At 57.7% G+C, this 57,671-nt stretch carries 50 protein-coding genes and 2 pseudogenes; 29 read left to right on the forward strand and 23 right to left on the reverse strand.

Annotated features, from left to right (window positions below):
- Positions 1-692, reverse strand: a pseudogene (locus AC1RT6_RS00005) (hypothetical protein); the annotation flags it as partial.
- A gap of 345 nt (positions 693-1,037) precedes the next feature.
- Between AC1RT6_RS00005 and AC1RT6_RS00010 the strand changes: the two are divergent.
- Entirely contained in the window at positions 1,038-1,223 is a 186-nt protein-coding gene (locus AC1RT6_RS00010; protein WP_158081569.1) for a hypothetical protein, read from the forward strand.
- Between the two features lie 109 nt (positions 1,224-1,332).
- On the opposite strand, the gene AC1RT6_RS00015 is transcribed toward AC1RT6_RS00010, so the two are convergent.
- Positions 1,333-1,512: a DUF6894 family protein gene (locus AC1RT6_RS00015; RefSeq protein WP_472790312.1), complete on the reverse strand. Its 180-nt coding sequence runs from the start codon at positions 1,510-1,512 to the stop codon at positions 1,333-1,335.
- A gap of 143 nt (positions 1,513-1,655) precedes the next feature.
- On the opposite strand from AC1RT6_RS00015, the gene AC1RT6_RS00020 reads away from it, so the two are divergent.
- Entirely contained in the window at positions 1,656-2,555 is a 900-nt protein-coding gene (locus AC1RT6_RS00020; RefSeq protein WP_079448482.1) for an alpha/beta hydrolase, read from the forward strand.
- A 39-nt stretch (positions 2,556-2,594) separates the two neighbouring features.
- Here the strand turns inward: AC1RT6_RS00020 and AC1RT6_RS00025 are convergent, their stop codons facing one another.
- On the reverse strand, positions 2,595-5,192 hold the full coding sequence (locus AC1RT6_RS00025; protein WP_472790310.1) for a mechanosensitive ion channel family protein: 2,598 nt from the start codon (positions 5,190-5,192) through the stop codon (positions 2,595-2,597).
- 493 nt (positions 5,193-5,685) lie between these two features.
- Between AC1RT6_RS00025 and AC1RT6_RS00030 the strand changes: the two genes are divergently transcribed.
- Positions 5,686-6,819, forward strand: a complete 1,134-nt coding sequence (locus tag AC1RT6_RS00030; RefSeq protein ID WP_079448484.1) for a sensor histidine kinase — start codon at positions 5,686-5,688, stop codon at positions 6,817-6,819.
- Between the two features lie 186 nt (positions 6,820-7,005).
- Positions 7,006-7,659, forward strand: coding sequence for a response regulator (locus AC1RT6_RS00035; protein ID WP_472790306.1), 654 nt, complete (start codon positions 7,006-7,008; stop codon positions 7,657-7,659).
- 119 nt (positions 7,660-7,778) lie between these two features.
- Here AC1RT6_RS00035 and AC1RT6_RS00040 read toward each other — a convergent pair whose 3' ends face one another.
- Positions 7,779-8,807, reverse strand: a complete 1,029-nt coding sequence (locus AC1RT6_RS00040; protein ID WP_309775359.1) for an Lnb N-terminal periplasmic domain-containing protein — start codon at positions 8,805-8,807, stop codon at positions 7,779-7,781.
- A 155-nt stretch (positions 8,808-8,962) separates the two neighbouring features.
- Between AC1RT6_RS00040 and AC1RT6_RS00045 the strand changes: the two genes are divergently transcribed.
- From AC1RT6_RS00045 to AC1RT6_RS00055, 3 genes are all read left to right on the forward strand, one after another.
- On the forward strand, positions 8,963-9,805 hold the full coding sequence (locus AC1RT6_RS00045; protein ID WP_079448486.1) for a ceramidase domain-containing protein: 843 nt from the start codon (positions 8,963-8,965) through the stop codon (positions 9,803-9,805).
- Between the two features lie 582 nt (positions 9,806-10,387).
- Positions 10,388-11,608, forward strand: a complete 1,221-nt coding sequence (locus AC1RT6_RS00050) for a M14 family metallopeptidase (protein ID WP_493028838.1) — start codon at positions 10,388-10,390, stop codon at positions 11,606-11,608.
- A 102-nt stretch (positions 11,609-11,710) separates the two neighbouring features.
- Positions 11,711-12,742, forward strand: coding sequence for an AI-2E family transporter (locus AC1RT6_RS00055; protein ID WP_472790302.1), 1,032 nt, complete (start codon positions 11,711-11,713; stop codon positions 12,740-12,742).
- 71 nt (positions 12,743-12,813) lie between these two features.
- Here AC1RT6_RS00055 and AC1RT6_RS00060 read toward each other — a convergent pair whose 3' ends face one another.
- Both AC1RT6_RS00060 and AC1RT6_RS00065 read right to left on the reverse strand, forming a co-directional pair.
- Positions 12,814-13,866: a helix-turn-helix domain-containing protein gene (locus AC1RT6_RS00060; RefSeq protein ID WP_079448490.1), complete on the reverse strand. Its 1,053-nt coding sequence runs from the start codon at positions 13,864-13,866 to the stop codon at positions 12,814-12,816.
- A 164-nt stretch (positions 13,867-14,030) separates the two neighbouring features.
- Positions 14,031-14,666, reverse strand: a complete 636-nt coding sequence (locus tag AC1RT6_RS00065) for a response regulator (RefSeq protein ID WP_079448492.1) — start codon at positions 14,664-14,666, stop codon at positions 14,031-14,033.
- Positions 14,667-15,102: 436 nt separating this feature from the next.
- On the opposite strand from AC1RT6_RS00065, the gene AC1RT6_RS00070 reads away from it, so the two are divergent.
- Both AC1RT6_RS00070 and AC1RT6_RS00075 read left to right on the forward strand, forming a co-directional pair.
- Complete coding sequence (locus AC1RT6_RS00070) at positions 15,103-15,702, forward strand: hypothetical protein (RefSeq protein WP_472790297.1); 600 nt, start codon at positions 15,103-15,105, stop codon at positions 15,700-15,702.
- Positions 15,703-15,705: 3 nt separating this feature from the next.
- Positions 15,706-16,185 (forward strand): annotated as a pseudogene (locus AC1RT6_RS00075) (DUF992 domain-containing protein).
- Here the strand turns inward: AC1RT6_RS00075 and AC1RT6_RS00080 are convergent.
- The 7 genes from AC1RT6_RS00080 to exbB form a co-directional block, all read right to left on the reverse strand.
- Entirely contained in the window at positions 16,148-16,528 is a 381-nt protein-coding gene (locus AC1RT6_RS00080) for an alkyl sulfatase dimerization domain-containing protein (RefSeq protein ID WP_472790295.1), read from the reverse strand. The pseudogene AC1RT6_RS00075 and the gene AC1RT6_RS00080 overlap by 38 nt on opposite strands.
- A 233-nt stretch (positions 16,529-16,761) precedes the next feature.
- Complete coding sequence (locus AC1RT6_RS00085) at positions 16,762-17,757, reverse strand: catalase family peroxidase (RefSeq protein WP_139372935.1); 996 nt, start codon at positions 17,755-17,757, stop codon at positions 16,762-16,764.
- Between the two features lie 161 nt (positions 17,758-17,918).
- Positions 17,919-18,107: a hypothetical protein gene (locus tag AC1RT6_RS00090; RefSeq protein WP_472790293.1), complete on the reverse strand. Its 189-nt coding sequence runs from the start codon at positions 18,105-18,107 to the stop codon at positions 17,919-17,921.
- A gap of 510 nt (positions 18,108-18,617) precedes the next feature.
- On the reverse strand, positions 18,618-21,038 hold the full coding sequence (gene secA / locus AC1RT6_RS00095) for a preprotein translocase subunit SecA (RefSeq protein ID WP_079448151.1): 2,421 nt from the start codon (positions 21,036-21,038) through the stop codon (positions 18,618-18,620).
- On the reverse strand, positions 21,035-21,790 hold the full coding sequence (locus AC1RT6_RS00100; RefSeq protein WP_079448150.1) for an energy transducer TonB family protein: 756 nt from the start codon (positions 21,788-21,790) through the stop codon (positions 21,035-21,037). Before AC1RT6_RS00100 ends, secA begins: the two co-directional genes overlap by 4 nt.
- Positions 21,787-22,194 (reverse strand): TonB system transport protein ExbD, encoded by a 408-nt coding sequence (gene exbD, locus AC1RT6_RS00105; protein ID WP_079448154.1) that lies wholly within the window; start codon positions 22,192-22,194, stop codon positions 21,787-21,789. Before exbD ends, AC1RT6_RS00100 begins: the two co-directional genes overlap by 4 nt.
- A 51-nt stretch (positions 22,195-22,245) precedes the next feature.
- Complete coding sequence (exbB, locus tag AC1RT6_RS00110) at positions 22,246-23,265, reverse strand: tonB-system energizer ExbB (protein WP_472790291.1); 1,020 nt, start codon at positions 23,263-23,265, stop codon at positions 22,246-22,248.
- A 486-nt stretch (positions 23,266-23,751) separates the two neighbouring features.
- Here exbB and AC1RT6_RS00115 point away from each other — a divergent pair, with 486 nt between their 5' ends.
- Both AC1RT6_RS00115 and AC1RT6_RS00120 read left to right on the forward strand, forming a co-directional pair.
- Complete coding sequence (locus AC1RT6_RS00115; RefSeq protein ID WP_139372934.1) at positions 23,752-26,175, forward strand: TonB-dependent receptor; 2,424 nt, start codon at positions 23,752-23,754, stop codon at positions 26,173-26,175.
- Positions 26,176-26,253: 78 nt separating this feature from the next.
- A complete protein-coding gene (locus AC1RT6_RS00120; RefSeq protein ID WP_079448149.1) occupies positions 26,254-26,940 on the forward strand; it encodes a Fe2+-dependent dioxygenase in 687 nt (228 codons plus the stop codon).
- Positions 26,941-27,029: 89 nt separating this feature from the next.
- Here AC1RT6_RS00120 and AC1RT6_RS00125 read toward each other — a convergent pair whose 3' ends face one another.
- Positions 27,030-27,491, reverse strand: a complete 462-nt coding sequence (locus AC1RT6_RS00125; protein ID WP_079448148.1) for a hypothetical protein — start codon at positions 27,489-27,491, stop codon at positions 27,030-27,032.
- A 604-nt stretch (positions 27,492-28,095) separates the two neighbouring features.
- Between AC1RT6_RS00125 and AC1RT6_RS00130 the strand changes: the two genes are divergently transcribed.
- On the forward strand, positions 28,096-29,235 hold the full coding sequence (locus AC1RT6_RS00130) for a PepSY-associated TM helix domain-containing protein (RefSeq protein ID WP_079448147.1): 1,140 nt from the start codon (positions 28,096-28,098) through the stop codon (positions 29,233-29,235).
- A 564-nt stretch (positions 29,236-29,799) separates the two neighbouring features.
- On the forward strand, positions 29,800-29,925 hold the full coding sequence (locus AC1RT6_RS00135) for a hypothetical protein (protein WP_274533977.1): 126 nt from the start codon (positions 29,800-29,802) through the stop codon (positions 29,923-29,925).
- A gap of 238 nt (positions 29,926-30,163) precedes the next feature.
- On the opposite strand, the gene AC1RT6_RS00140 is transcribed toward AC1RT6_RS00135, so the two are convergent.
- Positions 30,164-31,021, reverse strand: a complete 858-nt coding sequence (locus AC1RT6_RS00140) for a L,D-transpeptidase (protein ID WP_079448153.1) — start codon at positions 31,019-31,021, stop codon at positions 30,164-30,166.
- Between the two features lie 220 nt (positions 31,022-31,241).
- Positions 31,242-31,715 (reverse strand): nuclear transport factor 2 family protein, encoded by a 474-nt coding sequence (locus AC1RT6_RS00145; protein ID WP_079448145.1) that lies wholly within the window; start codon positions 31,713-31,715, stop codon positions 31,242-31,244.
- Positions 31,716-31,997: 282 nt separating this feature from the next.
- On the opposite strand from AC1RT6_RS00145, the gene AC1RT6_RS00150 reads away from it, so the two are divergent.
- A complete protein-coding gene (locus AC1RT6_RS00150) occupies positions 31,998-33,989 on the forward strand; it encodes a PhoX family protein (RefSeq protein ID WP_472790284.1) in 1,992 nt (663 codons plus the stop codon).
- A 106-nt stretch (positions 33,990-34,095) separates the two neighbouring features.
- On the opposite strand, the gene AC1RT6_RS00155 is transcribed toward AC1RT6_RS00150, so the two are convergent.
- Complete coding sequence (locus tag AC1RT6_RS00155; RefSeq protein WP_472790282.1) at positions 34,096-34,455, reverse strand: hypothetical protein; 360 nt, start codon at positions 34,453-34,455, stop codon at positions 34,096-34,098.
- A 283-nt stretch (positions 34,456-34,738) separates the two neighbouring features.
- Here AC1RT6_RS00155 and AC1RT6_RS00160 point away from each other — a divergent pair, with 283 nt between their 5' ends.
- The gene (locus AC1RT6_RS00160; protein WP_079447332.1) at positions 34,739-34,978 is read left to right on the forward strand and encodes a DUF6894 family protein; all 240 of its coding nucleotides are present in this window, start codon (positions 34,739-34,741) and stop codon (positions 34,976-34,978) included.
- Positions 34,979-35,160: 182 nt separating this feature from the next.
- Here the strand turns inward: AC1RT6_RS00160 and AC1RT6_RS00165 are convergent, their stop codons facing one another.
- Positions 35,161-36,675 carry a CYTH and CHAD domain-containing protein gene (locus AC1RT6_RS00165; protein ID WP_139372899.1) on the reverse strand — a complete coding sequence of 505 codons (1,515 nt, stop codon included), beginning with the start codon at positions 36,673-36,675 and terminating at the stop codon, positions 35,161-35,163.
- A gap of 264 nt (positions 36,676-36,939) precedes the next feature.
- Here AC1RT6_RS00165 and AC1RT6_RS00170 point away from each other — a divergent pair, with 264 nt between their 5' ends.
- Positions 36,940-37,566, forward strand: coding sequence for a glutathione S-transferase family protein (locus AC1RT6_RS00170; protein WP_079447330.1), 627 nt, complete (start codon positions 36,940-36,942; stop codon positions 37,564-37,566).
- A gap of 206 nt (positions 37,567-37,772) precedes the next feature.
- Here the strand turns inward: AC1RT6_RS00170 and AC1RT6_RS00175 are convergent, their stop codons facing one another.
- Complete coding sequence (locus tag AC1RT6_RS00175; protein WP_472790279.1) at positions 37,773-38,558, reverse strand: RMD1 family protein; 786 nt, start codon at positions 38,556-38,558, stop codon at positions 37,773-37,775.
- 664 nt (positions 38,559-39,222) lie between these two features.
- Here AC1RT6_RS00175 and AC1RT6_RS00180 point away from each other — a divergent pair.
- The 3 genes from AC1RT6_RS00180 (at position 39,223) to AC1RT6_RS00190 (ending at position 41,745) form a co-directional block, all read left to right on the forward strand.
- The gene (locus AC1RT6_RS00180; RefSeq protein ID WP_079447352.1) at positions 39,223-40,278 is read left to right on the forward strand and encodes a glycosyltransferase family 4 protein; all 1,056 of its coding nucleotides are present in this window, start codon (positions 39,223-39,225) and stop codon (positions 40,276-40,278) included.
- Between the two features lie 30 nt (positions 40,279-40,308).
- Positions 40,309-41,001 (forward strand): class I SAM-dependent methyltransferase, encoded by a 693-nt coding sequence (locus AC1RT6_RS00185; RefSeq protein WP_079447327.1) that lies wholly within the window; start codon positions 40,309-40,311, stop codon positions 40,999-41,001.
- A 114-nt stretch (positions 41,002-41,115) separates the two neighbouring features.
- Positions 41,116-41,745: a hypothetical protein gene (locus tag AC1RT6_RS00190; RefSeq protein ID WP_079447326.1), complete on the forward strand. Its 630-nt coding sequence runs from the start codon at positions 41,116-41,118 to the stop codon at positions 41,743-41,745.
- A gap of 29 nt (positions 41,746-41,774) precedes the next feature.
- Here AC1RT6_RS00190 and AC1RT6_RS00195 read toward each other — a convergent pair whose 3' ends face one another.
- Complete coding sequence (locus tag AC1RT6_RS00195) at positions 41,775-43,439, reverse strand: aminotransferase class III-fold pyridoxal phosphate-dependent enzyme (RefSeq protein WP_079447351.1); 1,665 nt, start codon at positions 43,437-43,439, stop codon at positions 41,775-41,777.
- 34 nt (positions 43,440-43,473) lie between these two features.
- Between AC1RT6_RS00195 and asd the strand changes: the two genes are divergently transcribed.
- Positions 43,474-44,376, forward strand: coding sequence for an archaetidylserine decarboxylase (asd, locus tag AC1RT6_RS00200; protein ID WP_079447325.1), 903 nt, complete (start codon positions 43,474-43,476; stop codon positions 44,374-44,376).
- Positions 44,377-44,385: 9 nt separating this feature from the next.
- Here asd and AC1RT6_RS00205 read toward each other — a convergent pair whose 3' ends face one another.
- Entirely contained in the window at positions 44,386-45,090 is a 705-nt protein-coding gene (locus AC1RT6_RS00205; protein ID WP_079447324.1) for a class I SAM-dependent methyltransferase, read from the reverse strand.
- 483 nt (positions 45,091-45,573) lie between these two features.
- Here AC1RT6_RS00205 and AC1RT6_RS00210 point away from each other — a divergent pair, with 483 nt between their 5' ends.
- From AC1RT6_RS00210 to AC1RT6_RS00235, 6 genes are all read left to right on the forward strand, one after another.
- On the forward strand, positions 45,574-46,383 hold the full coding sequence (locus AC1RT6_RS00210) for an amino acid kinase family protein (protein WP_079447323.1): 810 nt from the start codon (positions 45,574-45,576) through the stop codon (positions 46,381-46,383).
- 12 nt (positions 46,384-46,395) lie between these two features.
- A complete protein-coding gene (locus AC1RT6_RS00215) occupies positions 46,396-47,229 on the forward strand; it encodes an amino acid kinase family protein (RefSeq protein ID WP_079447322.1) in 834 nt (277 codons plus the stop codon).
- A gap of 144 nt (positions 47,230-47,373) precedes the next feature.
- The gene (locus AC1RT6_RS00220) at positions 47,374-48,165 is read left to right on the forward strand and encodes a TOBE domain-containing protein (RefSeq protein WP_472791529.1); all 792 of its coding nucleotides are present in this window, start codon (positions 47,374-47,376) and stop codon (positions 48,163-48,165) included.
- A gap of 318 nt (positions 48,166-48,483) precedes the next feature.
- Positions 48,484-48,984 carry an RNA polymerase sigma factor gene (locus AC1RT6_RS00225; protein WP_079447320.1) on the forward strand — a complete coding sequence of 167 codons (501 nt, stop codon included), beginning with the start codon at positions 48,484-48,486 and terminating at the stop codon, positions 48,982-48,984.
- Positions 48,985-49,095: 111 nt separating this feature from the next.
- Positions 49,096-50,058, forward strand: coding sequence for a FecR family protein (locus AC1RT6_RS00230; protein ID WP_079447319.1), 963 nt, complete (start codon positions 49,096-49,098; stop codon positions 50,056-50,058).
- 112 nt (positions 50,059-50,170) lie between these two features.
- On the forward strand, positions 50,171-52,630 hold the full coding sequence (locus AC1RT6_RS00235; RefSeq protein ID WP_079447318.1) for a TonB-dependent siderophore receptor: 2,460 nt from the start codon (positions 50,171-50,173) through the stop codon (positions 52,628-52,630).
- 208 nt (positions 52,631-52,838) lie between these two features.
- On the opposite strand, the gene AC1RT6_RS00240 is transcribed toward AC1RT6_RS00235, so the two are convergent.
- Positions 52,839-53,057: a hypothetical protein gene (locus tag AC1RT6_RS00240; RefSeq protein ID WP_079447317.1), complete on the reverse strand. Its 219-nt coding sequence runs from the start codon at positions 53,055-53,057 to the stop codon at positions 52,839-52,841.
- Positions 53,058-53,510: 453 nt separating this feature from the next.
- On the opposite strand from AC1RT6_RS00240, the gene AC1RT6_RS00245 reads away from it, so the two are divergent.
- Positions 53,511-53,963 carry a MaoC family dehydratase gene (locus tag AC1RT6_RS00245; protein WP_079447316.1) on the forward strand — a complete coding sequence of 151 codons (453 nt, stop codon included), beginning with the start codon at positions 53,511-53,513 and terminating at the stop codon, positions 53,961-53,963.
- Positions 53,960-54,850 (forward strand): HpcH/HpaI aldolase/citrate lyase family protein, encoded by an 891-nt coding sequence (locus AC1RT6_RS00250; RefSeq protein ID WP_079447315.1) that lies wholly within the window; start codon positions 53,960-53,962, stop codon positions 54,848-54,850. The genes AC1RT6_RS00245 and AC1RT6_RS00250 overlap by 4 nt, the downstream gene beginning before the upstream one ends.
- A 27-nt stretch (positions 54,851-54,877) precedes the next feature.
- Here the strand turns inward: AC1RT6_RS00250 and AC1RT6_RS00255 are convergent, their stop codons facing one another.
- The gene (locus tag AC1RT6_RS00255) at positions 54,878-56,152 is read right to left on the reverse strand and encodes a serine hydrolase domain-containing protein (protein ID WP_079447314.1); all 1,275 of its coding nucleotides are present in this window, start codon (positions 56,150-56,152) and stop codon (positions 54,878-54,880) included.
- A 226-nt stretch (positions 56,153-56,378) separates the two neighbouring features.
- On the opposite strand from AC1RT6_RS00255, the gene AC1RT6_RS00260 reads away from it, so the two are divergent.
- Positions 56,379-57,599, forward strand: a complete 1,221-nt coding sequence (locus AC1RT6_RS00260; protein ID WP_079447313.1) for an NAD(P)/FAD-dependent oxidoreductase — start codon at positions 56,379-56,381, stop codon at positions 57,597-57,599.
- Positions 57,600-57,671: the final 72 nt, after the last annotated feature.

The following is a 57,671-nucleotide window of genomic DNA, read 5'->3' on the forward strand; positions in this document are numbered from 1 at the left end:
TTTCGGTAGTCGTTACGCGCCATGAGGCGGCGTGAACCGACGTCCTTCGTGAACCGGCCGGTGGTGAGGCTGCTATTCGAACCATTGCCCGTTTGCTCGGAAAGATCGAACTTGAGATAGGCCTGGGTGAGCTCGAGGGCGTTCACCTCCGTGGTGGAGGCCGTCGAGTTCGGTTTCTGCAAATAGCCGCGGCTGTCGAACACTTCGCCGCCGATCTTGATCTTGTGGCCGGTATCGTACTCGGCGTAAATGTTGGTACGGAGTGCGAGTAACACGTCGTCCTGCGGGGCAGGCGCCGGACGGAACTGGTTGTTGATCCCTTCGATGCGGGACCGGAAACTGCCCCCGATCTTGAGATTGTCGGGTCGTCCGAGTGCGTCGTAGAGCGTGAACACCGGCTTCGTCGTGTTCGCCTTGAAGTAAGGAAACGTCAGCGCCTGAACCTGCTTTTCCGACCAACCCTGAACATAGGTATCCGCCCAGCTCGGGGCGGCGAGTGGGGCATAGCCCTGCCTTCCCTGCGCCTGCCGCTCGGCCTGCGTTTTTGAACATACGTCAGGTTCGCTGCATCCGCCTTCATCGTGTAGTGAACGCGCCTGCGCCGGATTCGATGGGATGGCGACAAGCAGGACGGTGGACAGGAACGCCAGCCCTGCTGTCGAGCCGAGGAAATAACTCTTCAAACTATTCATATCATCCCCCCCATGCTGCTCTGTCATGCGGGTTCGGATCCCCGCTGAGCTGCAACATTCGAAAAACGTTTCGCGCAGTCGTTGGCTGACCGCAGCCGTCCGCGCATGCCGGGGCGCTCCTCATTAACGAGGAACGCGCGCGGCCACCCAGAACAGCGATCATCTAAAAACAGGACGACTCGGGATGCCCCCCGGCCGATAGCCTATCGATATGTTTCTCGCTATACATCGTACAGCGCGGTGTCAACATGCAGGCATCTCTTTTAGGTGAGGGAAACTTCCGGGTGGGACTGAAAGGCAACACTAAAGCCGGTTCATGCAACCGATGATTGCCGCTCTGCGATCATGACGGTTTTGCGCGTAGCGCTCGTGATCAACCGTGAGATCAAACATGGTGACCGCTCGGCGCGTGACGCGAGAAATCACCTTTGGTTCTTCATCTTCGTGTCCGATCGTCACGACAACATTGATCTCAACATCGTCCACGGGGTGTATTGTTTCTACCTTACCGTCAGAATGAATTCCGAATGACTTCGGTTACACGTTATAGTAGTATATATATAATGTTATAGTAGTATATATATAATGAGGAAATGCCTCCGGTTGCTGGCGGGCAGTGCGGTCATATTCTTCGTAAAAGTCATTGAGTTCTGAATAAAGAATCTACCGAGAACGGATTGTCGGTGGGTTGTTCCGACATCAAAACCGCGCCAACGAATTTTGCTACCTCGGCTTTGGCTGCGTCGAGGTCAGACAAATCCACGATTACGGCATTGATCAGTGGATTCCCGTTTATAAAGTGAAAGCAATACTGCGGCATGGTGCTCCTCTCTCTGTCAGGGGACTCCATTGACCACTGAGGGTGAAGTGCCTGTGACGTTCGGCGCGTCGAGATAGACCGCGCCGCAGGTATCTACGCAATACGGTCCCCATTTGTTTTGGTGGCTATCGAGGGGAGACGCCTTGGCTGAGGGAGAGATTGAAAGTATCCGCGCAATACTGTCTTCAAAGCCTCGTCCGATCGGATGGGAGCAGCGAAGGCAACGTCTCGATGAGGTCGGCTCAATTTGGCCGGTGGCGGACGATGTAGAGCTGCGAACAGTCGGTTGCGGAGATGTAGCAGGGGAATGGTCGCTTTCGCCTGGGGCGGACGCCACACGGGTACTTCTGTATTTTCATGGCGGCGGCTACTGTTCGGGCTCAATTGCGAGCCATCGACGCCTTGTTACAGAGGCCGGGCGCGCCGCTGGTATAAGCACGTTGGCGATTGCCTATCGGCTAGCGCCGGAACATCCGTTTCCTGCTGCGCATGACGATGCCATGATCGGTTGGCGGTATCTGCGCCAGCAAGGCATCGACGCGCGGAATATTGTAGTTGGCGGCGACAGCGCCGGCGGCAATCTCACGATCGCCCTGATCAACGCCTTGCGAGAGGCGAACGAAGATTTGCCGGCGTGCGCGTGGCTGATTTCACCCTGGACTGATCTCACCATGTCCGGAAAGACGTTGGAGAGCAAAGATCATATCGATCCAATTATCCATCGTGGCTACCTGGTGGAGCTAGCTGATGCCTATGCTCCCACATCACTCGACCGCAGGAACCCACTTCTTTCCCCTTTGTTTTCGGTCCTTGCAGGATTTCCACCGACGCTCATTCAAGTCGGCTCTGCTGAAACATTGCTCTCGGACTCAACACGTTTTGCGGAAGCTGCCGCGGAAGCCAACGTTGCGACGACTTTGGAGGTGTGGCCAGAAATGATTCATGCGTGGCCTCTCTGGAATGCCGGCCTTACGGATGCACGGCTGGCGCTCAAATCAGCCGGACAGTTCATGAAACGCAGGTTGTTAGATCGAGTCCCCTAGGCTTATGAGAATTGCAAGGTTTCGGCATTTGCAACAAGCCTAGGGTCTGACGAGATTTGCCGACTGTCTCGGTAGATTGGCAAGCTGCCCTGAAGCAGACCCTTTGGCTTTGACCTTTGTCTTTTGAGTGTCACCTGAGAGATGTTCCGCCGTCTCACGCAACAGATCGATTGTCTGCAGCGTGACCTCCGCATGCCGGGACGGGATCAAAATCCCGGCCTCCTGGAAGGCTTCCAAAATAGCGATCCTTAGATCCGCGGTCACGTTGCCGCCCGCACGCACATCGACAAAAGCGTAAAGTTTGAACGTGAGGCCATCTACCCCAAAATCTTCAAAATCGAACGACGGCGCAGGCAGTGTCAGGACGCTGGGATGGTCCTGCGCGACCTTGAGCAGAATCGATTTGACCGCCCGCGGATCGGAGCCATTCGCAACCTTAACCGGGATCGCGATACGACGTCTGTTATCGCGCAATGTCCAGTTCTTCACCTTCTCCGTGATGAAGTAGGAGTTCGGAATCACAACACTCGCTCGCTCAGACGTCTCGACCTCGGTCGAACGCACGCTGATCTTGCGAACATAACCCTCTTCGCCTCCGACGACGACCAAGTCACCGACCCTGATGGGGCGCTCAGCCAGAAGGATCAGCCCCGACACGAAATTATTGACGATACTTTGCAAACCGAACCCGATGCCGACGGAGAATGCGCCGGCCAGGATCGCGAGATTGGATAGGTCGAAGCCTGCGTAAGAGAAGGCCACAAGCGTTGCGATGACGACGCCGCCGTATCCCACTCCAACGCGAATCGAATCGCGAAGGCCGCCCGAAATACCCGCCGCCTTGAGAACCCGCTCATCGAGCCAGCCCTGGAAAAGTCGCGCGGCGCCATAGGCGAGCCCGAACACCATCACCGACGCGAGGAGCACCGCAATGGATACTTGGGTGTTGCCAACCCGGAAACCGAAGAAGAGCTGCGAGTACCAGTCGTAGACTTCCGGCCAACTGTACCCCCACTGGAGTAAAATGAGGGGCACCGACAGTATGACCACGATGGCTTTAAGGAGCAGGCCAATCGGCAGAGCCAACTGCTCGTGCCGCTGGTGTTGCTCACCAAAGCTTTCCTTGAGCCAGCGGCCTGTCGCTGCACGGTCGTCGCCCAAGCCCTGCATCAGCCCATCGACCCACAGCAGCAGGAGGTAGGCAAACGCCATAATGGAGACGGTTACGACCAATTGTTGCGCGAGAAACCGGGCAAGCGCCAGGTATCCGGCAAATGTCGAGATGATGATCGCGACAACTGCAATCCAAACAGGGGCCCGCAGCACGGCGAGGAGCCGCGGTGAGAGGCTTTGGTCCTGGTGCTGCCCCTCTAGCGGCGTAAGAAGGATGGCAACGATGATTCCGGCCAAAAGCAGGCTCGACGGAAGCGCAACCGCGATCGTCAGCGCAAAGGGAGCCTGCACAACACGGGTGACCATGTAGAGCAAACTGGTCACGCCGTACACGATTGCGAGCGCCAGAAGGAGTCCGCAAATTCGACGTGCTGTGCGATCAGAGACGGGGATCAACCGCCAATGCGGCATCCTCGGTGCGAACGCGCTGATGACGAGCACGCTGACCGCGAGAACGGTGATGATGGATTGCGCAGTCGTGTACAGCAGCCAATCGACACGTTTAGGCAGTTGATGCGTGTCGGCGACCAGCCCGTAGAGGAAAGCGATCGGCAAGACCGGCAAGAGCCACAACAAGGCGATGGCGCCCGCGACTGCAGCCCGCCGCCAGAATGGCTGATCAACGTCCTCGGATCGCCGGCGGCGCAACCGCCAGGTTCCCAAGGCGGCGGCAACAGCGAGCCCGAGCATGAGCAGTCCGGATTCGAAAACGAGGAGCTTCACATCGTCCTGATCGCCAAGACTGCCCCACCAGTCGGCCACGATGTCGCGAACGCGGTATGTGGCCAATGGAACATAGTTCGGCACACTCGACCAGGTCTCGGACGAGTAAATGCCAGGTAGCGGCTGCAACAGGCGCGTCGCGAAATTCTTTCGACGGATGTCTTGGATGGCATCGATGAGCTTGTCGATGCGCAGATTGGCGGAGTCGATCTCCTTCTGACCTCCGGTCAACACCCCATGGTAGTAGGTCCGGTCGGCCCGACTTCGCGCGACGTCGTCCGGCTCGGGTGGTTGACCGGCGGCCGGCGCCGGCCCGAGCAGGCCCAATTGGTCCTTGGCGGCTGCGAGTACAGGTTCAAGTTGCTTGCCAAAGCTTCCAATCTCGCTGCGAACGCGCTGGAGCTTGTCACGGAGGTCGTTCAGTTCGGAATAGCTCAAGCGGGGCTTTTTTAGGTCACCTTCCAGGCGCGAAAGCTCCTGCTCCCAGCCGTTGATACTCTTCTCGATGTCAACGCCGACATTTTTGTTGGCACGTGTAACGATCTCGGCCGTGTTGAGCGAAGCAGCAGGCTGTTTTGCTGGCTGCGCGGTGGCTGGCGCATCCGAAGGAGAATCTGCCCGCTGCGTCACATCTGGTTTGGGCGATGTCGGCGCCTGTGCGGTCTGAGCCTGAGCGCCGGCCACAACCAGCATAGAAAAGAGACTCAACGCCCACGCTACGACCCACAGTCGGCGGATCATCGGCAGTTCTCCCTTATTCGATGGCAACTTTGAAATCCAAACGGTAGATTCCCCTCAGCCGTCTCCGAAAACTTGATGGCCAGACAATGACCAATTGTGCGATTCCGGGGTCAGCTATGGTGGTGCGTGTATCGTTTGAGACCGGCGAACCCACAATCCGAGCCCGCGCGGCCCGTCTCCGCAACTCCACCCGCTCCGACGGTTGCTACCGCTTTGCCCTATTGCTCCAAAGGAATCACTGAATAGCCTGGGAGGATTCGATTCTCACGGTCAAGGGCCGCCTTGGCGCAGTCTCGAGCAGCTGCAAGCGGCAAGGCAATGGCCCATTTGGGAGGTATCTTCGCGACGAATCGGGAATCTATCCGATCAATTGGTGTTGATCTCCTCCGCGGCGGGATCTTGAATATTATAAAGGGGTATCTTGTAGTGCTTACGCGCCCACATGCATATTCAAGATAGTAGGGTATCTACTCTGTGAATAGTGAGCAGCACAATGACGCGCAGAACCGTGCTTGGCGAGGTGTCACTGACCGGTTCGGAAGCAAGCTGCGATCAGCTTTACTGGAATCGCGCTTCGGATCTTCTTTTTGCTGTGCGTCCCTTGGGCGCGGGAGGCTTTGCGTATGAGGCCATCAATCCAGCCTTCGAGGCTGCCCTTGGAATTTCGTCACGGAAGATCAGGAAACTGGATGTCTTCGACTATATGGGCGCGGAAGACGCTCGATTAATTTGCTCAGCTTTCCAGGCATGTCTTGCACAAGGGAGCGAAGTCAGGGTCCGTCACGGACTTGCATTTGGAGGTTCAAGGCATGACACGGAGACGACGGCCGTTCCGGTCATCCAGCCAGACGGCTGTGTCCGATTGATCGGTAGCCACCGGATCTTGCGCGGGGAGGATGACATTCGTAGGAATGTTAGCCTTGCTTCCATTCAGGAGGACATCCATCAGCGGTTCGCATCCGAGCTCCATGACTCCACGTGCCAGCACCTGATTGCCGCAAGCCTTAGTCTCATGCGAATGCGCGCCCACCCAGGCGCTTCGATCAATGCCGAGAGACTTTTCGATGAAGTTGATGCATCCATCGGCGAGGCGTTAAAGGAAATCCGCGCATTCACTTATTTGCGGTATCCTCAAGCACTGACGGTCGATGGATTGAAAACGACGATCGAGTGCTATGCGCGAAGTTTCGCCACGCGAACGTCGCTGGATGTCAGTACGAAAATCACGCGCGCTGTCGACCGATTGCCAAAAGAGCATCAGCGTTTATTGCTACGGGTCACCCAGGAAGCGCTTACGAACGTATTTCGGCACGCGAAGGCCACCAAGGTCAAGATTGTCCTTGAGGCAACTGATGCTCACATCCGCCTTATGATCAGCGATAACGGATGCGGCCTGTTAGCCGCGCGTGCGGGCCGCGGCGTGAAGGCAATATCCACCGGTGTTGGAATTCCGACAATGAGCGCGAGGCTGAAACAGATCGGCGGCAGACTCGAAATCCATTCAGATCCGGCAGTGCCGCACTCTGGCACGACGGTATATGCTGTGTTCGCTCATGGCTTTACGACGAAGGTGCGTAAACGGAAGACGGTAGCGGCGCCTGCCAAGGCCAAAGCAAATACGCCATAAAACGCAGAGTTTAACGATTCCCGGGGTCGCGGGCCGAAGTCAAACTCGTGCCACTGGTCGCGAATTGCCGCTTTTCCCAGAATAGAATCTCGGTGAGGGTGCGGACATATTTTGGGACGCCAGATCCATTAATGGGATTCGCCATCATAGATAGTTCTACCTAGTGATTTATCCTGAGGTTCGAGAATGTCCTCCGGAGAACTTCTGGAAGATGAAACGAATTCTCATAGCGGACGCCATGCCGCCGTCCGGCTTGGGTTGCGTGCGGTGCTTGAGCAGCGTCCCGGTTGGGAGGTCATTGCCGATGTGGATGACGGCAGGAGGGCGTTCGAGGTCGCCCTTGAGAAGCGCCCCGACGTTGCAATCCTGGACTTCTCGCTCCCGCATATGACGGGAGTCGAAGTTGCGCGACTCATCAGCAAACATTTGCGGGAGACGGAAGTCCTAATCTTTACTGTGCATGAGTCCAGGGTGCTGGCACAGGAAGCGTTTCGGGCCGGTGCGCGCGCATATCTGGTCAAATCTGACGCAAACAAGATGTTGTTGGCGGCCGTAGAGGCTTTAATGATGCATAGGTCGTTCGATGATGGGCGGTTTAGCGCCGGGCCGCGCCGCGAACAGAACGGCGCGGACGCAGGGGGCCAGAAGCTCTCTCCGCGCGAGCGGCATGTGGTCACGCTGGTGGCCGAAGGCTACAGCAATAAAAAGATTAGCTCCCTCCTCAATCTCAGTGTGAAGACCACCGAAGCTCATCGTGCGACGGCCATGCGGAAATTAGAGATCAATTCAATCGCAAGCCTCGTGCGATACGCGGTGAGGTCCAACATGATAGAGCCGTAACAGACCGGCGATTGATCTTTCCAATAATCGCAGGACTTGAGGAAATATTCTCACCTCACTTCGTTTGCGGGCATGGATTGGACCAGCAACAATCTCTGATGAGGTGGACATCACGTAGTTCATCGCGGAATCGTTGGCAGATTGGCCCGGATGCGCTCAGAAAAATCTGATTTTCCGTCGGCGGCCTGCGCGGCTTCATTGATGAGAGAGCGTCGCCTCAGTTCTTCGAACGGCAACGTCGTGTCCACTCGGCCCGAGTGATAAAGATAGCTATCGATCAATCCGTTGAGCAGGTGGCGGATATCGAACCGCCCCTGCCTGCCTGCGGCATTGGCGTAGCGGATAATATTGATGGTGCAGCTATTGGTCAGCAGGTGATAGAATTCAGGCGTGTCGGCAAGTTCGTTGATCCGGTTCAGATAGACAAGAAATAGCCGGCGCGCACTCTCCGCAGAGGTATTCAGGCGATATAAATATACCGGTTCGTGGCGGTGATTGGTGCGCACACCCACCAGGTCACGTTCGCTGCCGACTATGTAGATCAATTCAAATTGCTTGAAGAGGGAGGCGACGGGCGCAAAGCCTTCGCCAACCTCCGGCCGTGTTTCGATGGAGATGCTCAACGGCTCGGCATTGTCGAATATGAAGCTCACGAAGGTGTGCCCGACTGGCCCCTCAGCAAAGTAGGCTACGTAGAAGTCGAGACCGGTCAGATGAGACAGCTGAACATCCCGCTCCTGGTAGCGGACCGTGAAGTCGCTCCGGCTGCGATAGTCGAAGTCGCGGACGCCAGTGAAGTGCACATTGTCGCCGTCGATGATGGCTCGTGGCATCACCGCGACTTCCTGTCGCCAGGGACGATCATGCGAAGGGGGAATGGCTATCCACCATGCGACCACGCCGACGAACAGCAGAGCCGCCATCACGGACATGCGTCGCCGATGGGAAAACCAGATGGCCCAAATCGTGAACGCTGCAAAGACTATCGCTAGCGCGATGCGTAATCCGGGCCATGGGAGATTTGAATAGTAGATGGCCAGAGTCGCCCATGTGAGGGCCAGAGCGAGACAGAAAAAGCCAAAAGCCTTCTTCAGCCAGCGCAAAGATGAAGTCAGAAACCTGAAATGCACACTCATGGCTTCTTCCACCAGCGTCGTCGAACTATTACAGATGCCGAACGTAAGATCGCATCAGATATCATGAACAGCGGCATGCCAGCAAACGACTGTCTGTCAGGTTTTATTTGCCAAGCGCGATTCGCCAAATCGTTGCCGGTGATCAAAACTAATCTTGTGTCCATCTCTTGCTTCCGAACGCCGTTGCGCTACCATCGCAATATATATTTTCAAGCAATGAAGTGTTGCGCAATCCGACATCGCTTCAAGGCGCATCGCTGATGAAAGTTGGCAGCATAGTTCGCGATCGTCCGGTACTGTTTTTGTACGGATTGATGATTGTTACGCTTGCGGCGTTACTGCCGATTCCACCCTTGCTGCAGAACCAGGACTATCATCAGTTTGCCGATCAGCGCGAAGTGTTCGGCATACCGAATTTCTGGAATGTCGTGTCCAATCTTCCATTTATCGCCGTGGGCGCGGTTGGTCTCGCGCAGTTCGGACGCAGCGCAACAACTTTCGTATTATTTGGCGGAATTTTCCTAACCGGGTTCGGCTCATCCTATTATCATCTCAATCCCAGTGACCAGACGTTGTTCTGGGATCGATTACCGATGACGCTTTGCTTCGCCGCGATACTTTCGGCGGTGGTTGAGGAGCGCGTGGATCCAAAGGCCGGCGCGGTGTTGCTGCGGCCGCTGCTTGCAGTCGGCATTTTCAGTCTTCTGATGTGGCGCTGGACAGATGATCTGCGACTATACGCGTGGGCTCAATTTTTCCCATTTACTGCACTGGTGTTAATTCTAAGCCTGTTTCCGCCCAAATACACCGGCGCTTCCTACTGGGGCGCCGCTGTGGCACTTTATGCATTAGCCAAGTTGCTGGAGCATTATGACCATCAGGTTTATTCATTCGGTGGAATTCTTAGCGGACACACGCTGAAGCACCTTGCTGCGGCATCCGCCTGCTTCGCAATTCTGAAGCTATTCCAGGTGAGACGGCCGCTGGAAGCTATTGCTCGTAGTGATTAGCTCCGCCCGGCATCGTGATGAACTGAACGATGGTCGACTTCCGGGACGACATTGAATGGGATTGAAATCGCGGCGCAGATTGATCGTCTCTCCGGATTCTGCCGGACCGTTTGGGAGTATCCCTCATGTCTCTGTTCGGGGTTTCTTCCGATAGACGTTGATGGGATGCCGCTATTAGCTTCAATGGGCCGGCAAGTCCGGATGCCATGCTGCAATTTCGGAAGCGATTTGATGGTAACCGGTGAAGTGCGGGATTGAGTGCGTGATGACTGCTTCGCGCTGTCTTGCCAGCGCCCTCAACACCCTCAGCCAGGTTCGGTTAACAATGCGAGGCGTGCCTCTTACGCGCAAGCGATCAGACACTTGTGTACACCGAGCTGACAGTCCTAGTTGTTAGGCGTTTCTGCTCTCATGTTGAGCGTAGTGCTTCGGAACTAATCTTCGGCCGCGTATGCTGAACTGCTGGCCTAATCCGGAGGGCGCCAAACGGACGACGCCGATCGCGGCGTCGCACTTCCGGATCGTCGAGATATCGTTATGAAGCGGCGCGTGATCAAAGTTCCCACCCGTGGGGGAGTGCCCATGTCAGATTCAGCCAAAGATAGAGATATTCTTGATCGGCGCGACTTCATGACCGGCTCCATCGCCGCTGCTGGGGCGGCGGCCATCGTCATCGGGGAAGCCGCCACCGCGACCGCGCAGCAGACTTCTGGAAAAGAGGAGGCGAGGGCCGGAACCATCTATACAGGTGAAACGGTTCAGGAGAGAAAGGTTGTCAGCCGGCTTGATGTTGCGGATCTCGAGCCCGGAAAAAAGCACCAGCTCTATTTTCAAGGTGTGCAGGCGCCGGGCGGCCAGTGCTGGTACGTGTCGGTCGTCGTGGCCAAGGGCGCTCGACCCGGCAAGCGTTTCACGTTGACCAGCGGCGTGCATGGCGATGAAATGAGCTCGATCCGCACGGTGCAGGCTGTGATGGAGCAACTCGATCCGAAGCAGATGTCCGGGACGGTCATGGCTGTGCTGGACATCGCGCGACCGGCCTTGGAGAGCATGCAACGCCGATGGCCCAATTCTGGGCGCGGCATCGGCCTCATCGACATGAATCGCGAGTGGCCGGGAAACGAGAACGGGGCGAGTGCCACGAGCCGTCACGCTGGCCTTCTATTCAACCGGCTTCTGAAACCGAACTCCGACCTTGCGATCGACTTCCATACCGGAGCTACGGGCCTGGAAATTGCTGCGTTCATTATCGGCGATCGCAGTATCCCCGACGTGAAGACCATGACGGACCTCTATCCCATCGGGCAAATGTGGGACGATGCCGCCTATCCCGGGGTTCTGCATAATGCGTTCGTCGACGCTGGCATCCCGTGCTTCACACCTGAAGTCGGCGCCGCGCGGATTCTCAACGGTGGCATGATCGACCTGTTTGTCGAAGGCACCACGAACGTTCTGAAGCATTACGGTGTGATCGGTGGCGCGATTGGGCGGACCGCGGCGGATGCCGGCATGAAGATCGGCAATGGGGCAGCTCCGATCATAGCAACCCACGGCGGTCTCATCGAATATCTGGCGAAGCTCGACGAGGAGGTCAAAGCCGGCCAGAAGATTGCCGTGCAACGAAACATGTTCGGCGAGACTGTTGCAGAATATGTTGCTGCGCAGAACGGGACATTGGCCGCCTATCGCACCGACTCGATGTCGGAGCCAGGGAACATATTGGCGTTCATTATGGTCCGCGAGCCGGATACTCCCGCTCGGCGTGGCGTGCATGCCGATACCGAACACTCTTATCCAGAATAGTGGATCGTCAAGATATGGAAAAAAGGGCGCCGAGGTTACAACGGCGGCAGCGGATGACTCTCGCTAATGACGATTTCGCCTCCATTAAATGAGGGGCAGTCGATGAACGACACCGTGCCAAATCCGAGTCGATTTGAAACCGGTCACAGCGTCCAGCTTCTCCTTGCGGTCTTTCTGATAACCGCTGCGCTTTACCTCGCGCGACCATTGTTTGAACCCATAGCCTTCGCACTCTTCGGTATGGCGCTCGTCTGGCCGATTCAAAAGGCGCTTGAGGCAAGGCTTTCGAAGTTTGCCGCGTTGTCTCTCACCATTCTTCTGACGCTTGTCATCATGCTCGTGTTCACGATGGCTATCGTCTGGAGCATTGATGACGTGGTCCACTGGACAATCGCCAACATCGCGAGCATTCAAGCCCTTTACGAGCGATGGACCCTGTGGCTGGCAGGGTACGGCATTTTCATCACGGAAGGGGTCGGTCAGTACGATGCCAGTGCGTTCGTCGGCGTCCTTCGGACGATCGCGTCTGGAGCGAATTACTTTTCCGGGTTCAGCATTGCTGTATTTCTCCTGCTTACGTTTGGTCTGACGGAACTGGACGATTTCAGAACGCGACTGGACTCGTTGGCACCCAAGATCGGGCAGGATATCTGTCGAACGACTGCAGAGATCGCCGGGAAAATTCGCAAATACATGATGATACGAACCACGGCCAGCATAGTAACAGGCTTGGCGGTCTTCGCTTTCACGTTCTCGATCAGCCTCGACCTGGCAACGGCCTGGGGGATCATTTCTTTCGTATTGAACTATATTCCATATGTAGGCACGCTGGTTGCGATTGTTCTTCCGGTGCTTTTCGCCAGCGTGCAGTTCGAATCCTGGCAGATGGCGCTATTTGTATTTTTTAGCCTGTACCTGATCCAATTTTTGATCGGAAGCTATCTTGAGCCGATCATCGCCGGTAGAACTCTCGCGATATCGCCGTTCGTGATGCTGGTTGCATTCTTTTTCTGGGCATTTCTCTGGGGGATACCAGGTGCATTCATAGGCCTTCCCGTAACAATCGCGCTCCTGACGATTTGCGAACAACATGCCTCACTGAACTGGCTGGCCAAATTGCTTTCAGCGGATTGAGGCGAAAGGACCATGACCTTTGTGACGCTGTCTCAAGAGCGCTTGACAATTTACCGCTGGCCTTGAGTGCGTCAGAGCCGATCAACATCGTTAGAGCGGTCCCAATAGTTTCCTAGCAAGAGATTGCGAAGCGTTGGCGTCCTGTCAGTCGGCCGTGCGAATTTGAGGTTTAGCCAACCTTCCGTGCGCGCGTCTCGTGGCGAAATGCCGAACTCTTTCTTGAACATACGGCTGTATGTGGAGGGATCCATGAAGCCATATTGCTCAGCAATGGCGAAGATCGATCGTCCGTCCGAACTGTCGGCCAGCGCGTCACGCGTCTTGCACAGGCGCGCACGCCGAATGTAATTCGCAACGCCTCCAACCGACTCGAAAATTCTGTACAGCCCGGAACGCGATACGCCGATCTCACGGCAGAGCAGGTCCGGCGTCAATTTTGGATCCGACAGGCGCTTCGCGATGATTTGAGAAGCGCGGTTCATGAGAACGACTTCGATCGGGCGCTGCGCCTCGGCGATCCGGTCGCGTGATGGTGCGAGACATGCGGCGAGCAGGCTGGTGGTTGCCGCAGCGATGTTCAGCGCGTCGGTACTCCTCAGATGAGGAAGCGAGCGATGCAGAAGAAGCATGTAGTCCGTCAGGAGTTGTTTCGAATTCCTGCGTATTTCAATTGTTGACGACTGGATGAAATGCAGATTGCGGGGCAGAACAAAAGCAAGGAAATCGGTTTTCTTTGATATGTATTCGAATGGGTCCGCGAAAGACTGCAAGCCTAAATCTCCAGCTTCAAAATCGTCTCTGGAATTCTGAGCTTTAGGTAACAGTAGGGTCAAATACCAATTGTCTATTGTGGGTCTGCTCAAATGCCGCCAACCAAATTGGCAATAGGGCAATGTGAGGTAAATGAAAGTCAACTTTCCAAAGTCCCACACCATTTGATGCGCCAGAAATGAGGAACACTCTTCTTGGAAAAGCGTGACTTCGGCAATGCCCGCGTACCAACTGCGAAAGAAGTCGAACTGCTCAGGGGGCAAAACGGAAGATGTGTTCATGTCGAGTGCGCATCGCAGCGGCTGCTCGCTGCTCGCCTTTAGTAGCTCGACTGCGGGAATCAGAGCATTCATGGCAAATTACCTCCAAATTGCAGGCATTCGCGCTATCAGCAGATGGACTACTCTAACACCGGGAGCCGGTGGGAACCAGATGCCCTGGCTCGACGGCCATCAGCCGTGTGGCTGGTTTGGCCGGCGTCTGCGACCGCATCTTGAATGTAAGATCCAGATCGTCTTCAGGGTGCGACCAGATTCTTGCGGATGGCATAACGGACTAGATCGGCTGTCGAGGACATACCCAGCTTTCGCATGGCCGATGCGCGATGGGTTTCTACGGTCTTCACGCTGAGCTTCAGAATTCCGCTGATGGATCTGTTCGTATGCCCTTCCGCAATGAGTTGAACGATGCCTTGCTCGCGCGGAGTGAGCACGACGTCCAGCTTGTTTTGCTTGTTGGTCTGATAGTGATGAAGTAATTTCTCCATTAGAACGCCGGTGAAATAGGGCCTGCCGTCCAGTAGTGCCTCGATTGCGGCAATCAAATGTTTTCCTGCATCTGACTTGAACAGCAAGCCACGAACGCCGGCCAAAATGGCCTCAGTCAACAACTCCTCATTTTCGTGCATCGTGAGGACCAAGATCGCGGCCTGCACACCCTTTGACTTGAGGCGGCGGCTTACTTCCAGCCCATTCATCAGTGGCATTGAATAATCTACGATGACGACGTCAGGCCGCGTTTCTAACGTCAGCGCGACAGCCTGCTCTCCATTGACGGCCTCTGCGCTGACGATCCAGTCGGCTCGCGTTTCGACAAGCGCGCGAAGTCCGGAGCGAACCACTTCGTGATCATCTGCTATGACGAAGCGCTTCACGGCGTCGTTCCCGTTTTCCGGCTCATCAACGTCGGGCAATAAAGAGCGCGATCAACTGCAAACCAGCAGTTACATTAGTGGCAACACCGGTGAATATCCCACAAAACCCTGAAAATTCCGGCCAAATGTACTGACTACCGCTCTTAGATGGCATGATCGAACGGCAGCCTGAGCGCATTGTACTCACGGTTCTGCCTGTGGCGAGGATCATTTGTTGGTGTGATTGCTCAGCACGAAATTTGGTCGTCGTTAAGGAACGGCGAGCCTGCTTCCTAGGGAAATCCCTGATGGGCAAGACGGGCTTCGGCAATCTAGGATGCTGGTTCACTCTAGGTGGCTCGGCGGGCTGGCCGATTGATGAACGACATGAAAACAGGCGGAACGTTCCGATCGGCGATGATCCCCCAGCAAGCCGCGAATCGTCAATGAGGCACCGATGGATGAAATTGAAGCTACACGAGACGATCGAACGAACCCTTCGGTGGCGCGGTCGCCGGTGACCCGCTTCGTTAGGGAGCAGTTTCCTTTTATCGTTGCACTGGTGCTGTCTATCGCCGGGGTCGCGTATACGAACGCGTCGCGCCAACCCCTCGTCGGCTATTGGGAATTTCTGGCAATCGCGATCGGCGTCACCGGCGTGATCAGCAAGTGGTCACAGGTGCACAGCAGAGAGGCGCGATGGCAACTCGTCTGGACCCAGGCGCTACACTGGATCGCTGTCTTAGTTGCGATGAACATCATAATACTGTCGGGCGTTAGTCAATTTCTGACGACACCAGCAATCAGTCTTGTTCTCCTTACGCTGCTTGCGTTGGGGACATTCCTCGCGGGCGTGAGCCTTCTGTCGCTACAGACCGCTTTCCTCGGTCTTGCGATGGGCGCAGCGGTTCCAATGATATCCTGGCTGAAGCAGTCTATTCTCTTATTTCTGCTGGCGGCTGTCTTTCTGATCGGCCTCGGCATCACGTTCTGGTTTCGCAATAGCGGTCAAACGAGCGCCGCATCCAGCCGACACAAAAGCCCCGATGAGATTTAGATGATGAGTCAGCGTCTCGCGACCATTTGCGTGTCTGCTTTGATTTGCATCGTTGCTCTTCCCGCCAATGCGGAGAGATTCAGGGTCGGCAGGCTTTTGTGCGCCAGTACACCGCGCGTTGGACAAGTTTTCGGCTCGGCGCAGGACTTGCGTTGCGTATTCCGGGCGGGAAACTCGGGGCGGCAGTACGTCTATGAAGGGAGGATCAGGCGCGTCGGTCTTGACCTCGGAGTGACCAGCGGAGCGGTCCTTTCGTGAGCCGTTCTTGCTAGGAACTCACGCATCGGTCCCGGCACCCTGCGCGGCAATTATGTGGGTGTCAGCGGTAATATCGCATTTGGGCCGGGCTTTGGAGCCAACGCGCTGATCGGTGGATCCCGCCGCACGATCATCCTCCAACCGCTATCGACCGAAAGATCGGTCGGGCTGAATTTCGCGGCAAGTGTTACCAATCTGACGCTCGGTTCAAGTCCGGCACGTTAGATCGGTGCACAATCGGATATTTTCCCTGCCCAAGTAGTTCCTCGTTCTTCGAGATGATTTTTGCCGGTCCGCCCATCATGTCCACGTATAGTGGCGCGGAGTCCTTCGGTGATAACGGGATCAGGTTAGCCGGATTGCCGTCGTAGTGGCCGAGGAAACGGTTGATTACCGCTCGCGCGTTGTTCTGCACATCCCCATGGTAGCTCCGCGCAGCCCACTGATCGCGCAGGCTCTTCGGCACCTCATACACGTTGTGAATCTCGTTGATAGTGACGCCTCGGGCAGCGTAGTGCAGCGCCTGCTTATTCAAGTTGGCGTAGGCGTCGCGTTGCGCGCGCAACACCTCTTGGATGCGTGCGTTGCCCCAGCGCGGCCAGCTGTGTCATCGTCATCGCTACTCCTTGTAATGCGCTCTCATCCAACTGACGCTTGAAGCTGAACAAAAATTGAAAAGGCGGACAACAGAAAAACTCCTAGGTAACCTTCGGCAATTACTAGGACCCGTTGCTGCTTGCCGCTGACAACCCCACGATCTTTTTATGGTCACGACTCTGTCAATATGACCTGGCGAACGATCTATTTGGTGCGGCGACTGAATGACTCGGCATACGCCTCGGTACGCGTATTAATGATCGGGTCATCCGAAGCTTCGATGCCGGTCGTCACATTGGTCGGCAGGAATAGCAGATCGTTCTCGATCTTCTTCGTATCCAACGCCTTGATGACTGCGATTTCTCCGAGTTCTATCGTCGGACGGCTATCCAGCCAGACTTTCGTAGCGTCCGCGGTTGGATCGTCAGCGGCGGCAACCTGCACCAAAAGGTGAAACTTGACCGGTCCTGCTTCGAGTGACGCCCGTAGATTGTCAGCTAATGCATTCGGAGGACGCTTCGCCGCCTCCTCGTCGGTTACGTAGGCCGGGCCGCTCTCCGGTACGATGCGATAGCGGCCAAACTTGCTCGTTTTTTGCGTGTTGGTAAACTTGAACGCGTTCACGCCGAAGAAGGGTTGCGTGCCGTAACTGACAGCCACAGGCCGAGGCGTGGTGACAAACGCTGCTGCCGCAGGGTGAATCGACAAGAATTTCTCGACCGGCGTCGGCTTGGGGACATTGGGACCGCTCGCACCGACGGCTTGGAGCAGAGCTAGAAAATCCTCGCCGGTTGCCACCGGAAACCCGTTGGCCGATATACAGACAATGTCTTGCTCGCTGCCATCCGAGAGACGAAACTTGATGGCCATGCCGCGGATACCGCCGGTCGAAGGGTGGGTGTCGGGCGCATCAGGGACGCCGCCTGCATTTGAGAATCGAATGACCAACGGCGTCGGAGCGCCTTTGAGAAATACAGCCGAGCTGAAGGAGTCCGCGCCTTGCGCCGGCGTGAAGATACCTTCAAACACGGCACCCTTGGCGTGGTTCGCGCGAACGCCCGTATGCTGGCCGTAGCGCGCGTTCATTTGATTGACCAGCCGAACGCCAAGCGGCTCGTCTTCGGCGCAAACGTTGGTAGCTCCTACCGCGATCGCCGCGAAGAATGCGATGCTCATAGCAAGACGTTGAAACGATCGCACGATGATCCTCTCTGATTACGAGAAGCGTATAAGGAAAGCTGCTAAAGGAGAACAGAACACCAGCGGTGAGTCTAAACTAAATCGCACGCCCAATATAGTCGGAACGGCAGACTGAAAACCATTTGCTCATCGTATTGGCTTCCTTCCTTCAATGCCGACGGTCAGCGCGAAGGTCCAAACGCCTTACCTCCATCCCCGCCATGTGCCGCTGGAAACGCGAGCGCGAGATAAGAGGCCGAGCCCGCGACGGTGCCAATGAGGAGGCTCGACATCATGCCGATACGCGGGATCAGCCAACCGGCCATGAAGGTGGCACCAAGCGCGATCCAGAAACCGAAGACCTCGGTCACGGGCGCGATGTCGGTATTTGTGAATCCCTGGTGCTTGAAGAGCGGCACCGATGAGGACAGCCGCCTGTTTCTCCGGTGGACGCACGCTCGTGATACGCCAACCGTCGAGCACCAGATCGAGCGTTGCGCCCGCGATTCCGAGTGCGATTGAGAAACCGACTGTCCACCAGATCCAATATCCTGGATTGCCAAAAGCGATCCCGGTCAGCATGGCCATGACAGCGAGAATGGCCACAATCAACCAACCGCGCCGCCGCCCGAGCATACGTCCGATTATCGGCGGATCGTATTGATCGAGAAATGGCGTCACACGAACTTGAATTTGTAAGCGAGGGTCAGCTTTGTTGACGCGAGGGGATCGTCGCTCCAATGTGCTACGGCTGGTCCAAGAAGTTCTTGGAGGCCGGTAAACGCGATTGACGGGCAATACATCCGCTCCGCGACCTTTGGCAAAGTGAAGGACTTTGGCGAGAGCTTATGGATGGACGTTTGATGAGGGGCGGGGGCTTCTCACGACGGAAGTATACCGACGCGCATGGAATAGGCCGTCACGTCGCGACGGAAATCGACGATCATTCGTTCGAATAGTGCGAATGCTTCAAGCTGAAATTCCGCAACGACCTTGTGCGGCGGAAGCCCGCGGTCGCCGATCCTGCGCTTGAGATGGTCGAGGCGTTCCGATTGCTCTGACCAGAGGTGATCGATTAGCGCCATCATCAGCCGGCGAAGGATATCAATAAACATCGTCTCACCCATGCTGGCTATCTTGCCGTCGATCCAGCGATCGGCCGCCGCAGTGATGAGCTGGGTGAGGACCTTTGCGTCGGCTTTGGGATCGCTCGATGGAGGTCTGATATCAATGGCAAGAGTCAGGACGGACCGGATGGCGTGATCCAGCCCGGCAATGTCCCATGGAGCGGTTGGCGTGGCGAAACGATTTATCAGGTCGTCGACCGTCTCATGACGCAGGCGCTTTACCAACATGAGCGTGTCGCTTCCATCGCGGATGCTTTGCCGCAAATCGAAAACGTTGTCGCGCTGGCGTTGAATGATTGTGTCGAAACGCAGGAGTCCAAGGCGGCGATCGAAACTGCGCATTTCATGCCGCTTCTGCGCCGCCTCGATCAGGAGGGTCGCAACCGAAGGCGCGATCGTGGCGGCTTGTTCTGTTAACAGTGTTGGTGGCGCGTTGATCGCAGCAGTCCGCAGAAACTCGTCTTGAAGCGAGGCGTGAATAACCGATCGCCCCGGATCGCCTTGCCTTCCGGCACGACCGCGCAATTGTTCATCCATCCGCCCGTGATCGTGATGGGTGGTGCCGATAACCAGCAGCCCGCCTGCGGCAATCACCCTGGCGCGTGTTAGCGCATCGGCGTGTTCGCCGCCAAGCCGTATATCCGTGCCCCGGCCGGCCATTGCGGTGGCGATCGTCACCGCGCCCGGAGCGCCGGCTTCAGCGATGATCTGGGCTTCGCGGGCGTGATGCTTGGCGTTAAGGACGGAGAAGGTGCGGCTTGAACCTGGATTCTGAGCTGGTGCGTTTTGCTGCCGCCAGCCGTTGGCTTCAAGCATCGCTGCCAATGCTTCCGATCGTTCGATTGATGGAACGCCGATCAGCACGGGCTGACCGCGCGCGGCGGCGTCTTCCAACTCCCGCAGGATCGCTTGAAACTTACCGGCGGCGGTGGAGTGCAGCACGGTTTCGTCGACACGGATCATCGGTCGGTGTGTCGGGATTGAAATCACGTCGAGGCCGTAGATATCTCGGTATTCTTCTGTATCCGCTTTTGCTGTGCCGGTCATGCCAGATAGCTTGGCGTAGCGCTGGAAATAGGTCTGGAACGTGATCGAGGCGAGCGTACGTGTTTCCTCTCCGATGGCGCAACCTTCCTTGGCTTCGAGGGCCTGATGCAGCCCTTCATCATAGCGCCGCCCTGGCATCGGTCGGCCCGTCAGCCGATCGACAATGGTCACGCTGCCGTTCTCAACCACATAGTCGCGGTCGCGCGCGAGCATCACATGAGCCCGCAGCGACTGCATGACGTGGTGGAGCAGCGAGATCGACGCAATGTCATGCAGCGTCGTCGAAGCCTTCAGCAATCTTTGTTGCTGCAGCCGCAATTCGATCTCACTGTATCCCGCCTCGGTCAGCGCGACGCGCCGACGATGATCTATCTCGTAGTGCGAGGGCTGCAACGAGGCGACCTCGGCATCGATCGCGTGATAAAAGCCGGAGTGATCGCCAAGCGGCCCAAACAGCGCCAAGGGCATGCTGGCCTCGTCGATCAGGGTAGCGTCGGCCTCGTCAACCAATGCGAATGCATGGCCGCGCTGCACAGTTTCCGCGGCCGAAAATTTCAGGTTGTCGCGCAGATAGTCGAAACCGAACTCGCTGGCGATGCCATAGGTAATATCGCAACGATAGGCTTCGCGCCGGCTGTCGTCGTCCATCTCCTGCGTGATGACGCCGGTGCTGAGTCCGAGCAAGTCGTAGAACGGCCGCATCCAGGCGGCGTCGCGTTCAGCCAGATAGTCGTTCGGCGTGGCGACGTGAACGCCCCGGCCCGTCAAAGCATTGAGCGCGCAGACGAGCGCGGCGGTTAGCGTCTTGCCTTCACCGGTCTTCATCTCAGCGAGATGACCGTCATGAAGGGCGAGAGCGCCGATGATCTGCACCGGAACAGGGTGCTCGCTCAGCGCACGCCACGCAGCTTCGCGAGCCAGCGCGAAAGCCTCTTGCTTGATCCCATCGATGGCCGAGCCGGCCTGCACCCGCCGGCGCAGTTCGGCAACGCGATCAAGCAGCCCGCCGGAAGATAATCGTCGACAATCCGATTCCTGGGCAAGGATCCGGTCGGCTGTCGTTTCGTATTGTGTCAGTTTCCGACGAGTGCCGAAACTAAGCGCGCGCCTTGCCAGGCGTGGGATCATTGAAACTCAAAAAGAATCGGCATCGTAAAAGCAAACTGAGTACCGCCGACGTCGTTCGGAGGCTGAGGCAAGGGCTGCGCGCGTTGCAGGAGTTCGAGCGTTTCACGATCGAGAGCTGCAGAACCGCTGCCTTTCGCGATTTGGCTGGAAATAACGTGACCATTGCGGTCAACGATGAAGAACACCCGCGCTGTTCCGGTTTCATGGTGGGCCTGGGCATCCCGCGGGTATCGCTTATTGCGCTGAAGGTGAAGGGCCAGCTTCCGTTTCCAGCTCACGAGTGGCGCCTTACGTGCAGCCGCGGCGGTTGGCGCCGTCGTGACGGACGAGGCGACCACCGGTGGCGTTGCGTTCGGAGTCTTTTCTTTCTCTTCTTTTTTCTCCTCCTCCTGTTTCTTCTGCTCAGGAGGGGTCTCCAGCGCAACATCCGGTTCGGCTACCTGCGGAAGCGGCGGTTCGGGCTCCGGCTCCTTCTCGGTCTTGACTTCGGCCTTCTCCTGAGGCGGAGGAGCCTCGTCGGTCTGCATTTGCTCTTCGCCCGGTGCGACGTCTCGGGCCTCGGCGTCGCGGAATGACTCAGTCGTAAAATCGACTTCGATTGCCGTGACGGTATCGAATGTATCTCCTTCGGCCGGAGTCATGAGCAGCGCGGCCGCGACCGCGCCATGTAGCGACAACATTGCAACGAAGCAGGTGCCCCAGCGCAGCATTTCTTTCCGCGTAACGTGGCTGTAAAGGCGCGACATGCTCATTGCGCGGTTTCCCCGGCTCCGCTCGCGGACTCAAGCCCGACCAGGGCGATCTTCAGATACCCTGCAGACCGCAAATCGTTCATCAGCGACATCACCTCGCCATAGGGAACGGTCTTGTCAGCGCGAACGAACAGACGCTTGCTGTGATCCGACGATGTCAGCGAGGCCAGCGAGGCAGCTAGCGCCATACGCGAGAGCGGCGTCTCCCCGACCGCCAGCGTACGGTCGGCCTTGAGCGTAATGAAGATCGGCTTTTCCGGACGTGGCTGGCGCACCGCCGTCGATGCCGGCAGGTCGACAGGGATGTCGACGGTCGCCAACGGCGCGGCAATCATGAAAATAATCAATAGCACGAGAATGACGTCGATGAACGGCGTCACGTTGATGTCGCTGACCTGCGTCATCTCGTCCTCGGACGATGCCGACTGAAGCGAAACGCCCACGGGTGTTACTCCTTACTCCGCAGCTATCCGATGAGGTATCATCTCCGCACGATTGAGATCTCTGCTCACCATGCGCATCAGCTCCGCCGAGCCGTCTCCGAGTAAGCCGCGATAGCCGGTGATGGAGCGCGAAAACATGTTGTAGATCATCACCGCCGGAATCGCCGCGACAAGCCCCATGGCTGTCGCCAGCAAAGCCTCGGCGATGCCAGGCGCGACGACGGCGAGGTTGGTGGTTTGCGTCTTCGAAATGCCGATGAAGGCATTCATGATGCCCCAGACGGTGCCGAAAAGCCCGACAAACGGCGCGGTCGATCCGATAGTGGCCAGAATGCTGGTCCCGCGGGTCATGCGCCGTGACGCGGCCGCCTCAATGCGGCTGAACAGCGAAGCGACTCGTTCCTTGACCCCGTCATGGTTCATGGCGTCCTGCGAACGATGAATCTCAACGCGCGCGGCCTTGGTAAGGATGGCTATATCACTGCCGGACTGCTGCAATATCTTGCTCGCCTCATCGAGTGAGCGAACGTCTTCCACCCTATGAAGGTCGCGCACAAGTCTGCTTCGCGCGCTGAGCAACTCAATTGTCTTGGCAAGCCATACCGACCAGGTCACGACAGAAGCGAGCGCCAGACCGATCATCACCGCTTTCACAATGGAGTCGGCCGCCATGAACATGCCTATAGGCGTCAGTTCATGCGGCAGGATCGATTCGGAGACCTCGACTAGTTCGGTCGCCGGCGGCGTTTGATGTTCGACTGACGGCGTCGCCGGCGCAGCCGATTGCTCGGCGGGAGACGTTTTTGCGTCAGGTACGGCCTGCGACGTGGGTTGCTGGGAATTAAGTTGTGTCGTCTGCGGTGCCGCAGGCGTTGATTGCACGCCTAGCGAAGGATTTTGGCCAGAAGAAACGGCGTCGTGCGAGCCGGGCCGCGATAATGACTGAGCGTAAGCGGGGTGCGGTCCAACCGCCAACATCACCAACATCAAGAGGCTTGCAAGCCCGACCGCTGAAGCCTTTGCGATCCGCATTCGGTCGTTTCTCACCATTGTATGTGAGACATTCAAAGACAGCTTCATGGTGAAAAACTCTACAATCATGCACCGGTCTGGGCCATCCGAGCGGGCCAAGAACGAGTGCGCAGGCATCTGGCGAGTGGTCTAGCGTCTGGACTTTCCAAATCAAACAGGCAAACCGGCAAACATTTTTAGAATCTCTTTAAGAGACGCAGCGAGGAGACGCTGTTTACTCGCGCGGGTTGATTTCGTTTGGGATACGCAGATGGACGGCGTTAGAACTTCTATAAAAGGCTTCAAATTGTGCCTCAGATATATTGCTCAACGACAATGTCTAAAGCTAATGACGGACCGCCGTCGCGGATACTGTTTCTGTTTCCGTAGGGGTCGGCAATCGAGGAATTGGGGGCAATGGTTATTTCATCGGCAGATCATACGGGTGGTACAAGCAGTGTTGACAGACAAACAGAGGATACGTCGGTAGTTGGATGGGGGAGAGCAATGATCGGCGTTGCCGCGGTCATGTTGATCCCCGATTTCGCCGATGCTCAGCCAGCGCCCAGCGGAGAAGATCTTCCGCAGGTTCGTGTCACGGCGCCAAAGCGGCAAGCCAAGAAAAGAACCACACATCACGCGCCTGCACACGTTGCCCCAGCGCCAGTTGCCGCTGCCACGTCGAGCAACGTTCAGGTCAATCCCATGCTCGGCGACGCGCATGGCGTCACTGGCTATCAGGCGCCTGCGCAGGCAGGAATGGCCCGTCTTCCGGTGCCGCTCTCCAATACTCCGCAAACCGTCAACGTGGTGACGCAGCAGGTGATCCAGGAGCAGCGGGTTCTCACCATGGAAGATGCGCTGCGAACGGTGCCGGGCATCACCTTCGGCGCCGGCGAAGGCGGCAATCAGGGGGATACGCCGATTGTGCGCGGCTTCGCGGCACGCGGCGACATGTACCGCGACGGCCTTCTCGATCCGGGCTGGTACACGCGCGACATGTTCAGCAGTGATCGCGTCGAAGTTTACAAAGGGCCGTCGGGATTTGCCTTCGGTCGTGGTTCGACTGGCGCCGCGATCAACACCGTCTCGAAGGTGCCGCAAGCGACCACCTTCGTGAATAGCACCGTCAGCGGCGTCAGCAGCGGCGGTTATCGCGCCGATGTCGATGCCAATGGGACACAGGGGAATTTGTCCGGCCGCATTGCTGCGATGTATCAGGACATTCCTGTCCAGGACCGAAATCACATTTTCGCAAGGCGCTGGGGTGTCGCGCCGTCGCTCAAAGCGGAGTTTACGCCGGATACCCGCGCAATCTTCAGCTATGTTTATCAAGGCGAGGATGGCGTGCCGGATTACGGTCATCCATATCTGCCGCCGCCGGTTTACAGTTCGGTGACCGGCGCGAGGACCAACCCTGGCTATTTCGGCAATGGCACGGCGACACCGCCGATACCGGTTCCCCGCCAAAATTTTTACGGCGTGGCTGGTGGCCCTCTGGCCGACCGTCAGGTCACTAATACCCACATCGCGACAGCCCGGTTCGAACATGATTTCGACGACGGCTTGAAGATTTCGAACTCGACCCGATACGTCAGTGTCGACCGCATGGCGCGGCCGACCCCACCGCGTAGCCTTGGTGATGCGAATAGCACTTTCGTGGTACCTCAGCCAGCAGCTGGGCCTGCGATAGCGCCGCCGCCGCCGGGCTATCCGGTCGAACTGATGACGATCGGGCGTCAACACTTCGAGACGTTGACCGATAACACGCTGTTCATCAATCAGACCGATCTGACCGGCAAGTTTCACACCGGCAGCTTGGAGCATACCTTCACGCTGGGTGCTTTAGCCTCGCAGCAAACCCGCGCTCAGATACGTGCCAATTACTGCTTGCCAACCGATCCGGCGTGCCGGACCAGCGCCTTTGCTCCGGTCGATACGACCTATGGTGGACCGAACAACGGTTTCCTCTTGCCGAACTACACTATCTCGACGGACTACGCGGTTTATGGCTTCGATCAGGTTAAGATCAACGAGTACTTCGAATTGCTCGGATCGATCCGCTACGACGATTTCCGAACGACCTATACCAATCTCGCGGCGGTACCGCCCGCGAGCCAGCAGCTCAGTCGGGCCGACCAGATGGTCGCCTGGCGCGTCGGCGGTGTCTTTCATCCGACCCATAATGCAATGGTCTACGCTGCCTATGGCGTGTCGAATAATCCGGCGGCGGAGTTCGACGTGCTGAGCGACGCCGGCAACAACGCGGCGAACTCCAGGCTAGCTCCCGAGCGCAACACGACGATGGAAGTCGGCACCAAGGTCGATCTTCTACACGGCAAGTTGACGTTGAGCGGTGCGGTGTTCCGTATCGAGAAAACCAACATGCGCATTCCGATCGATCCGGCCACGAATGCGGCGCTGGTGCTCGGCGGTGTGGCGCGCGTGGATGGTGTGGAAGTGGGCGCCGCGGGCAAGCTCACCGATAAGTGGGGCGTGTTCGCGGGCTACAGCTATCTCGACTCCAAGATCCTCAATACGACCGATCTTGCGCAGTTGGGCAACCAGCTTCCCCAGACGCCACCGCATAACTTTACGCTGTGGACCACTTACGAACTGACGCCACTGTGGACTGTCGGTGGCGGTGCCGTTTATGCGGCGCAAACCTTCGCCAATGTCCAGAACACAAACTACGTGCCCAACTACTGGAAGCTCGATCTGATGACGAGCTATAAGCTCACGAAGGACTCGATGCTGCAGCTCAACATCTACAACCTGACGGATGAGCTGTACTACGCCCAGTATTACCAGGGTCACGCCGTTCCGGCCGCCGGGCGGACCGCGATGTTGACTTACCGCTATAGCTTCGTGCCGCCGCCGCCGGTCGCACCGGATTATCCGGTGAAGGCCGAGCGTTACGTGAGCAAATAACTTTTACGGTAGGTCGAGGATAACGATATCGGAGCCGGCGTCGTAAGGCGCCGGCTCTTTATCTCAAGGAGCGCCCCGGTGCTAGTGCGAGTTCCGAATGTCTTGACGCCGGAGCAGGTGCAACATTGCCGAGATGTGATGGCGCGTGCCGAATGGGTGGACGGGCGGATTACGGCCGGGCATCAATCGGCGCAGGTTAAGCGCAATCTGCAATTGCCGGAGGGAACGCCGGAAGCCCGCGAGCTCGGTGACATTGTACTGGCGGCCCTCAACCGCAATCCGCTGTTTGTGTCCGCGGTGCTTCCGAAGACGATCTTTCCGCCGCTGTTCAACCGCTACGATGCTGACGGCGAGATGAATTTCGGCTCGCACGTCGACAACGCCATCCGTATGGTTCCTGGCACAGGAATGCGTGTGCGGACTGACGTCTCGTCGACGCTGTTTCTTTCGTCTCCGGAGGAATACGACGGAGGCGAGCTGGTCATCGAGGACACCTACGGTACCCATTCCGTGAAGCTGCCGGCCGGCGACATGATCGTGTATCCTGGCACCAGCGTCCACCATGTCACCAAGGTGACCCGGGGCTCACGTGTCGCGTCGTTCTTCTGGACCGAAAGCATGATCAGCGAGGCGTCGCGACGCGCCATGATGTTCGATCTGGATATGTCGATCATTCGTCTCAACGCTGACCACCCCGAGCATCCGACCGTGGTGTCGTTGACCTCACTTTATCACAACCTGCTGCGACAATGGGCGCAGACCTGAATCCAACGTGCATGGCCCGAGCGCGGCGAGACAAAGATTGCTGAAACGGCCGTGAACGCTGAAGCTGATGCATCACGCAACAATAGCGATCAGTCGGTATTGTTCGACTGAGGGTCTGCTGTCCCGTAACGCAACATCCCGCCACGCTCTTCGAGCCAGAGGCGGATCTGGTTTGCGGTGACGGATCCGACGCCCGGCTCGGACAACAACTCGTCCCAGGTGTAGGCGGCGGCAATCACGGCGAGATGGCGGCTGCGCTTGGCGACAGTCCTGCCGCCGATCGAGGCGTGACGGCCATGAAGCAGCGCTTCCACGGCGCGACGCGGCAGGTTGCGGCGCGGGTCTTTCTCGCGTGGCTTCGGGCAAAACGCTCGCACGTCGTGCTCTTCGATATCGAGCTGCACGGCGATGCGCCGATGATCCATGCCGAGTGTGCGCAGGATCGCGACCTCGTCGCGTAGCAATGCGAGGAAGCGGCGCCGGTTGTAATCTCGCTGACGCGGCGACGAATCCTGCTGGACGGAGAGATCATCCTTAACCGGCGTGAGCACGGGCAATCTCCTCGTATTGGTGGATGTTTGATTCAATCGCGCTGCACCTCTAACCTGGTCTTTGATCGAGTATGATCTTGTTCAAAACCGGCTTCCACTCTGCGCTGGCGTAACCCTAAGGGTTGGAACCGTGACGTCGGTCCCTCAGGCTTTGGCAGGCCCCTTCATCACCGTTCGTCACGTAATATTTAGGGTCAAAGGGAAGGCGATGGGCAGTACGCGTATCCGTACCTTGACTGAGTAGATGGGTCTTTGTCTGAGCACGCTCGCGCCAGCATCATTGTGTATCCGACGTCCGGCTGATCAACCACGGTTTTCAGATACCGGTCTCCAGGAGAGGCTCGCGCGATAAGAGCGACAGATGTCGCTCACTGGAACATGACGAAGCCTCAGTTTTTTGCACCTACATTTGTAGAGCTTCCAATAGCAGACGAGATCGCGATACACCTTTGCCTCGCCTTGGAACGGAAAACCGATTATTGTCCGGGGCATGGTAGAATGTCGGAAACCAGGCTTACTGGACGTCAGCGCATAGCGGGGCTATCGCGCTTGCAACTCCTTGGGCTTAACTTACTGTCGGCCACATCCAACTTCTGATGCACAAATGACGATCAAAATATGGTCTCGCATCCATACGTGGACATCGCTCGTCAGCATGTTGTTTTTGCTGATGCTATGCGTGACCGGGTTGCCGCTGATCTTTCATCATGAGATTGATGAGCTATTCGAAGAGGAAATATCCGCGCCCCCGATGGCAGCGAATACCCCTCGGGCATCGTTGGATCGTGTAGTTGAGGCTGCCCAAAAACTATACCCCGGCCAATTCATCCTTTTCATGCAGCCAAGTCAGACTGAACCGGTAGTGAGTGTTGCGACATCGCCCACTGCAGTTCCACTCCCGGGCATGTTCCGTCGCACGACGTTCGATGCGCGGACCGTTGAAGTACTGGGAGATGAGGTGCCGCATCTGGACGTCATGAACATCATATTGCGGATTCACAGAGATATGTTCGTCGGTCTGCCCGGCGAGCTTTTTCTCGGCGTGATAGGTCTTGTTTTCGTGGTCTCTATCGTGTCGGGCATTGTCGTTTACTGGCCGTTCATGAGGCGGCTGGATTTCGGCTCGATTCGCTACACATCGTCTCGTGTGAAGTGGCTGGATGGGCACAATCTTCTGGGTATCGTGACCGTAACCTGGGCACTGGTTGTGGGGCTGACGGGCACAATCAACACACTTGCGAGTCCGTTGTCCGACCTCTGGCGTGCTCAGTACTTGCCAACCCTGCTTGCTTCCTATGTAGGAAAGCCGGTTGCGCGAATTCCGTCCATTCAAGCAGTCGTTGATAACGTACAAGAGAAATTCCCGGACCGGATCATCACGCAGGTCATCATGCCGACCTCTGGCCGTTTCGGAAGCCCGCAACACCTCATCGTGGGGACCAAGGGCAGCACGCCATTCACGGCTCGGATGCGTGAACCCATTCTGGTCGATGCAAACGACGCGTCAAACATGATTGCACCGCAGGTTCCTTGGTATCTCAAGGTATTGCAGGTTTCACGTCCGCTTCATTTTGGAGACTATGGGGAGTTGCCTCTAAAAATCATCTGGGCGCTTTTCGATATTATTACGATCATCATCCTGTTGAGCGGCCTTTACTTATGGGCAATTAAAAAGCGATCCTTTGGGATCGATCGCGCCTCTCGCAGCATACCTCGGATGGTTGATCCGAAGCGTGAGTATTGAATGGCTCAAATCCACATTCCCCGGCAAAAAGTCGTCCACAGAACGGTTTGGGAAGTCTTCCGTGTGCCTGTCCTTATAGCCGCTGTCACCACAGCAGGGCTGACGTTTGCTCTTTTTGGCAATGGTCTTTCGGACGCGATCTCGTGGTTGGCGCTCGCTGTGCCGGTAGCAATCGCAACTTTTTACTGGATTAAGGGCCGGTCTGTCTCCCGAAGAAGTGTCTGTGGTAAATCAGGCCTTCACCGCTTAACCCCAGGCACGTAATACGCGTCGAGCTTTGACTTGAGTCTGGTCTGGGGCTGACAAGGCTGGCTCTTTTTCTTGCTGGGGAGAGTCATCACCCGTCGCAGATGGCGCGAGCTGCGGGACATATCGGCGCTGTGGCTTTCAGTCTCCGCGCAATGAAACTCGCGCATTAAGCTTGATGTTGCGGCCTCGGGTTAAATCTGGAACTGAACGCGACGGCTCGATGCTCGTCCGCGGTGCATATTAACACTACCCCCTAGATGTCGTTGACCAATCCATCGCGTCGATCGAAGTGTGTCGCACGATTGGAGATCGACGATGTTCGAGGTAGCCCTATTTTTTGTTGTAGTTGCGATGGGTGCTGTTGTTGTGAAGCTCTATGAGTGGCGGCAGGACGTGCTCTATGGCCCTTATCTAAGGCCGGATGATCCTTCAGAATTGTAGTGGATCCACGCTGGCGCCTGACCGCTGGCGTTGTCTTCGCCTCTTACGTCGCCATCCACGCCCGCTGCGACCAAATGGGATGCGACCACTTTGCTGAGAAGCAAACTGGTCGAGGCCATGATCCTTGTCATGGCGATCTCGCCAGTAGGTCCTGAAGGCGCTCCAGGTCTGTCGACGACTATTTTAGTTTCCGCATCACCCATTCGGCTCTCGGATAGGAACATGGGCTACACGTAAGTTACTGAGCCTTGGCCATCTTCGGTCGAGATGACGGCCCCTGCGCGTCGGTTGCCGGGAGCCGGTTCGATGGCAATGCCGGGTCCGGCGATCGGAAGGCGGCGTCGGCCGGGTTTCCCTGCGATGGTCGTTGAGCAGCGGTTACCGGAAGCACGATCACTTTCGCTCCGACCTTCACCCGCTCATAAAGGTCCATGACGTCCTCATTGGTCAGCCGGATACAGCCGGACGAAACCCGCTTCCCAATCGTATCGGGCTTGTTGGTGCCGTGAATCCTATATTCGGTCTCGCCTAGATACATCGCCCGAGCGCCGAGTGGATTGCCGGGACCGCCTGCCATAAATCGCGGCAGATAAGGCTGGCGAGACAGCATCTCTGCAGGTGGACGCCAATCCGGCCATTCTGTTTTGCGGGCCACAGCTTGCTCGCCGGACCATGTAAAACCTTTGCGGCCAACACCGATACCGTAGCGCATCGCTTGCCCGTCGTTCAAAACGAGATAAAGAAATGTGTTTCCTGTATCGATGATGACTGTGCCTGGCGTCTGGTGGCTGACGTAGTCAACCACCTGCCGAACAAGTCTACCGGGAGCGTCAGCGGCTTTTGGTGTTTCGACCCGAGGCGCGGGGGCAGGGATTGCAGCTTGAGTTGACGCTACACGAATTGAAGTTGATACGTGAGCTGGGGGCGACGGTACCTGGACTAAGCGCGCGGATGGCCTCCGTACTGGTTCGACCCCCGCAGGGCGAGACAGCAAAATGTACCCCAATGCGGCAGCGGCCACGACGCCGACTGCAACTCTTCCTGCGACCGGAAGTGTTATCGACTCTGTCTTTCCACGTTTGGCCCGCTTACCCATATTTCTTCCCAGATCCATTTTCTCGGAAGAAGTATCTCAGCAAATTATAATAAACTTTGAAGCGATTCCGCTTGGGCCGGAGATCGTCAGGCGTCGTTAATGCTCGTTTGGCAAACCAAAATCAGCCTCTAGTTACGGTAAGCGGGCTAACCCGCTTCACCGCGATCGGCGACCGTGAAGAACACGGTGCGTGGCCGAGGAGGCAGGAGATCCAGGAGACTCAAAGATTGAGATCACTCAGGCTCGGATGATCATCCGGGCGGCGGGCGCCGATAGTCCAATGGAAGAGGCGTGCGTTCTCTGTGATCGAGAGGTCGTTGATGCTGGCATGGCGAACAGCCATGAGGCCAGCTTCGTTGAACTGCCAGTTTTCGTTACCATAAGAGCGAAACCAATTGCCGCCCGCGTCTTGCCATTCGTACGCAAAGCGCACGGCGATGCGTGAATCGCTGAATGCCCACAATTCCTTGATGAGGCGATATTCTCGTTCCTTCTCCCATTTGCGGGTCAGGAACTCGACGATCGCGTCGCGGCCGGAGAAAATCTCATTCCGGTTCCGCCAGCGGCTGTCCGAAGTATATGCGAGGCTGACCTTTTCTGGATTGCGGGAATTCCAGCCGTCCTCGGCTCCTCGCACCTTGAGGACCGCGGTTTCGTGCGTGAACGGCGGGACTGGCGGACGAACTTCGGACATTTGTAATTCTCCTGTTGATGTTAGCGATGGCACGCAGGCCCGACTTTCAGTCGGGGCATCGTGGCCGGTGTGCTCAGAAATTCCAGAAGCGTTGTCAGAATTGTCGTGAGCAGTTCGTCCCTGGAGTTGGAACAATAAAAGGGACAAATCAAATGGCCAAGCTGATCTTTCAGATCGTCCCTATCGAACCATGGACCTGAACCATCTTCGCCTGCCATCGATGGCGTGAACTAACTGTCATACAGCGGCGGTAATTTCGAACCCTTCTATTGGGGGTCCGAGATGAGCAAAACCATCGAGATTATTCGCGGCGACGGCGGTGATGAGCCGCCATGCCTTGAGACTGGAAACCCGCGTTTTGGAGATCTTGTCGCGCGGCGTTTGAAGCGCCGGGACGTGCTCGCTGGCGCGCTGGCTACAGCGGTCGCCGCGTTGTTCGTTCGCCCTGGTGATGGACGAGCCGCCAAGGACCGCCTCGATTTCAAACCAGTCCCGGTCAGCCGTGCCGATAGGGTGGCCGTTCCCGAAGGATACCGCGTGCAGTTCATCCTGCCATGGGGCGAGCCAATCCTGGGCCGCATGCCAGCCTTCACGATCGACAACAGCGGCGAGGATCAGGCGATGCAGGTCGGTAGTCACCATGACGGGATGCACTTCTTCGCAATCGATGGCCATACCGATGACGGGCTGCTTGTTATCAACCACGAATACGTCGAACCGCGGTTAATGCACATCTCCGCCTCCGGTCTCAAGCTCTGCGCCGAAGATGCTTATCTCATCGATGGCGGCCGACCGGCTGACGACGCGCTCAAGGAAATGAATGCGCATGGCGTCAGTGTCGTTCGAATCCGCCGCGAGGCCGGTGGCCGATGGGTGGCCGTCGCCGACCCTCGCAATCGGCGAGTCACCGCGCTGACGCCGATGGAGCTGGCTGGACCCGTGCGCGGGAGCGACTTCGTCAAAACGAAATACAGCCCAGACGGCACCTGCGTACGCGGTACGCTGGGCAATTGTGCGTCGAGCGCGACACCATGGAACACCTATCTTGCCGCAGAGGAGAACTGGGCGCTGTATTTTCGAAACGACGACAGCAAGGAAGGCAAGCCGGATCAGCCGCGGGAGCACAGCCAGTATCGGGTGCCGCGCGGCAAGACGCGCTATCATTGGGAACTGGCCGACAACGGCGACGATGCTTTCGTTCGCTTCGATGCCTCGCGTAAAACGCAAAGTCCGGCCGAGGACTATCGCAACGAGCCAAACGCCTTCGGCTGGATGGTGGAGATCGATCCGTCGCGACCCGGTGCGGTACCGGTCAAGCGCACCGCGCTGGGGCGCTTCGCACATGAGGGTGTTGTCTTCGCGCCGGCGACCGAAGGCAAGCCGCTGGTCTGCTATTCTGGCGACGATGCCATGTTCCAGTTCATTTACAAATTCGTCAGCGCGCAGCCCTATGACAACGCCAGCGCCGGTGGCCATCTGCTCGATGACGGAACGCTATATGTCGCGCGGTTCAATGATGACGGGAGCGGCGACTGGCTGGCGCTTGCGGCTGGTCAGAACGGCCTGACGTCTGAAAACGGATTCGGCAGTCAGGCCGAGGTGCTGGTCAACACCCGCGCCGCGGCGAAACATGTCGGCGCCACCCGTATGGACCGGCCGGAATCGGGTGCGATTGAGCCAACGACCGGCGCGGTCTACTTCAGTCTCACGAGCAATGTTAAGCGCAAGCCGGATGAGGTCGACAAGGCAAATCCACGCGCTGAGAATTATTTCGGGCATATCGTGCGTTGGACCGAAGAAGGCGCTGACCACGCAGCGACAAGCTTCCGCTGGGATCTGTTTGTCATCGGTGGCGACCAGGCTTCTGGCCGCGACCTGACCGGGCGTCCGCTGGACGATAACAACCTGTTCGCTTGTCCTGATGGGCTGTGGTTCGACGCCAACGGCCGATTGTGGATCCAGACCGACATCGGCGACTGCGCACTGAACAAGGGCCGCTTTGAGCCGTTCGGAAACAACGCAATGCTATGCGCAGATCCAATGACAGGAGAGATTCGTCGATTTCTGACAGGACCGCTGGGGCAGGAGATCACTGGCGTGACGACGACGCCGGACGGCCGCACCATGTTCGTCAACGTCCAGCACCCAGGTGCGCATACGAGCGCCGATGAGTTTGCGCAAGGACGTCTTGGTAGCCACTGGCCAGCCGGCGGTTCAGCGGTGCCGCGGTCGGCGACGCTTGTGATTACCCGCGAGGATGGTGGTATCGTCTGAGCTTGATCGGTCTGCTCATACCACTGCGTGGCGATGCCCGAATGATGACGAGATGGGGAAGATCCATCACGAGGACGCCTTTTCCACCCTGGATTATCGATAGAGGTTAATCCGGCCTCTGCAGATTTGGCATGGAGTTCGGTTCCAGTTCCTTCAGAGTTTGCTCAACTAAACGGTTAATGTGCGGGACGTCAGTGTGATCGCTGATCACACCCAAGCCGTTATCGCCGTTGCCGTAAGCCAGAGTGATGATACCGACACGCCGTTTTTCGACATTCAGTGTGAGCGTGTCCATATCGGTGCTGAACATCGCCTTGGTGATTTCGGCGAAGTTCCGTGATCGGTCGACAACCCTTTGCGTCCCCGTGACCGAAATTAGAAAGCCACCGTTGATCGCATTCTCAACGAGCGCTTTTGCAATCCGCTCGTGGCATAATTTCTTTTGCATGGGAGCTTCCCGCGGCATCGATAGCGATCGTAGTAACCAGCCAAGTCAAGGAGATGACGTTTCTGCATCGTCGGGAAATCCGCTCGCGGCCTTGTAATCAGCGAAGCATAGGCTCGCTTTCGTCGGCCAGAGCACCAGCTTCGGGGATGGCCAAGTAGTCAGCACCGCGGCTCTAGACGGCGTCATGACGCGGTTGTCTTCGAGGTTTACCAACCTGGCGAACCTTATCACCCGCAGACGCACGCGCGGCCGAACAAATCTGGCGCTTAAGAGTTGTATCCGATTGATCAGGGACTTGCCGATGACTCGTTACTATTTCGATGTGCGCGATGGAGATGACCTTATGCCGGATGATGAAGGGCTTGAGCTCGCTTCGTCCCATTCTGCACAGGAAGAAGCCGCGCTGTCGTTAGCTGACCTTGCAAAGGATGCCATCCGTAGCCGCCGTATCGACGGTCAGGGCGGCCTTTTAGCAGTTGAGGTTCGTGACGATAAAGGTCCTGTCTTGCAAGCACGCTTTACAGTTCATGTGAAATCATAGCCCGACCGGCCATGTTTTCGATCAACCGATTCGAAGGCAGGGTTACTGTCGGAGGGCAGCGATGCGCCCACTACGCCTGAACGAGAGGTGGGCCGACTTACAACGAAGCCACCGGACCGGAGTATGACAGACCGGCGGCTTCCGGATTTAGCCAAGCGACCGGTTCGTTCGCTGCAGAGAAGTCATGCCGTCTTCCGCAAGCGCTTCCCCGCCGCAATCACCTCCGCAAGTACGTCGTTTGCAGTAGCCTCCTCGTGGCCGATGAGGCAGCCAATCGCGAAAGCCTTTTGAGCCGCGGGGCTGGATCGCGCGAAGTCGTGTGCTTGCTGCTGATGCATCCGCATGTCGTTAAGCTCGCCGAGCCCACTCAGTAGCTTTTTCAGGGCGCGATCGAGCTTACGTCCGGATTTTCGGCCACCGATACGGAGAGCTTTAAAGAATTCGCGACCATACCGTACCTTCTTCGCTGCAATCCGCAGTTTGTGACGTCTACGCCCATCAAGCTGCTTAAACTTGCGTAACCGCTTGTTGATCTTGCGGATACGGCGCGCCAGCTCGTTCTGCGCGAACGTCCGCGCCGGGCATCCACCTAAAGCCCGCGCTAGAGCATCACTGTCGTTGTGATACCCGCTATCGAGCAGCCTTAACGCGACGTCCAGCAAAAGACGACGGAAACGTTCGCTGTCAACGGCCGCTCTCGCGGTTGCGAAACCAGCGTTGCGGGTTCTTTCGAGCTCATTCTGCAGTATTTCGAGCTCGCGCCGATCCCTGTGCTCAGCGCGATACGAGACCAGGGCTTTCCTGACGAAAACATCATAGTCGCGCGCCTGACCGAGCTGCCCAGTGAGCCATTTCAGCTCTCGTTTTAGTTTGGTGACCTTGCCATCGTGCAATATCTTCTTGAACAGCGATAGCGACGCGCGCAGCCGTCTCAAGCCGACCCGCATTTGGTGAATGCCTTCGGGATCGCCGTGCCGCACAGCGCCATAGTTCCCCGCGATCTGGCGCAGACAGGCGAAGCTCACCGCGACAAAAGCTTCGGTGACCTTGGCCTTTTTCGCAATCACGACAGGCTCGGAAAAGACAGGGGCATCCAGCGTGCCCTCGAGCAACGCATAGCCTCGCTCTGCCTTGGAACCCACGGACAGCGTGATGGGAACGCTGCGCGCTAGCTTTTCTGCAAGTCGTGCCGCGTCACGCCGATCACCATATTTCAATTCGATCTCGATTTCCGCCAGGTCGAGCTTCGCATCCATGGTGGCCACGCGACCTTGATCGAAGGCAAGTTCAATATCGCTGTTGCCAAAATGCAAGGGAATGACCACGCGCTCCACCTGCGTCTCGAAGACGGGACTCAGCCGCTCTGTAAGCTCGGCAGTCAGTAGGGGCGCGAGTGCAGTGCCGCGAGCGAACTCCAGATTTGGCTGATCGCGGTCAATCGCTGTTTCCCACTCGTCGCGCGTTATAAGCGCACTGGAATTGGCTTTGATGGTTTGAAGTCGATGTCCGTCAACCTTGCGTACCCGCAAGCTGACGCCGTGTTCGCGCAAAACGAAATCGTCGGTGTCGAAATAGACCGATGTGAGTGCTTGCTTGCGGCCGCTTTCGCTGGCCTGCTTTTTTAGCCAAGGCAGCATCATTGCCCGGTGCAGACCGTTTTTCGACGTGGCGAGCTTGAGTTCGATCTCCGTGCCCACGGGTTGTTTATCCTCTGACAAATCCAAACTCAACGTTCTGATGGCGAGGCGTTTTAATGCTAGTTATGTGGGGTGGCTGTCTCCGTCGGTCGGTAGATCTGTCCGCTTTTCAGGCCCTCGACACTGACCAAATGAGCCATTTCCTTACGAAGAGAGATAGGGTAACGGCGCAGCAACGGTTTCGTCTGGATTATTGAACTCTGGCATACGATCGACAAGCGTGGCCCGCGCAGCCAGAACCCAAGCACAGAAGGAGAATATCAGATGCCGACCCTCTACACGATGCCTGGCACTTGTTCGCTTTCTCCGAACATCGCCGTCGCGTGGCTCGATGCCCCGGTCGCAATCCACAACATTCCCTATGGCGACCAGAAAAAGGAATATTATCTCGCTATCAATCCTCGGGGGCAGGTGCCGGCGCTACGCTTCGAAGACGGGGACGTGCTGACCGAGGTGACGGCGATCCTCGCCTGGCTCGGCGCCACCTATGGTAAGGAGGGCTATGCGCCCAGTAGCCGGCTCGGCCGCAAGGAAGCCGAAGCGCTGGCCTACATGAGTTCGGAAGTCCATGCGACTTATGGAGGCCATTTCAACACTCCAAAGTTTGCGGAGAGCGCGGCGGCGCAGGATGAGGTTAAGCGCAAGACCTATGAGAAACTCGCCGATCAATACGGGCGGTTAAATGGCATTCTGAGCGAGAATGGCGGCGAATGGTATCTCGGCCAGCGTTCCTTCGCCGACACCTTCCTCTATGTGCTGACGCGCTGGATAGAGAAGACGCCGCTGTCAATCGGCAACTATCCGGCGCTGAAAGCGTACCGCGCGCATATGGAAGCGGACGAGGGGGTGAAGCAAGCGCTCGCGCGGCAAGCCATGGAGCCGATCGGATGAGCGAGGAAAAAACGGGCTGACATTGTGAGACATTCGGGCGTGCCCCACAAAGCTGCTAGTGCCGTCGAACCGACGATCTGGCGAACGACCTCGCCTGGCTTACTGAGGTCTCCAAAAGGCCGGCTGCACTGTTCGCGGCTCCTTTGCTGGCGAGCTTCCGAACCGATCGGGATGGTGCGGCCTCGGGAAGCGGAGTTAACAGCAGATCAATGGCCTCCAGCAGCATAAATTTGATAAAAGGTGACGATAATCTCGACCGCAATCAACACGACGATAATAAGTTCAAGGTGCAGCGATCGGCGTGTATCGATGATGTCAGCGAGAGTGTTGGCCATTTCGGCCACTACGGCGAGCTTCCGATTGAGCGCATCAACGCGCTCTTTTAGTTCGTATTCGTCTTCGAGCCGTGCATAAAGCCGCTCCAGATCTGGACGGTCCCACAAAACATCCGGCTTTTCCGCTACCGCAACGCGGCCTGATACACGGTGCTGTACCAGCAGAGCATTTCCGAGCAGTTTCAGCATCCCTTTTCGGTTACGCCGAGTACGTCCGCGATCTGCCAACTCTTTTGCAAAAGGCTCGATGATCTCGAACACTTTTGCCACTTCGCGTTCGTCATGGGCAAGCACAACGCTCTTCGCAAGGGCATCGGCAACGACTAAAAGCCTGTCGGGCGACATGTCCCGCAACTGAAGCGGACCTCCCGCCTGAACCTGATCCTCGGTTTCACTAGTGATCGTGACAATCGCTGCTTCTTCCTCAAAACGCGCGAGCTGGCCACCGATCCGGGGCTTCAACGCTTCCAAAAAGTTGACTTCTTCTTCGGGTGAAAGGCCGATCAGCACCGCGACGCCGTAGCGAAACAAAACAGCGACACGAGCCTCACCAATCCGGATCGCGAGGGGAAGAGCCGAAAGCACTTCGCCTTCGAACCCCACCGTGTTGATCCGGTCTCCAATATACAGGGCATGCGCGGTGACCCGCGTACCCATTTCCGCAGAGAAATCCGCTGGTGTGCTCACCACGTATCGTCTCCGCGCGTCATGCTTTTTCTTTCACCTTATGAAGGGCGATAGCATATCATCAGAAGTGACAGCGATTGTGACGATCATAAAACACAGGGGCGCCATGAGACAAACCGATGTCGCTTGCACGAAGTGCGGAGCCGGGTTCCGGCGACTAGAGTTGGTGTCGTTGCCCAATCAAGGCGGCGAATTCCGATGCCCGCTCTGTGGTGAGGTTTTGGAAGCCTTCAATGGAGACGAAGCGTTCGTCACCCATCGCCTCACGGTTCCGCCTCAAAAGAAAAGGCCCGGCGCAGCCGCTGCACCGGGCAAGTCGGGAGCGGCTGGCCCAAAGGGGTCGGAGGACCTAGCGTCCAAGAAGTGATCTACTGATGATTCGTGACAGCCAGATTTCATGCAGGCATAGATCTTTGCTTATCTCGGAACCGTCTCTGCGGCCTTGGATGACCGGTCAAGGTCGCAGGCTCGTCTAAGTTGCAGACCATTAGCGAAAGCTCCGCAAAGCTAATGGCCGTGATGTTCGATAGAATGTCGCATTGGAAGATGGACCGTCCATTGTCGATGCGTCATACGCTTGAAACATCGTTGGGCGAACGTCGTGGAATTGAGAATCACAAAACTCGAGACCTCGATGCGAATTCTGGTGGCGACCGATGCCTGGCATCCGCAGGTTAACGGCGTAGTCCGCACATTAACGTCGCTGGCCCGCAGCGCGTCGGCGCTTGGAGCTGACATCAAATTTTTGACCCCGGAAGGCTTTCCGTCAGTGCCTCTTCCAACCTATCCGGGGTTGAGAGTAGCCTTACCAAGCCGCGGCGAAATTGCCCGTAGGATAGAAGCGGCGTCACCGGATGCCATTCACATCGCGACCGAGGGACCGGTCGGTTGGATGGTGCGAGATTATTGTTGTCGTCGGAAGCTGGCCTTCACAACCTCATATACAACGCGCTTCCCGGAATACATCGCCGCACGCTCGATCATCCCGTTGTCGATGAGCTATGCGGTACTCCGGCATTTTCATGCGGCTGCGGCCATGACGATGGTTGCCACTTCCTCGCTCAGGCAGCAATTGACCGCGAGAGGCTTCAAAAAGCTCGGAACCTGGACGCGAGGGGTCGATACCGAGCTATTCACGCCCGATGGTGCGTCCGAGCTCGATTTGCCGAGACCTATTTTTATGAGCGTAGGTCGTGTAGCGGTCGAAAAGAACCTTGACGCGTTTCTTTCGCTGAACTTACCGGGATCCAAGGTAGTGGTCGGCGACGGGCCACAGAAGCCGGAGCTGGAAATCCGGTTTCCGAAAGTCAAGTTCCTGGGCGAGAAGACTGGTCGTGAACTCAGCGCGCACTTGGCCGCGGCTGACGTCTTTGTTTTTCCAAGCCTGACGGACACATTCGGCATTGTGCAACTCGAGGCGCTGGCATGTGGCACGCCTGTTGCTGCATTTCCGGTTACCGGTCCGCTCGATGTGATTGCCGATTTTCCGGTTGGTGCATTGGATATGAACTTAAGAAGCGCCTGCATCCGCGCACTCAGGATTTCACGCGAGGCTTGTAGGGATTTTGCCTTGCAACGCTCCTGGGAAAATAGCGCAAGGCAGTTCATCGGCAATCTTAGTGCATTGCAGCCGAGCCGTTCATTGCGACCTCGCGGCCGCCTGATGGCGCCCAGTGCTGCGCAGGGCTAACCAGGCGAGAAAGAGGAAATCGAAATTATCATGGCAGAAATCTTTAAGCTGGATGACGTCGAGAAGTTGGACTTCGACCGTGCGACGGTTGAGCAGGCTTACGATCGTTGGGCTCCGGTTTACGACTTCGTGTTTGGCGGCGTGTTCAGCAAGGGTCGCAAGGCGGCTATTCAGGCAACCAACAGGGTCGGCGGGCGCGTGCTTGAGGTTGGCGTCGGCACGGGAATCTCGCTGCCGCAATATGCATCCCACCTTCGCATCTTCGGTACCGACATTTCGGAAGCGATGTTGCAAAAGGCGAAACGCAGGGTCAATGATCTCGGTCTAAAGAACGTCGAAGAACTCGCGGTCATGGATGCGGAGAAGCTCGAATTTCCGGACAATTCATTCGACGTGGTGATGGCGCAATATGTTGTGACGGCGGTACCGAACCCGGAAGCAGCCCTTGATGAGTTCGCTCGCGTGCTACGGCCGGGCGGCGAACTGATAATCCTGACTCGGATCAGCGCCGATGCCGGGGTGCGCCGCTTCATCGAGCGTCGATTGCAGCCCGTGGTACGTCCTCTCGGCTTTCGGACAGCCGAATTCACCTGGTCGCGCTATGCGCAATGGTTGGCAGGTGCAGCCGAAATGGAATTGGTGGAGAACCGGCCGATACCGCCGCTCGGCCACTTCTCGCTGCTCCGTATTCGAAAAACCACGACGACAGTCACGCCTGATTAGACGATAGAGGTCCGCGCGAGCGCATCCTCGCGACGCGTCTTGTGACATTTGCATAATGTCATCTTGCGTACATCGAATCCTTGTAAACCGAATAAACCGTATTCTGGACAGAGAATGAATATGAGCTTTCGAGAGCAGTTGCGCACTCAACGGTGGGATGACCATCGCTTTTACCATCACAGCCGCATCAACCAGAGCCTGCACTTTGTCAGCGCCTTCAGCTTTCTCGTTGCATATGCATTGCTATTCGTCGATCCGGTTGCCGCCGCATTGGTCGGCTGGCTGTTCTCTATGACCACAAGGCAGGCGGGTCATTTCTTCTTCGAGCCGAAAGGTTATGACCACGTCAATCAGACGACTCACGACCACAAGGAGGATATCAAGGTCGGATATAATTTGAATCGGAAGATCGTTCTGATGGCCATCTGGGCGCTTTCGCCGCTGGTTCTCTTCTTCGACCCGACACTGTTTGGTGTCTTTACGCCATGGGCCTCGCCGGCTGATTTCATGCGGCAAGTCGCCAAGATATGGCTCGCAATTGGAATTGGCGGCGTGCTGTTTCGAACCGTTCATTTGTTCTTCATTCGCGATGTCGAGACCGGTCTTGTGTGGATGACCAAGATCCTGACTGACCCGTTTAACGATCTCAAACTATACTACAAAGCACCGCTGTATTTGATGAAGGGCGAGTTGATCGATCCAGGCCTTGGACAAGTACAAGTGCGTAAAGCGCGCTCGAACTGAAAATGATCCGCACGACGACGGTCGCTGGCTTACCGCGGCCGTCGTCGCGTGATCATCTCCCTCAGGATTTGCCGGCGTACGCTCTTGTTGGTGAGCGAAGGACTGTGCCACCACCAGCCATCCCGCTTCATGTTTTCGGCCGCCGTCACGAAGCGATCGGCGACTACGGAAAAGTCAGCGTCGTTGTAATTCAGGCTGAAGATCAGACGACCGGTACCAACCCAACTCAAGGCGAGCCCTTCGGCCCGCAGATAATATTGAAACATCCAGTTGTAGCGGGACGGCTCAGTATAGTGCACCGTCCAGATCGACGACAGGTTGCTAACCCGCACCGCAAGGTTTCGCGCGCTCAGCAGGTCATTCAGCTGCTTGGCGCGTCCGTTCCAGGTCTCATCGAGGCCGTCATAAATCGACAGGAAGTTCGGATCGGCGAGTCGACTCAGGAACTCGTTCATCGCCGTCATGACGTAGGGATGCGAATTGAAAGTACCGCGGGCGAAGCAGACGTCGGCGGGACGATCGTCGCGGAAGCGTCGCATCAGATCCTTACGACCGCAGACCGCACCTACGGGAAGACCGCCGGCGAGGCTCTTGCCATAGGTCACCATGTCGGCGCGGACGCCGAAATATTCCTGCGCGCCCCCGGCGGCAAGACGGAAGCCAACGAAGATTTCGTCGAAGATCAGTACGATGCTCCGCTCGGTGCAGACCTCGCGCAGCCGCTTCAGCCATTCTCCGTAGGCGGCGCGGTCGAGTTGGCTTTTGCGAGAGCTGTCGACCAGGGCGGAATCAGCCGGTGCATTGCCGTTGGGATGAAGTGCCTGCAAGGGGTTCACGAGAACGCAGGCGATATCGCGCCGCGTCCTCAGGACATGGAGCGTCCGCTCCGACATGTCGGCAAGAGTATAGGTTTCGTGCGGAGAAATTGGATTGCCCACGCCAGGCTGAACGTCGCCCCACCACCCATGATAAGCTCCGGCGAAGCGAACCAGATGCGATCGGCGCGTATGATAGCGGGCGAGCCGCACCGCCTGCATCACGGCTTCGGTGCCGGACATGTGAAACGAGACTTCGTCAAGACCGGAAATCTCGCAGAGCCGGCGCACATTGTCCGTAATCACGGGATGGTAGGGGCCGAGCACCGGCCCCAACGCATGGGCGCGCTTTTCCGCGGCGGCGATGCAATCCTTGTAGAAATCGTTGCCGAAGATATTGACGCCGTAGGAGCCGGCAAGGTCGTAGAAGACATTGCCATCGACGTCGGTGACAGTGACGCCGCACGAGGACTGCATGAAGGCGCTGGTCGAAAGATGCTCCCGCACCATCCGGCTGTACTGAAAGGGCACCCGATAGGTCTCGGTGAATCGCAGGTCGGAGATTCGGCTCGACGCGTCTGCGGTCAGTTGTCGACCCTTGGCGTAGCGTTCTTCATAAAGGCGGGCGAGCCGAAAGAAGGCTTCCCGCCTTTGTTTGACGACTTCGCGCGGCGCGCCGTCGGAACCGAAGAAGTCATTGTTATCGAACTCGTAGAACGGCAGCAGCCGGGCAACGGTCCTGGACAACTTGGAATGACCGGTCAGCGAGCGGTGTTTGGCCCGCGAAAGCGCCAACCGGGCGTTCAGTTTGGGAAAGGCAACTGCTGCGCCGGCAACCGCGGCGGCAGACAAGGCCAGAATCGGAAGAGGCAAATCCATGCCGCCAGCGCTATCCAACGCCTCTGACAGGTTCATGACAATGAGAAAACTGATCTCGGGCCTGACCCAGCAGAAGGATTTGAATTTCCTGCTGACCAACCGGATTCCGCGGGCAACCCTAACCTGGTTCATCGGATGGTTTAGCAAGATCGAACAGCCCCTGATCCGGGATCTCTCGATGGCTTGCTGGCGTCTGTTTTCCGACCTCGACCTTAGCGAAGCGCGTAAAACTAGCTTCAATAGCCTGCATGATTGTTTTACGCGGGAGTTGCGTCCGGGCTTGCGCCCGCCGGATGCCGACCCCGCGACTGTGGTCAGCCCGTGCGATGCCATCATCGGGGCGTTTGGAAATATCGTCGACACGCAGCTTTTTCAGATCAAGGGCGCGCCATATTCGCTACTGGACCTGCTCGGCGATCCGGCGCTGGTCGATGCGCACCGAAATGGCCGCTTCATCACTCTGCGGCTGACGTCAAGCATGTATCATCGCTTTCATGCGCCGCATGACTGCCGGATCGATCGCGTGAGCTTCATTCATGGCGACGTATGGAACGTGAACCCGATTGCACTGAAACGGGTCGAGCGGCTGTTCTGCAAGAATGAACGGGCGGTGCTTCAGATGCGGCTGACAACCGGGGAGGCGCTGACCCTGGTGCCGGTGGCAGCGATTCTGGTCGCGAGCATTCGGCTGCATTTCATCGATGCCACCCTCAACGCTCAAACCAGAGGGCCGATGGGTTTTTCCTGCGATGCAAGCGTGCGAAAGGGCGAGGAGCTCGGCTGGTTCGAGCACGGATCAACGATCATTGTGCTGGCGCCAGAGGACTTCGAGTTCTGCGGCAACGTGGTGGAATCGGCGCGGATAAAGGCCGGTCAGCCCCTCATGCGAAAGGTTAGGGCAGGTGATCCTTGCCTGCGCGCTGAGCCGCAGGCGTAAGCCATGTCCTCACCGCTTCGCTGATCCCTCGGGAAGCGTCAGTACGGCGTACTGGGTATAATCGCGGAAAAGGCGATCAAAGCGCAAATGGGCTCCGGTATGTTGCGCCATCGCAGTGAGCATTTTCTGCAGTTCGTTGCGCGGCGTCACATCGAACAGCGAAAGCCATCTCAGTAGCAGCGCGCGGGCTAGCGTCGGCATCTGTTCCTGGCTGCCGAAATCGACAATGTGTAAACGGCCGCCGGGCTTTAGGCGGCTCACAGCTCTCTCAAGCACTCGACGCCAGTTTGGTATCATCGACAGGCTGTAGCAGATAAGCACGTGGTCGAACCGCTCGGTACCCAACAAGGGATGCGGCTCCAACGCGGTTGCATCGCCGTGCGCGACTCGAATTCGATCTTCCAGACCGTGTCGCGAAATACTCGAGATTGCCGATGTCAGCATCTCCGTTGAAACATCGATTCCGAAAAATCTTGCCTGAGGGTACATGCCTGCGGCTAAAACTAGATTCCTGCCGGTCCCGCATCCGATCTCCAGAACGGCCGCGCCTGCCTCAGGCCGCAGATCGGCGATCAGCTGGTCACGTCCAAGAAAGTAGTACCGCCGCGTTGCATCGTAAAAGTGCCTTTGCCTCCGATACATTCGGTTCATGCGGCGTGTTGCTTCGACAGGCCACGAGGCATCTGCGACCATATCGGGGGAATGTGCGAACATCCGTGCGCCCTCTCTCTGGTTAGCAGCTGACTCATGGAATATGTGCGCGACAGGGATATGACGAGGCGCCCGCGCAGATCCACGAGGGACAGCGTCTCGCGCTGATCTGGGTACCGGGATAAATTCCGGAAAGACTCACGATCATTTTGTGAAGGAAAAAGGTGAGTGGGCGATCCTGCCACTCGCATCTCATTATTGAGCTTGGTGTTCTTGGCGGAGATATCGGCATGCAGGTCCGCTCGCATAGACCGACATGATTGCCGAGCTCGAATTTCAAGTGGTGCCGCTATCACCTACGTATACATAACGCATTGAAAATAAACAGGTTATCGTCTTTAGTCGGGTTGACATCTGTTCCGCGACATACCACTGTTTTCGACGGACGGAGGCTGCCGGATCATCCTTGGGGTATCGCTGAGGGCAGACCTGCGTCCCGAATGACGGCTTCGATCAGATGGTCGTCGCAAACGAAAGGAAGCCCCAATGGCCACCACTGCGGAACTTGAGCAGCTGCTCACGCAGCGCTCGCTGACCGACGCGCAACTTCTAACGGCTGCGGATGCATCGGCGGATTTTCGGATTTTGCCTGACGCGACGGTTCTCAAGATCGGCGGACAGAGCGTGATCGATCGCGGTCGCGCGGCGGTCTATCCGCTCGTGGACGAGATCGTCGCCGCCCGCAAGAAACACAAGTTGCTGATCGGTACGGGTGCAGGAACCCGGGCCCGGCATCTTTACTCGATCGCGGCAGGGCTCGGCTTGCCGGCGGGTGTGCTCACGCAACTCGGGGCCTCGGTTGCCGATCAGAACGCTGTGATGCTGGGACAGCTGCTCGCGAAGCACGGGATCTCGGCGGTCGATGGCGCAGGGCTTTCGGCTGTGCCGCTTTACCTTGCAGAGGTGAACGGCGTCGTCTTCAGCGGCATGCCGCCTTATGGCCTGTGGACGCGTCCCGCCGCCGAGGGCGTCATTCCTCCCTACCGAACCGACGCTGGATGCTTCCTCCTCGCTGAACAGTTCGGGTGCAAGGCGATGATCTTCGTGAAGGACGAAGACGGCCTCTACACTGCAAACCCGAAAACCTCGAAAGGCGCCACCTTGATTTCAAAGATCTCGGTCGCCGAAATGAAGGCCAAGGGGCTGCAGGACTCGATCCTCGAATTCCGCATGCTCGATCTGCTCGCCTCGGCACGCCACGTTCGTCAGGTGCAGGTTGTGAATGGCCTTGTCCCCGGCAACCTGACCCGCGCGCTTGCTGGCGAGCACGTCGGCACCATCATCACCGCGAGCTGAAAGAGACACGTCATGGCCAACACAACTGACACCATCAAGCACGTCGCCTCGCCGCTCGCGCGCCAGACCCTGCTCGACGGCGAACTTACCACTCCCGTCGCCGGCAAGCGGCCGATCCGGCTGCTGCCGTGGCTGCAAGTGGTGAAGATCGGAGGCCGCTCCATCATGGATCGCGGCCGCGATGCGATCCTTCCGATCGTGGACGAGATCCGAAAACTTTTGCCCGAACACCGTCTACTGATCCTGACCGGTGCCGGAATCCGCGCGCGCCATGTCTACGGCGTTGGCCTCGATCTCGGCCTTCCGGTCGGGTCGCTGGCCCCGCTTGCCGCGAGCGAAGCCGGCCAGAACGGCCACATTCTCGCCTCGCTCCTCGCTCCGGAAGGCGTCTCCTATATCGAGCACCCGACCATCGCGAGCCAGTTGGCGATTCACCTCACCGCGGCCCGCGCCGTTGTCGGAAGCGCCTTTCCTCCGTATCACCATCACGAGTTTCCAGGCTCTCGTATTCCGCAGCACCGGGCGGATACCGGCGCGTTTCTGTTAGCCGACGCGCTGGGCGCAGCCGGCCTCACGATTGTGGAGGATGTAGACGGTGTGTCTACTGCGGACCCCAACGGCTCCGAGGGAAAGACGGCGAAATTGCTTCGCGAGATGAGCGTCGCCGATCTTGCAAAGTTCAAAGGCACGTTGCCGGTCGATACGGCTTTGGCCGAGGTCATGGCGACTGCGCGTCATATCGAGCGCGTGCAGGTTGTAAATGGCCTTGTTCCGGGACGGCTCACCGCCGCCTTGCGTGGCGAGCACGTTGGCACGATCATTCATACTGGCGCGCATCAGGTCTGAGCTTCGTTCCAGATTATCGATCTGGTATCGGAAAAACGGGTCGGAGCAAGTGCTCCGGCCCGTTTTGCATTTGCAAATTCGGCTTCGTTCCCGGCGCAATATCCGTTATATATTGTCGAATATATAACGGCGGGGCGGGGCGTGATGGCGATTGAAGCGCTGGTCACCTTGAAGGGCGAGAACGTTCCAGCCGTCGGGCGGGAACGGTTGAGGTTACTCGAGGCGGTTGCGCGCGAGGGCAGCATTTCAGCTGGGGCACGGGCGGTCGGCATCACCTACAAAGCCGCATGGGACGGCCTCGATGCGATGGCCAACCTTTTTGGCAAGCCGTTGCTCGTCGGGCGCGCTGGCGGTCGCGCCGGCGGCGGAGCGACGCTGACGGCGACCGGCTACTCTGTCATCGAGGCGTTCAGAAGAATGGAAGCGGAGATGGCCCGCGTCTTGCGAACGATCGAACCTGAGCTCGCCGAGGCCGGCGTTTCTCCATTGGATCTTGTCTCGGGATTTCTTATGAAGACCAGCGCACGCAACGCGATCCGCGGCAGCATCATCAACATCGTGTCCGATACGCTGAGTGCCGAAGTCGAAATTTCGGTCTCGCCCCAAACGACGATCCATTCGCTTGTCACGCACGCCAGCATGGAAGAGTTGGGACTATGCGCGGGCCGACCGGTGACCCTGCTGATCAAGGCACCATTCGTTGCTATTGCTACAGGTAAAACAGCGCCGAAGACCTCCGCTCGCAATTGCATCAATGGGATCGTCAGCCGATGCGAGGCATCCACCGTGAGCGCCGAGATCGTCCTCGACATCGGTGCAGGCAAGACGCTTGCGGCCAGCGTCACTGCGCAAAGTGCCCAATCGCTTCGGCTCTCTCCAGGAAAACCCGCATTCGCCCTTTTCGATGCCGCGCACGTTATCATTGCCATCAACTGACAAGAGTCGTTTTGCATTTGGGCTGATCGCGAACAGTCCGTCGGCTTCTGGATCAAAAATATATCGAGGTGTGCGCCGCTAAGGGAAAAAGCGAGTCGACAAAGTCGGGAAGTTTGACATCGCTGCTTCGTCTTGCTGCCGTTGCAGAAATGCAACGACACTGACCTTTTGTCCTGAATTCGACTGCTTATTCCATAATATTAGAAGTAATCCAAAATATATGAGATTGCGGGGAAATTTCCGCCCTCATAGAGAACGGCGCAGCGGTTGCAAGCAGGAAGGCGCCCCCGCGCATCCTTGCGGCCGAGGGGCTGACCCGTGGCCTTTGATATTCAAGATCTGTTTCGGCGGCATAATGAGGAGCTAAGGCGCTTCCTGCGGCGACGGGGTGCGACTGCCGATACCGCCGCCGATCTCACTCAGGAGACTTTCCTGAGGCTCCTCACCGCGACGCCGGTCGCGCCAATCGACAACGTGCAGGCCTATATTTTCCGGACCGCGAACAATCTCTCGATTGATCTAGCACGCAGGCAGCGGCTCATGCCGCTCGTCGATAGCAGTGACGATGTCCTCAAGCATATTGTCGACGAATCGCCATCCCCGGAGCGCGTGCTGCTGTCGCGTCAGGAGTTGGCGCTCTTGCAGGCAACTCTCAATCAAATCCCGGAGCGGCCGCGCGAGGTGTTCCTGGCACGCCTCGAAGGCAAGACATTCGCCGAGATTGGCCGAACCATGGGCATCTCGCCGCAATCGGCGTTCAGCCAGATGCTCAAGGTCATGATGCACCTCAAGGCGGCGCTTGATCGGACGCACGAATAATTTTCTGCGTGCGTGAGATATCTCGCTCTCCAAATCGTCTCCAGATAATAAGAGCGCTATAGTTCAGCCGGTCCTGGGTCGTGTCCCAGGCCTGCCAAAGGAGCGTGTCTGATGGGGCCGGATCCCAATTGGACCGACGACAACGACTTCGGCGGAAATCTCGATCCGATATCGCAGGAGGCCGTGACGTGGTTCGCGACCATTCATGCTGACGAGGTGGCCAAGGCTGATCAGGTCGCTTTCCGCGCCTGGCTGCGACGGGACGAGCGCCATCGCGCCGCCTATGCGGAGGTCGAACGTCTATGGTCGGGAGCCGCAGAACTTCCGATCGTCCAGGCGCGCCGTCGCGCAAGACAGATGGCCATCACGCGCCGGACCCTCGGCAAAGGCGTGCTCGCTGCCATGGTCGGTGGGGGCGGCTGGGTCGCCTACCGACAGCATCCATTCGCGGACTACCGCACCGGCACCGGCGAACGCCGGACGGTAACCCTCGCCGACAATTCGACCGTGGAAATGGCCGGCGCGACAGCCTTGTCTGCCGATTTCAGTTCGCACCTTCGCCTGGTCACCTTGCATCAAGGCGAGGCTTTCTTCTCGGTTGCGCCCGAGACATCGCGTCCTTTCGTGGTCGAGGCGGCTGCAGGCCGCACGATGGCTGTCGGAACCTCATTCAATGTGGACTATATCTCCGACGACGACGTGCGCGTTACTGTCGCCCGGCATGCCGTAAACATCCGCGTCGGCGCGGCAGACGCGCGGTTGGACGCAGGATCGCAGCTCACCTACAATCGCGAGAGCATCGGCGTTCCTCAGAGTATCGACCCGGCCTCGGAGCTTGGCTGGCGCGACGGCCGCTTGATATTTCTTTCGCAGCCGTTCGGACGGGTCATCGCCTCACTCAATCGCTGGCGGCGGGGCAGGCTGATGGTAATGGGAGCGGCCTTGGCCGCTCGTCCAGTCACGCTGATCATCGACCTCGAGAAATCAGGGAATATTCTCGCCACCCTTGAGGAGGCCCTTCCGATCCAGGTCGTCAATGTGACCCCCTATCTGACCCTTGTATTCGATGCCTGACGCCGCTCAGAAAAGAAGTTCGCGCCCAATCGGATAATCGCAAGTCTGCTTCGTCTAACCCAGTGGGGACGTCGGCATCATGCCGGCGTTAATCTGATGACGGAGCGCGACGATGGCGGGGCGGACTATTTCGAGGGTCAAGGCGACCAGGCTGATGACTTTGCTTGGGTCGTCGTCGATCGCCGTCCTGCTGCTGTCAGTTCCATCCGCATTTGCGCAGACTGCGCCTGCACCCGCTGTGGGCACCATGCAACGGTCGATCACTTTCGCCATCCCGTCGCAGTCCTTGGCGACCGGCATCGTGGCCTTCTCGCGCGCCGCCGGCGTCGATCTCGTATTCGATGGCGCGGTGCCGAGCGGAGCGCGCACGCCGGGCGTCTCGGGCACACTCACCGTGCGCGAGGGCGTCAACCGATTGCTGGCCGGCACCGGACTGACCGCGCGGCTCACCGGCGCCCGCACGGTCCAGATCGTCAATCCTTCATCGGCTGGCGCTAGCGTTGGCGCGATGCCGGCCGGTGCGGTTGCGCTCGATACGATCGACGTGCAGGGCGAGAACCCATTGGGCCCCGTTAACGGGTATGTTGCCAATCAGAGCATGACCGGCACCAAGACCAACACCCCGATCATCGAGACGCCGCAGTCCATATCGGTGATCGGTAGGGAGCAGATTCGGGATCAGAACATCAACGCCAAGTTCGACGAAACGCTGCGCTACACGGCCGGTGTTTTCGGGGGCACGGCCGGTGCCGACCCGCGCAACGACTGGTTTCAAATTCGCGGATTCCAGGTGCAGGAACAAAGCTTGTTTCTGGACGGCTTGCAGCTGACGTCCATGTCTTTCGCTACCTGGAAAATCCAGCCGTTCGGTCTGGATCGCGTTGAGGTTCTGCGCGGCCCCTCAGCCATCCTTTACGGCGGGTCCGGCCCTGGCGGCATCGTGAACGCCGTCAGCAGGTTCGCTGGTGAAGAGCCCACTCACTATATCGAGGCCGGCGTCAACAATTTCGGCAATGCCTACACCCAGTTCGATGTCGGTGGTCCTCTAAATGCAGGAAACGACGGAAAACTCTTTTATCGGATCGTCGGTCAGATCCGCGGCGGAGGCACGCAGGTCAACTTCATCAACGACGATAATTATTTCCTCCAGCCGTCGCTGACATGGATGCCGGATATCGATACGCGACTGACGATCTACGCTCAGGCGTCACACAACGTGACGCGCGGTCTGAACTTCCTTCCCTATGAAGGTACGGTGGTGAACGCTCCATTCGGTCGGATACCTACCAATCTCTTCGCCAGCGAACCAAGCATGGATACGCAACGCCGCGATCAGGCGATGGTCGGCTATCAGTTTGAGAAGCATCTGTCGGAAAACGTGACGTTCCGTCAGAATGCCCGTTATGGGTATGTGGACCTTTATAACGCGACGATGTTCGGAGGTGGATACTTAACCACGCCCGCCGCCGCAGATCTCTATCGAGATAGTTTTCTGGTGCGCAGCAAAGCGAGCCAGGCCAATATGGACAGTCAGCTCGAATCTCGATTCGAAACCGGCCCGGTGTCTCATAAGGTTCTCGGCGGGTTCAACGTGAAGCGCTTCACCCTTGATGATATGCAGGGTATTGAAGAGGGCTTGCCCATAAATCTGGTCAATCCTGTCTACACTCCGACCGCACCATTTAGCGGTGCGCCATATCGCGATGCGCATGTAACTCAGAACCAGGTCGCACTCTATCTTCAGGATCAGATCAAGTTCGATCGCTTGACGCTCGTCCTGTCGGGCCGCAACGATTGGGTTGGCACAATCGATAACGATCTTGCCAGGTCGTATCAGACCCGAGAGGACAGCAAGTTTTCCGGTCGCGGTGGCATTATTTATAATTTTGACTTCGGCCTGGCTCCTTACGCTTCGTATGCAACCAGTTACAATCCGATCATCGGCATCAATGGCGCCACCGGAAATATCCTCCTGCCGCAAACGGCCGTGCAATCTGAAGTTGGATTGAAATATCAACCGACGGGGCTTAACGCACGTTTTGGTGTGGCGCTATTCGATCTGAAACGCCAAAACGCGCTGACGACCGATCCGAACAACCCGCAACTGCAGATTCAAAACGGCGAGGTCACGTCCCGCGGCCTGGAACTGGAGGCCGTTGCCAACATCACGCGCGATTTCAAGATCACGGCCAGCTATACCAATTTCAATTTCTTTGTGAGCAGGGACCTGGACGCATCGCTGATTGGAACAGTGCCGGTCAGCACTCCACGTGAACTCGCGTCGCTGTGGACTGACTACACCTTCCGCGAAGGAGCGCTAAGCGGCTTTGGCTTGGGAGGCGGCGTCCGATACGTCGGATCGTCTTTTGCGAATACTGCGAATACCCTTACCGTGCCAGCCGTGGTCCTTGGTGATCTGGCGGTTCATTATGAATGGGGGGATAACTGGCGGGCCGCAGTTAACTTCATCAACGTCGCCGACACGATCTATGTCGCGACATGCTCGAGTTCGGATTCGTGCTTCTACGGCGACCGGCGCCGCATCACGGGAAGCCTCTCGTACAAGTGGTAGCAGGCAGACGACCACCAGAAGCTGGACCTTTTGTCCGAAAAACCGGCAGCAGGCCACGAGAGTCCTTCACCGCTTCACGGAAACGGTGAGGCTCCATCTTTTGATCTGAGGCGTTTTCATCACGCGAACCGGTATCTCGGGGTCAAGCCCGAGGACATGCTTCGCTCGAAACGCTATAACACCAGCCGAGAGTGAAGGTTTCCGATGATTACCGTTCCACAGCGGGCGACGGGTTGATCGCGCGTTTGACCCACTGGCCAAGGACATATGACACCACGAATATGGCCGTAGCGATCAACGCAATCGTTAAATCCGCGGCCTCGTCTTTAAGCGCCTTGGCCAGAATATAGACGCCGGCGAGCCCGACTCCAAAGACAGCTAGCGAGGCGACTTCGGCAATGAATTTCCGGGTCAATTTTGTTTCCATGGGGATAGACTCTGGATTTGTGAGAACAATGCGGAATTGCCATCGCGCAGGGTCATGAGCCGATCGGGCACCCCGATATAGAGCCTTTCCGCTCCTTACGGAATCAGAAGCAGAGCTCTATAAGTTGATTTGGCGCGTTTTCTTCATGCGAACCGGTAACCACTTCGCTCGAAAACGCTATAGAACATCACCGATGAAATATCGACGCCATTCTGGTTCGCAATCTCAATAGCAATAAGATGAGTTGAGCCTGGCATGGCAGGTTCGCCTGCATCTATCCGTTTGATCGACGACGTAATTCTTGATCGCCGGTCCGCTTACCTCTCGTCCCCGGTGAAGCCATAAGCCCGACTCATTGCAGCCGATGGTAGCGGATGGCAAACTCCAGGCCAGCAGCAATGTTGATTCCGCTTGGTCGCGCGTTCAAATCCGATGGCGGGAGAGGAGAGCTGAATGGCCGGACTGTATTTCGAGCAGTTTTCCGTCGGGCAGAGGTTCGTTCACGAAATTCGGCGAACCGTCACCGACATGGACAATGTTCTGTTTTCCTCGCTCACCTGCAATCCGGCTGCGGTGCACATTGATCACGAATATGCCAAATCGACTGAATTCGGTAAACCTCTGATCAATTCCATCTTTACGCTGGGTCTCATCATTGGCCTTTCAGTGCAGGACACAACTCTCGGAACCACGGTCGCAAATCTCGGTATGGAGGAAACCAGGTTTCCACGTCCGGTATTCGCGGGCGATACGTTGCGCGCGGAATCGAAAGTGGCGTCGGTTCGCGCCAGCAAGTCGCGTCCAACGCAGGGTATCGTCACGTTCGAGCATCGCGGATACAATCAGCGAGATGAGGAGGTGGTGTTTTGCCGCCGCAACGCGCTGATGATGCGGAGGCCGGCATGAAGTGGCGCTCGCTTCTTTTCGTCCCGGCCGACAGCGATCGCAAGTTGGCGCGGGCCAACACCTGCGGCGCGGATGCGCTTGTCCTTGATCTGGAAGACTCTGTCGCGCCCGGCCGCAAGGCGGTCGCGCGTGACGCAGTGAAGAGCTTTCTCTGCGCGACTGCTCGAGATTGGACGTTTCTGGTGCGGATCAACGCGCTCGGAACGGGCCTGACGCTGGCTGATCTTGCGGCTGTCGTCCGCCCCGGGCTGGACGGCATCCTGATTCCGAAGGTCAACGGCATTCAAGACGTCGAGCAGATCTCGCACTATGTCGATGTTCTGGAGGTGGCCGCGGGCATTCCGCCAGGGCATGTGAAGCTGCTGGCTATCGCCACCGAGACGCCGGCTGCGATGCTTGGCTTTGCCAGCTACGTCAGGCGGAATCCAGGTGCGAGCGCAAGGCTTGCGGCCATGACATGGGGCGCTGAAGATCTCAGCACCGCGCTTGGCGCGCTGACCAATAAAGAGCCGAACGGCGATTGGACATCTCCTTATCAGATTGCACGTGCCCAATGCCTTTTTGCGGCTAACGCGGCCGGCGTTCTTGCACTTGATACGCTGTACAGTGATTTCAAGGATCAGGCGGGCCTCGCCGAGAGTTGCCGTGTCGCCCGCCGTGACGGATTCGTCGGGCGACTCGCGATCCATCCGCGCCAGGTTGCCACGATCAACGCCTGCTTCACGCCGTCCGAAGCCGATCTGGCGCACGCCCGCCGCGTCGTCGCTGCCTTCGCCAGTCAACCTGATGCCGGCGCGGTGGGTATCGAGGGCAAGATGTATGACATTCCGCACCTGATCGCGGCGAAGCGGGCATTGGCCTCGGTCGGCGAGGCCATCAAGGAATAAGCGTCGAGGAAGGCGGGATGGCGCGGCTCAAAGATTGCTCTCAGTGATGGCCGCATAGATCATGGTGCGAAGCTCTCGGCGGATCGGATACGCGCTCGAGGGTATCACCTGCGTCATGAAGATAGTGATCAGGTCTTCCGCTGGGTCGATCCAGAACGAGGTCGTTGCAGCGCCGCCCCAGGCGTATTCACCGGGGCTGCCGGCTATTAGCGTCTTTGCCGGGTCCATGGTGACGGAGAAGCCGAGGCCGAAGCCGATGCCGGCGTAGGTCGCTTCCGCAAACATCGATCGTGACATGTCCGGCAGATCGCGGTTGCCGGGCAGGTGATTGGTCGTCATCAGCGCCAGCGTTTTCGGCCCGATCAGCCTGACGCCGCCGCGTTCGCCGCCGTTGAGCAGCGCCTGGCAGAACGTGAGATAGTCGGCAGCCGTCGAGCACAGGCCGCCGCCTCCCGAGATGAAGCTGGGCAGCGAGAGAAAAGGGCTCTTGGCGGGATCATCCTGCAACGTCAGTCCGCTCTTCGCATCCGGCGAACGAGCCGACATCATGCCGCCGACCGTCGCATTGTAGCAGGCCGCGAGCCGTTGCGCCTTGTCGGCCGGCACGAGGAAGTCGGTATCGGCCATTCCCAACGGATTAAAAATGCGCTCTTTCAAGAATTGTTCGAAGGAAATGCCGCTGATCTTGCCCACGAGGTAGCCGATCACGTCCGTGGAGACCGAGTAATTCCAGGCTTCGCCCGGCGAGAATTCCAGCGGAATGTCGGCAAGGCTTGCGATCATCGAATCAAGCGTGCCCGCAGGGTCGAGCGTGCCGATCTGCTTGTCGCGATACGCCGCGTCGACGTTGGTTCGCTGCTGGAAACCGTAAGTCAGCCCGGATGTATGACGGAGCAAGTCAATGATCTGCATGGGCCGCGTCGGCGGTTTGGTCATGAAGGCAGGCGCGGTGCCCGCCTGAAACACGCCAAGGTTCTTCCACTCGGGAATATACTTGTGAACCGGCTCGTCGAGCGCAACGAGGCCTTGCTCCACCAGAATCATGAAGGCGACCGACGTGATCGGCTTGGTCATGGAATAGATGCGGAAGATGGTGTCGTCCTTCAGCGCCACCCGGCGTTCGAGATCGGCAAAGCCCTGCACAGAATTGTGCACGAGGTTGCCGCGGCGATACACCATCAGCTGTGTGCCCGGAAACCGGCCGGCATCGATATATCGCCGCTTCAGATGGTCATCGATGCGCTGGAGCGCGGCGCCGGACATCCCTGAACCTTCGGGAGAGCCGGGATTGAGGGCTGTCATCTGGGATTACTCCGGGGCAGGGGGCAAATTGGATAGCTCACGGCGTTCTGCGGACGCAATGTGTCGCATTAGCCGATCGTTTGCGAACCGCGGATCCGTGAGGAGTGGCAATCTGCGGCAGGTTCGTGCAAGAAAACGACGCGGAGCGAAGCTCGCGGCAGAAAGATAACACTTTGGAGGCGATATGACGGACGTTCAGATCATTCCAAGCTGGTCGGTTTGACGAATGGTAGAAGCACCGATTCTGATCGTCGGCGCCGGCCATGCCGGCTTTCAATTAGCGGCGTCGTTGCGTCAGGCCGGGTACGAGGGACCCGTCAGCCTCATCAATGACGAGCCGCATCTGCCCTATCAGCGGCCTCCGCTCTCGAAAGCCTATCTGAAAGGCGGCGGCGGTCCTGATACGGTGATGTTCAGGCCGGAGAAATTCTATCACGATCAGCGCATTGAGCTGATTTCCGATCGCGTCGTCGCCATCGACCGCAGCGCACTTCAACTCGTCTGCGCCTCCGGTGCTTCCCGCGCTTACAAGCACCTTGTACTGGCAACGGGCGCGCGCAACCGCCTGCTCGACATCCCCAACGCCGGTCTGAAGGATGTCCTCTATCTCCGATCGCTCGACGAAAGCGAGATGCTGCGGCAGCTCTTTCCCACCAGGCGGCGAGTGGTGGTTGTCGGGGCGGGCTTTATCGGTCTCGAATTCGCGGCGACCGCGCGGGCGAAGGGCCTCGAAGTCGATGTCGTGGAGCTTGCGCCTCGCGTGATGGCGCGTGCGGTCACGTCGGAGATTTCGGAGTTCTTTCAGCGCCGCCACAGCGAGGCAGGGATTCGGATTCATTTCGGAGTGCAGGCGACGAGCATCACCAGCAACGAAGGTCGTGTGACAGGCGTTACCCTGAGCGACGGCAGGCCGATCGCAGCCGATCTCGTGGTCGTCGGCGTCGGCGTTTTGCCCAACGTTGAACTGGCGGCAGAGGCTGATCTTCCGGTGGCCTCCGGCATCATTGTCGATGAGCACCTGCTCACGGCCGATCCTAATATTTCAGCGATCGGCGATTGTGCGTTGTTTAAGAGCGTGCGCTTTGGTGCGCCGCTGCGGCTCGAATCCGTGCAGAATGCGGCCGATCAGGCTCGCTGCGTTGCGGCTCGGCTGACGGGTGATATGAAAAGCTATGACGGATTCCCGTGGTTCTGGAGCGATCAGGGGCCTGACAAGCTGCAGATCGCGGGCCTGACGACCGGCTACGATCAAGTCGTCGTGCGTGGCGACGCCGGGCAGGGGTCGTTCTCCGCCTTCTGTTACAAGAACGGTCGCCTGATCGGAATCGAATCGGTCAATCGCGCCTCGGATCACGTCTTCGGCCGCCGCTTTCTGGCTGTGAACGGTTCGATACCGCCGGAGCAGGCTGCCGATCCTGCTTTCGATCTGAAGCGGGCGCTTGCGTGAAATTCTGCCGACAATGGGGACATCGCCTGTCCCATGACAGGCTCGATAACCGGAGTGTCTATTGAACCATCG

The sequence above is a fragment of the Nitrobacter sp. MLSD-S21 genome (assembly GCF_058809865.1).

Coding starts and splice junctions, on each gene's coding strand:
- AC1RT6_RS00135 (WP_274533977.1), top strand. CDS start 29,800: ATGTTCGAGGTAGCCCTATTTTTTGTTGTAGTTGCGATGGGTGCTGTT.
- AC1RT6_RS00210 (WP_079447323.1), top strand. CDS start 45,574: ATGGCCACCACTGCGGAACTTGAGCAGCTGCTCACGCAGCGCTCGCTG.
- exbD (WP_079448154.1), bottom strand. CDS start 22,194: ATGACGCAGGTCAGCGACATCAACGTGACGCCGTTCATCGACGTCATT.
- AC1RT6_RS00055 (WP_472790302.1), top strand. CDS start 11,711: ATGAACGACACCGTGCCAAATCCGAGTCGATTTGAAACCGGTCACAGC.
- AC1RT6_RS00160 (WP_079447332.1), top strand. CDS start 34,739: ATGACTCGTTACTATTTCGATGTGCGCGATGGAGATGACCTTATGCCG.
- asd (WP_079447325.1), top strand. CDS start 43,474: ATGACAATGAGAAAACTGATCTCGGGCCTGACCCAGCAGAAGGATTTG.
- AC1RT6_RS00205 (WP_079447324.1), bottom strand. CDS start 45,090: ATGTTCGCACATTCCCCCGATATGGTCGCAGATGCCTCGTGGCCTGTC.
- AC1RT6_RS00180 (WP_079447352.1), top strand. CDS start 39,223: ATGCGAATTCTGGTGGCGACCGATGCCTGGCATCCGCAGGTTAACGGC.
- AC1RT6_RS00195 (WP_079447351.1), bottom strand. CDS start 43,439: ATGGATTTGCCTCTTCCGATTCTGGCCTTGTCTGCCGCCGCGGTTGCC.
- AC1RT6_RS00190 (WP_079447326.1), top strand. CDS start 41,116: ATGAATATGAGCTTTCGAGAGCAGTTGCGCACTCAACGGTGGGATGAC.
- secA (WP_079448151.1), bottom strand. CDS start 21,038: ATGATCCCACGCCTGGCAAGGCGCGCGCTTAGTTTCGGCACTCGTCGG.
- AC1RT6_RS00185 (WP_079447327.1), top strand. CDS start 40,309: ATGGCAGAAATCTTTAAGCTGGATGACGTCGAGAAGTTGGACTTCGAC.
- AC1RT6_RS00215 (WP_079447322.1), top strand. CDS start 46,396: ATGGCCAACACAACTGACACCATCAAGCACGTCGCCTCGCCGCTCGCG.
- AC1RT6_RS00220 (WP_472791529.1), top strand. CDS start 47,374: ATGGCGATTGAAGCGCTGGTCACCTTGAAGGGCGAGAACGTTCCAGCC.
- AC1RT6_RS00100 (WP_079448150.1), bottom strand. CDS start 21,790: ATGAGCATGTCGCGCCTTTACAGCCACGTTACGCGGAAAGAAATGCTG.
- AC1RT6_RS00235 (WP_079447318.1), top strand. CDS start 50,171: ATGGCGGGGCGGACTATTTCGAGGGTCAAGGCGACCAGGCTGATGACT.
- AC1RT6_RS00240 (WP_079447317.1), bottom strand. CDS start 53,057: ATGGAAACAAAATTGACCCGGAAATTCATTGCCGAAGTCGCCTCGCTA.
- AC1RT6_RS00250 (WP_079447315.1), top strand. CDS start 53,960: ATGAAGTGGCGCTCGCTTCTTTTCGTCCCGGCCGACAGCGATCGCAAG.
- AC1RT6_RS00150 (WP_472790284.1), top strand. CDS start 31,998: ATGAGCAAAACCATCGAGATTATTCGCGGCGACGGCGGTGATGAGCCG.
- AC1RT6_RS00030 (WP_079448484.1), top strand. CDS start 5,686: ATGACGCGCAGAACCGTGCTTGGCGAGGTGTCACTGACCGGTTCGGAA.
- AC1RT6_RS00140 (WP_079448153.1), bottom strand. CDS start 31,021: ATGGGTAAGCGGGCCAAACGTGGAAAGACAGAGTCGATAACACTTCCG.
- AC1RT6_RS00015 (WP_472790312.1), bottom strand. CDS start 1,512: ATGCCGCAGTATTGCTTTCACTTTATAAACGGGAATCCACTGATCAAT.
- AC1RT6_RS00010 (WP_158081569.1), top strand. CDS start 1,038: ATGACGGTTTTGCGCGTAGCGCTCGTGATCAACCGTGAGATCAAACAT.
- AC1RT6_RS00115 (WP_139372934.1), top strand. CDS start 23,752: ATGATCGGCGTTGCCGCGGTCATGTTGATCCCCGATTTCGCCGATGCT.
- AC1RT6_RS00050 (WP_493028838.1), top strand. CDS start 10,388: ATGTCAGATTCAGCCAAAGATAGAGATATTCTTGATCGGCGCGACTTC.
- AC1RT6_RS00035 (WP_472790306.1), top strand. CDS start 7,006: ATGTCCTCCGGAGAACTTCTGGAAGATGAAACGAATTCTCATAGCGGA.
- AC1RT6_RS00130 (WP_079448147.1), top strand. CDS start 28,096: ATGACGATCAAAATATGGTCTCGCATCCATACGTGGACATCGCTCGTC.
- AC1RT6_RS00245 (WP_079447316.1), top strand. CDS start 53,511: ATGGCCGGACTGTATTTCGAGCAGTTTTCCGTCGGGCAGAGGTTCGTT.
- AC1RT6_RS00145 (WP_079448145.1), bottom strand. CDS start 31,715: ATGTCCGAAGTTCGTCCGCCAGTCCCGCCGTTCACGCACGAAACCGCG.
- AC1RT6_RS00260 (WP_079447313.1), top strand. CDS start 56,379: ATGGTAGAAGCACCGATTCTGATCGTCGGCGCCGGCCATGCCGGCTTT.
- AC1RT6_RS00230 (WP_079447319.1), top strand. CDS start 49,096: ATGGGGCCGGATCCCAATTGGACCGACGACAACGACTTCGGCGGAAAT.
- AC1RT6_RS00175 (WP_472790279.1), bottom strand. CDS start 38,558: ATGGGTACGCGGGTCACCGCGCATGCCCTGTATATTGGAGACCGGATC.
- exbB (WP_472790291.1), bottom strand. CDS start 23,265: ATGCGGATCGCAAAGGCTTCAGCGGTCGGGCTTGCAAGCCTCTTGATG.
- AC1RT6_RS00155 (WP_472790282.1), bottom strand. CDS start 34,455: ATGCCGCGGGAAGCTCCCATGCAAAAGAAATTATGCCACGAGCGGATT.
- AC1RT6_RS00025 (WP_472790310.1), bottom strand. CDS start 5,192: ATGATCCGCCGACTGTGGGTCGTAGCGTGGGCGTTGAGTCTCTTTTCT.
- AC1RT6_RS00070 (WP_472790297.1), top strand. CDS start 15,103: ATGGATGAAATTGAAGCTACACGAGACGATCGAACGAACCCTTCGGTG.
- AC1RT6_RS00255 (WP_079447314.1), bottom strand. CDS start 56,152: ATGACAGCCCTCAATCCCGGCTCTCCCGAAGGTTCAGGGATGTCCGGC.
- AC1RT6_RS00170 (WP_079447330.1), top strand. CDS start 36,940: ATGCCGACCCTCTACACGATGCCTGGCACTTGTTCGCTTTCTCCGAAC.
- AC1RT6_RS00060 (WP_079448490.1), bottom strand. CDS start 13,866: ATGAATGCTCTGATTCCCGCAGTCGAGCTACTAAAGGCGAGCAGCGAG.